Origin of the sequence: Janthinobacterium lividum (assembly GCF_011601275.1) — a bacterium.
GTDB classification, from domain to species: domain Bacteria; phylum Pseudomonadota; class Gammaproteobacteria; order Burkholderiales; family Burkholderiaceae_D; genus Janthinobacterium; species Janthinobacterium lividum_E.
In genome coordinates, this window is the sequence record NZ_JAAOLY010000001.1 from 1 (window position 1) to 57671 (window position 57671).

General features: G+C 62.3%; 50 protein-coding genes, 1 tRNA gene and 1 pseudogene (1 of these 52 running past the window's edge). 13 read left to right on the forward strand and 39 right to left on the reverse strand.

What is annotated here, in order from left to right:
- Positions 1-421 precede the first annotated feature (421 nt).
- Positions 422-1285 carry an RNase adapter RapZ gene (rapZ, locus tag GYK42_RS00005; RefSeq protein WP_046681712.1) on the forward strand — a complete coding sequence of 288 codons (864 nt, stop codon included), beginning with the start codon at positions 422-424 and terminating at the stop codon, positions 1283-1285.
- Here rapZ and GYK42_RS00010 read toward each other — a convergent pair whose 3' ends face one another.
- The 8 genes from GYK42_RS00010 to GYK42_RS00045 all read right to left on the reverse strand — a co-directional run bounded on the left by GYK42_RS00010 (position 1286) and on the right by GYK42_RS00045 (position 7984).
- Positions 1286-2371 (reverse strand): enoyl-CoA hydratase/isomerase family protein, encoded by a 1086-nt coding sequence (locus GYK42_RS00010; protein WP_166445883.1) that lies wholly within the window; start codon positions 2369-2371, stop codon positions 1286-1288.
- A 135-nt stretch (positions 2372-2506) separates the two neighbouring features.
- Positions 2507-2869, reverse strand: a complete 363-nt coding sequence (hpf, locus tag GYK42_RS00015; protein WP_034753331.1) for a ribosome hibernation-promoting factor, HPF/YfiA family — start codon at positions 2867-2869, stop codon at positions 2507-2509.
- Between the two features lie 69 nt (positions 2870-2938).
- A complete protein-coding gene (locus GYK42_RS00020) occupies positions 2939-4417 on the reverse strand; it encodes an RNA polymerase factor sigma-54 (RefSeq protein ID WP_166445884.1) in 1479 nt (492 codons plus the stop codon).
- Positions 4418-4421: 4 nt separating this feature from the next.
- Complete coding sequence (gene lptB, locus GYK42_RS00025) at positions 4422-5177, reverse strand: LPS export ABC transporter ATP-binding protein (RefSeq protein WP_034753325.1); 756 nt, start codon at positions 5175-5177, stop codon at positions 4422-4424.
- Positions 5177-5758 (reverse strand): lipopolysaccharide transport periplasmic protein LptA, encoded by a 582-nt coding sequence (gene lptA / locus GYK42_RS00030; protein WP_046681709.1) that lies wholly within the window; start codon positions 5756-5758, stop codon positions 5177-5179. The genes lptB and lptA overlap by 1 nt, the downstream gene beginning before the upstream one ends.
- Before the next feature lie 25 nt (positions 5759-5783).
- Positions 5784-6398: an LPS export ABC transporter periplasmic protein LptC gene (gene lptC / locus GYK42_RS00035; RefSeq protein WP_240943346.1), complete on the reverse strand. Its 615-nt coding sequence runs from the start codon at positions 6396-6398 to the stop codon at positions 5784-5786.
- Between the two features lie 42 nt (positions 6399-6440).
- Positions 6441-6974, reverse strand: a complete 534-nt coding sequence (locus tag GYK42_RS00040) for a KdsC family phosphatase (RefSeq protein WP_034753317.1) — start codon at positions 6972-6974, stop codon at positions 6441-6443.
- Complete coding sequence (locus GYK42_RS00045) at positions 6974-7984, reverse strand: KpsF/GutQ family sugar-phosphate isomerase (RefSeq protein WP_082127485.1); 1011 nt, start codon at positions 7982-7984, stop codon at positions 6974-6976. The genes GYK42_RS00040 and GYK42_RS00045 overlap by 1 nt, the downstream gene beginning before the upstream one ends.
- A gap of 108 nt (positions 7985-8092) precedes the next feature.
- Here GYK42_RS00045 and GYK42_RS00050 point away from each other — a divergent pair, with 108 nt between their 5' ends.
- On the forward strand, positions 8093-10072 hold the full coding sequence (locus GYK42_RS00050) for a monovalent cation:proton antiporter family protein (RefSeq protein ID WP_166445885.1): 1980 nt from the start codon (positions 8093-8095) through the stop codon (positions 10070-10072).
- Here the strand turns inward: GYK42_RS00050 and GYK42_RS00055 are convergent, their stop codons facing one another.
- From GYK42_RS00055 to GYK42_RS00065, 3 genes are all read right to left on the reverse strand, one after another.
- On the reverse strand, positions 10073-11230 hold the full coding sequence (locus GYK42_RS00055) for a GGDEF domain-containing protein (RefSeq protein ID WP_166445886.1): 1158 nt from the start codon (positions 11228-11230) through the stop codon (positions 10073-10075).
- Positions 11231-11264: 34 nt separating this feature from the next.
- A complete protein-coding gene (locus GYK42_RS00060) occupies positions 11265-12116 on the reverse strand; it encodes an MOSC domain-containing protein (protein WP_166445887.1) in 852 nt (283 codons plus the stop codon).
- A gap of 127 nt (positions 12117-12243) precedes the next feature.
- Positions 12244-13338 (reverse strand): type II asparaginase, encoded by a 1095-nt coding sequence (locus GYK42_RS00065; RefSeq protein ID WP_046681703.1) that lies wholly within the window; start codon positions 13336-13338, stop codon positions 12244-12246.
- Between the two features lie 133 nt (positions 13339-13471).
- Here GYK42_RS00065 and GYK42_RS00070 point away from each other — a divergent pair, with 133 nt between their 5' ends.
- The gene (locus GYK42_RS00070) at positions 13472-13864 is read left to right on the forward strand and encodes a hypothetical protein (RefSeq protein WP_166445888.1); all 393 of its coding nucleotides are present in this window, start codon (positions 13472-13474) and stop codon (positions 13862-13864) included.
- A complete protein-coding gene (locus tag GYK42_RS00075; RefSeq protein WP_166445889.1) occupies positions 13861-14697 on the forward strand; it encodes a MipA/OmpV family protein in 837 nt (278 codons plus the stop codon). The genes GYK42_RS00070 and GYK42_RS00075 overlap by 4 nt, the downstream gene beginning before the upstream one ends.
- Before the next feature lie 111 nt (positions 14698-14808).
- Here the strand turns inward: GYK42_RS00075 and ychF are convergent, their stop codons facing one another.
- The 3 genes from ychF to GYK42_RS00090 all read right to left on the reverse strand — a co-directional run bounded on the left by ychF (position 14809) and on the right by GYK42_RS00090 (position 16863).
- Complete coding sequence (gene ychF / locus GYK42_RS00080) at positions 14809-15900, reverse strand: redox-regulated ATPase YchF (RefSeq protein ID WP_034753282.1); 1092 nt, start codon at positions 15898-15900, stop codon at positions 14809-14811.
- Between the two features lie 154 nt (positions 15901-16054).
- Positions 16055-16288, reverse strand: coding sequence for a helix-turn-helix domain-containing protein (locus tag GYK42_RS00085; RefSeq protein ID WP_166445890.1), 234 nt, complete (start codon positions 16286-16288; stop codon positions 16055-16057).
- On the reverse strand, positions 16288-16863 hold the full coding sequence (locus GYK42_RS00090; RefSeq protein WP_166445891.1) for a hypothetical protein: 576 nt from the start codon (positions 16861-16863) through the stop codon (positions 16288-16290). Before GYK42_RS00090 ends, GYK42_RS00085 begins: the two co-directional genes overlap by 1 nt.
- Positions 16864-16986: 123 nt before the next feature.
- On the opposite strand from GYK42_RS00090, the gene GYK42_RS00095 reads away from it, so the two are divergent.
- On the forward strand, positions 16987-18084 hold the full coding sequence (locus tag GYK42_RS00095; protein WP_166445892.1) for a serine hydrolase domain-containing protein: 1098 nt from the start codon (positions 16987-16989) through the stop codon (positions 18082-18084).
- On the opposite strand, the gene pth is transcribed toward GYK42_RS00095, so the two are convergent.
- The 7 genes from pth to GYK42_RS00130 all read right to left on the reverse strand — a co-directional run bounded on the left by pth (position 18085) and on the right by GYK42_RS00130 (position 24199).
- Entirely contained in the window at positions 18085-18669 is a 585-nt protein-coding gene (gene pth / locus GYK42_RS00100; RefSeq protein ID WP_166445893.1) for an aminoacyl-tRNA hydrolase, read from the reverse strand. It abuts the gene before it with no gap.
- A 115-nt stretch (positions 18670-18784) separates the two neighbouring features.
- Positions 18785-19393, reverse strand: coding sequence for a 50S ribosomal protein L25/general stress protein Ctc (locus GYK42_RS00105; RefSeq protein ID WP_035824067.1), 609 nt, complete (start codon positions 19391-19393; stop codon positions 18785-18787).
- 166 nt (positions 19394-19559) lie between these two features.
- Entirely contained in the window at positions 19560-20510 is a 951-nt protein-coding gene (locus GYK42_RS00110; RefSeq protein ID WP_034753270.1) for a ribose-phosphate pyrophosphokinase, read from the reverse strand.
- Between the two features lie 150 nt (positions 20511-20660).
- A tRNA-Gln gene (locus GYK42_RS00115) sits at positions 20661-20737 on the reverse strand.
- Positions 20738-20815: 78 nt separating this feature from the next.
- Positions 20816-21700 carry a 4-(cytidine 5'-diphospho)-2-C-methyl-D-erythritol kinase gene (ispE, locus tag GYK42_RS00120; RefSeq protein ID WP_166445894.1) on the reverse strand — a complete coding sequence of 295 codons (885 nt, stop codon included), beginning with the start codon at positions 21698-21700 and terminating at the stop codon, positions 20816-20818.
- Complete coding sequence (locus GYK42_RS00125) at positions 21697-22347, reverse strand: outer membrane lipoprotein LolB (RefSeq protein ID WP_166445895.1); 651 nt, start codon at positions 22345-22347, stop codon at positions 21697-21699. Before GYK42_RS00125 ends, ispE begins: the two co-directional genes overlap by 4 nt.
- 61 nt (positions 22348-22408) lie before the next feature.
- On the reverse strand, positions 22409-24199 hold the full coding sequence (locus GYK42_RS00130; protein ID WP_205711236.1) for a tetratricopeptide repeat protein: 1791 nt from the start codon (positions 24197-24199) through the stop codon (positions 22409-22411).
- 167 nt (positions 24200-24366) lie between these two features.
- Here GYK42_RS00130 and mutM point away from each other — a divergent pair, with 167 nt between their 5' ends.
- Genes mutM through GYK42_RS00155 form a run of 5 tightly spaced genes read left to right on the forward strand, consistent with a single transcriptional unit; the run spans position 24367 to position 30725 of the window.
- Positions 24367-25203 (forward strand): bifunctional DNA-formamidopyrimidine glycosylase/DNA-(apurinic or apyrimidinic site) lyase, encoded by an 837-nt coding sequence (gene mutM, locus GYK42_RS00135; RefSeq protein WP_166445896.1) that lies wholly within the window; start codon positions 24367-24369, stop codon positions 25201-25203.
- A 20-nt stretch (positions 25204-25223) separates the two neighbouring features.
- Positions 25224-27125, forward strand: coding sequence for a dynamin family protein (locus tag GYK42_RS00140; RefSeq protein ID WP_166445897.1), 1902 nt, complete (start codon positions 25224-25226; stop codon positions 27123-27125).
- A gap of 23 nt (positions 27126-27148) precedes the next feature.
- Entirely contained in the window at positions 27149-28312 is a 1164-nt protein-coding gene (mutY, locus tag GYK42_RS00145; protein WP_166445898.1) for an A/G-specific adenine glycosylase, read from the forward strand.
- Complete coding sequence (locus GYK42_RS00150) at positions 28312-30114, forward strand: PhnD/SsuA/transferrin family substrate-binding protein (RefSeq protein WP_166445899.1); 1803 nt, start codon at positions 28312-28314, stop codon at positions 30112-30114. Before mutY ends, GYK42_RS00150 begins: the two co-directional genes overlap by 1 nt.
- Complete coding sequence (locus GYK42_RS00155) at positions 30111-30725, forward strand: response regulator transcription factor (protein ID WP_166445900.1); 615 nt, start codon at positions 30111-30113, stop codon at positions 30723-30725. Before GYK42_RS00150 ends, GYK42_RS00155 begins: the two co-directional genes overlap by 4 nt.
- Here GYK42_RS00155 and GYK42_RS00160 read toward each other — a convergent pair.
- The 10 genes and pseudogenes from GYK42_RS00160 to pilM form a co-directional block, all read right to left on the reverse strand.
- Entirely contained in the window at positions 30722-33943 is a 3222-nt protein-coding gene (locus tag GYK42_RS00160) for a molybdopterin dinucleotide binding domain-containing protein (protein WP_166445901.1), read from the reverse strand. The two genes, GYK42_RS00155 and GYK42_RS00160, sit on opposite strands and share 4 nt — an antisense overlap.
- Positions 33944-33953: 10 nt before the next feature.
- Complete coding sequence (gene nrfD / locus GYK42_RS00165; protein WP_166445902.1) at positions 33954-35060, reverse strand: NrfD/PsrC family molybdoenzyme membrane anchor subunit; 1107 nt, start codon at positions 35058-35060, stop codon at positions 33954-33956.
- Between the two features lie 3 nt (positions 35061-35063).
- Positions 35064-35774 carry a sulfate reduction electron transfer complex DsrMKJOP subunit DsrO gene (gene dsrO / locus GYK42_RS00170; protein ID WP_058049488.1) on the reverse strand — a complete coding sequence of 237 codons (711 nt, stop codon included), beginning with the start codon at positions 35772-35774 and terminating at the stop codon, positions 35064-35066.
- Between the two features lie 233 nt (positions 35775-36007).
- A complete protein-coding gene (locus tag GYK42_RS00175) occupies positions 36008-37144 on the reverse strand; it encodes a deoxyguanosinetriphosphate triphosphohydrolase (RefSeq protein ID WP_166445903.1) in 1137 nt (378 codons plus the stop codon).
- 2 nt (positions 37145-37146) lie between these two features.
- Positions 37147-38766, reverse strand: a complete 1620-nt coding sequence (gene aroKB, locus GYK42_RS00180) for a bifunctional shikimate kinase/3-dehydroquinate synthase AroKB (protein ID WP_166446223.1) — start codon at positions 38764-38766, stop codon at positions 37147-37149.
- Positions 38767-38872: 106 nt separating this feature from the next.
- Positions 38873-41086, reverse strand: a complete 2214-nt coding sequence (locus tag GYK42_RS00185) for an Ig-like domain-containing protein (RefSeq protein ID WP_166445904.1) — start codon at positions 41084-41086, stop codon at positions 38873-38875.
- A 112-nt stretch (positions 41087-41198) separates the two neighbouring features.
- Positions 41199-42524 (reverse strand): annotated as a pseudogene (locus GYK42_RS00190) (type IV pilus secretin PilQ); the annotation flags it as partial.
- A 92-nt stretch (positions 42525-42616) separates the two neighbouring features.
- The gene (locus GYK42_RS00195; protein ID WP_166445905.1) at positions 42617-43651 is read right to left on the reverse strand and encodes a pilus assembly protein PilP; all 1035 of its coding nucleotides are present in this window, start codon (positions 43649-43651) and stop codon (positions 42617-42619) included.
- A gap of 15 nt (positions 43652-43666) precedes the next feature.
- Positions 43667-44215, reverse strand: coding sequence for a PilN domain-containing protein (locus GYK42_RS00200; RefSeq protein ID WP_166445906.1), 549 nt, complete (start codon positions 44213-44215; stop codon positions 43667-43669).
- A complete protein-coding gene (pilM, locus tag GYK42_RS00205) occupies positions 44212-44844 on the reverse strand; it encodes a pilus assembly protein PilM (RefSeq protein WP_166445907.1) in 633 nt (210 codons plus the stop codon). Before pilM ends, GYK42_RS00200 begins: the two co-directional genes overlap by 4 nt.
- 300 nt (positions 44845-45144) lie before the next feature.
- Here pilM and GYK42_RS00210 point away from each other — a divergent pair, with 300 nt between their 5' ends.
- Positions 45145-47490 carry a penicillin-binding protein 1A gene (locus tag GYK42_RS00210; protein WP_046681678.1) on the forward strand — a complete coding sequence of 782 codons (2346 nt, stop codon included), beginning with the start codon at positions 45145-45147 and terminating at the stop codon, positions 47488-47490.
- A 166-nt stretch (positions 47491-47656) separates the two neighbouring features.
- Here the strand turns inward: GYK42_RS00210 and cyaY are convergent, their stop codons facing one another.
- Positions 47657-47986 (reverse strand): iron donor protein CyaY, encoded by a 330-nt coding sequence (gene cyaY / locus GYK42_RS00215; RefSeq protein ID WP_166445908.1) that lies wholly within the window; start codon positions 47984-47986, stop codon positions 47657-47659.
- A 40-nt stretch (positions 47987-48026) separates the two neighbouring features.
- On the opposite strand from cyaY, the gene lptM reads away from it, so the two are divergent.
- Positions 48027-48209: an LPS translocon maturation chaperone LptM gene (gene lptM, locus GYK42_RS00220; protein WP_166445909.1), complete on the forward strand. Its 183-nt coding sequence runs from the start codon at positions 48027-48029 to the stop codon at positions 48207-48209.
- Here the strand turns inward: lptM and GYK42_RS00225 are convergent.
- The 5 genes from GYK42_RS00225 to GYK42_RS00245 all read right to left on the reverse strand — a co-directional run bounded on the left by GYK42_RS00225 (position 48206) and on the right by GYK42_RS00245 (position 54087).
- Positions 48206-48859 carry a sulfite oxidase heme-binding subunit YedZ gene (locus GYK42_RS00225; protein ID WP_166445910.1) on the reverse strand — a complete coding sequence of 218 codons (654 nt, stop codon included), beginning with the start codon at positions 48857-48859 and terminating at the stop codon, positions 48206-48208. The genes lptM and GYK42_RS00225 overlap by 4 nt on opposite strands.
- A 9-nt stretch (positions 48860-48868) precedes the next feature.
- Positions 48869-49846 carry a protein-methionine-sulfoxide reductase catalytic subunit MsrP gene (gene msrP / locus GYK42_RS00230; protein WP_166445911.1) on the reverse strand — a complete coding sequence of 326 codons (978 nt, stop codon included), beginning with the start codon at positions 49844-49846 and terminating at the stop codon, positions 48869-48871.
- Between the two features lie 72 nt (positions 49847-49918).
- A complete protein-coding gene (gene ccsB / locus GYK42_RS00235) occupies positions 49919-51070 on the reverse strand; it encodes a c-type cytochrome biogenesis protein CcsB (protein ID WP_166446224.1) in 1152 nt (383 codons plus the stop codon).
- 64 nt (positions 51071-51134) lie between these two features.
- On the reverse strand, positions 51135-53231 hold the full coding sequence (locus GYK42_RS00240) for a cytochrome c biogenesis protein ResB (protein ID WP_166445912.1): 2097 nt from the start codon (positions 53229-53231) through the stop codon (positions 51135-51137).
- A 184-nt stretch (positions 53232-53415) separates the two neighbouring features.
- The gene (locus GYK42_RS00245) at positions 53416-54087 is read right to left on the reverse strand and encodes a c-type cytochrome (RefSeq protein ID WP_166445913.1); all 672 of its coding nucleotides are present in this window, start codon (positions 54085-54087) and stop codon (positions 53416-53418) included.
- Between the two features lie 186 nt (positions 54088-54273).
- Between GYK42_RS00245 and yihA the strand changes: the two genes are divergently transcribed.
- Positions 54274-55017 (forward strand): ribosome biogenesis GTP-binding protein YihA/YsxC, encoded by a 744-nt coding sequence (gene yihA / locus GYK42_RS00250; RefSeq protein ID WP_166445914.1) that lies wholly within the window; start codon positions 54274-54276, stop codon positions 55015-55017.
- 76 nt (positions 55018-55093) lie between these two features.
- On the opposite strand, the gene GYK42_RS00255 is transcribed toward yihA, so the two are convergent.
- A complete protein-coding gene (locus GYK42_RS00255; RefSeq protein ID WP_046681672.1) occupies positions 55094-56002 on the reverse strand; it encodes a hypothetical protein in 909 nt (302 codons plus the stop codon).
- 259 nt (positions 56003-56261) lie between these two features.
- Positions 56262-57671: the final stretch of an efflux RND transporter permease subunit gene (locus GYK42_RS00260; protein ID WP_058049476.1), read on the reverse strand. The gene runs 1701 nt beyond the window's last position; only the last 1410 of its 3111 coding nucleotides appear in the window; its start codon lies beyond the right edge, outside the window; its stop codon occupies positions 56262-56264.

A 57671-nucleotide genomic window follows, 5' to 3' on the forward strand; every position in this document is an offset into this window, starting at 1 on the left:
GAATTCCCTGCTGCACCAACGACTCGCCATGAGTGGCGATTAATGTTGCCAAGGAGTTCGCCCTTGCAAGGGCGAACCGTTACGCAGGCACGCAGCGGTGCTGCGTGAATTCCCTGCTGCACCAACGACTCGCCATGAGTGGCGATTAATGTTGCCAAGGAGTTCGCCCTTGCAAGGGCGAACCGTTACGCAGGCACGCAGCGGTGCTGCGTGAATTCCCTGCTGCACCAACGGCTCGCAATGGGCGGGGATTAGCAACGTAGGTCGGATTAGCGGGGCCGCCGAGGCGGGGCAACGCCCCGCGTAATCCGACGACATTGTTGACGTGTGCAGCAAAGAAATACCACAGTCTAAATTGCAATAATTTGTAAAGATAATTGCCTTGGGAGCAGAGCGCCGATCTTTATTGTATGATCGGGCTATGCATATCGTCCTTATCACCGGAATATCCGGCTCCGGTAAATCCGTCGCGCTCAATGTGCTGGAAGATACCGGCTACTATTGTGTCGACAACCTGCCACCGGCCTTGCTGCCCAGCCTGGTGCAAACCCTGCTCGACGAAGGCACACCGCAATTGGCCGTCGCCGTCGATGCGCGCAGCGCCGAGTCGCTCGTCAGCTTGCCGCACAATGTGGCGCTGCTGCGCGACCAGGGGCACGACGTCAAGGTCATGTTTTTGACGGCCACCACGCATTCGCTGGTGGCGCGCTTCTCGGAAACGCGCCGCAGCCATCCGCTGTCGCACGAATTGCGTCCGAACCAGAATCCGGCCAGCCGCCGCACCCTGATCGAATGCATCTCGGAAGAACGCGAACGCCTGTCGGCCATCGAACAGCTGGGCCACGTGATCGACACCTCGGAACTGAGCGCCAACAAATTGCGCGCCTGGATCAAGGATATGATCGCCTCCGAACGCGCGCCGCTGACCCTGTTCTTCGAATCGTTCGCCTTCAAGCTGGGCGTGCCGCTGGACGCCGATTTCGTCTTCGACGTGCGGGCCTTGCCCAATCCCTATTATGACCTGGCCCTGCGCCCGCTCGACGGCCGCGACGCGCCCGTGATCGCCTTTCTCGACGCGCAGCCAAGCGCGCTGGAACTGCTGGCCGACATCCGCACCTTCATCGAAAAATGGTTACCGTCATTCAAGTCCGACAACCGCAGCTACCTGACGGTGGCGCTCGGTTGCACGGGAGGCCAGCACCGCTCCGTGTACATGGCGGAACGGCTGGCGCAATACTTCGGCCCGAATGAACGGGTCGTGCTGCGCCACCGCGAACGTAGCTAGTTAATTCAGGTGGCGCAGCGGATGCGCTGACGCCGGCCAGACGGGGGCAAAGAAGCGCGCCACCATGGCCGCGTCGACCTCGTCCAGGCTTGATGGATTCCAGCGCGGCGCATTGTCCTTGTCGACCACCAGCGCGCGCACGCCCTCGAGCACTTCGCCATGCTCGAAATTGTGGCGCACTACCGTGCGCTCCAGACGCAGACAATCGGCCACGCCCAAGTGAGCCCCCCGCTGCAGCAATTCCAGGGTCACCGACATCATCAAGGGCGAGCGCAGGCGCATGGCCGCCAAAGCCTTGCTGGCGAACACGCTGTCGTCCTGCGCCAGCGAGGCCATGATGGCCGCCACCGAATCCGCACCGAAATGGCGGTCCAGCGCCACGCGCGCCGCCGCCAGCGAGGAAACACCTGCCTGTGCCTGGAACGGCGCCGCCAGCGCCTTGATGGCCACCGGCAAGGCCTCGCCCGGCGTCGATTCGAACAGGGCCAGCAGCGCCCCCATCTGCGCCTCCGGCAGGTAGACATCGGCCAGCCCCGTGTACAGGGCGTCGGCCGCATTGATCGTCAAGCCCGTCAAACCCAGGTACAGGCCCAGCTGGCCTGCCAGGCGGGACAGGAAATAACTGCCGCCCACGTCGGGAAACAAACCGATATTGACTTCCGGCATGGCCATGCGCGTGCGGCCCGTGACGATGCGCAGGCGGTTGCCCGGCCCGGCTTGTGCCACGCCCATGCCGCCGCCCATCACCACGCCATCCATCACGGCGATATACGGTTTCGGATAGAAATGAATCAAATGATTTAAAGCGTATTCTTCCGTAAAGAAATCTTCCAGCAAGGCGCTGCCGCCTTGCGGCGTGGCCAGGCCCGCATCGTAAAAGAAACGGATGTCGCCGCCGGCGCACAGGGCCTTGTCGCTGCTCGAACGGATCACCACGGCGTCCACCTGCGGGTCGTCGCGCCACGCCAGCAGGGCCGCGCTCAGGGCGCGCACCATCTCCAGCGACAGGGAATTCAAGGCTTTCGGGCGGTCGAGCACGATGTGCCCCGTGCGGTTGCGGATGGAGGTCTGGACGAAGTCGCTCATGGCAGGCAGGAAAGAAGTGAAAGTGCAAACATTCTATCCCCTGCGCGGGGAACATTGCGTTCAAAAGGTACGGGCGCAAAAAAGGGCGCAAGATGTGCGCCCTTAGTTGATCACAACTGCTGGAAGCGGGTGGCCTTAAACGGCGACGACGGCGTCTTCCTCGGAGTTGTCTGGCAGATGCTTGATCGCCTCTTTACCGTGCCCTTGCACTTTGGTTTTGTATTTCATCACTTGCCTATCGAGCTTGTCGATCAGGGCATCGATTGCGGCATACAGGTCTTGGGCCAGGCTTTCCACATAGACGGTTTTGCCACTTAAACGCAGGTTGACTTCGGCCTTTTGACGTTTTTCTTTCTCTTTGAGGTTATCCACGGTCAGAATCACGGCGATATCGATAACTTGATCGAAATGACGTTTCACGCGTTCCAGCTTCGTTTGTACGTATTCACGGATGGCTGGTGTCACTTCGAGATGATGTCCGCTGATGGTGAGATTCATACACACTCCTAAAGATGATCGGGTTCGTGCGGTCCATCCTATCCGGCCCGCAGAGGAACCGAAAAAAACTTACAAACACTTACGCAGGCTCACTGGCGGAATTTTCAACGCTTCCCGGTATTTGGCAACAGTACGTCGCGCAATCACCATGCCTTGTTCCCCCAGCATGTCCGCAATCTTACTGTCGGATAAAGGATTTTTAGGGTCTTCTGCTCCTGTCAGTTGCACGATCAATGCCCGTATCGCCGTCGATGACGCTTCCCCCCCCGCTTCGGTGGCGACGTGGCTACCAAAGAAATATTTCAACTCGAACATGCCGTGCGGGGTCAGCATGTACTTTTGAGTTGTTACCCGCGAGATAGTACTCTCGTGTAAACCCAGTGTATCAGCTATTTCACGGAGCACAAGGGGGCGCATGGCAACGGCCCCATGCGAGAAAAAGTTCTTTTGTCTTTCTACTATCGCCTGTGCCACGCGCAGGATCGTGTCGAAGCGCTGGCGCATATTCTTGATCAGCCACTTGGCTTCCTGCAACTGTGCGCCCATGGCGCCCTCGCCCTTGCCCTGCTTGAGCAGGTTGGCATACATGGCGTTGACGCGCAGGCGCGGCATCACATCGTTGTTCAGGGTGACTTGCCAGCCATTGCGCGCGCGCTTGACGACGACGTCGGGCACCACGTAATCGGACACGTCCGAGGCGAACACGGCGCCCGGATGCGGATTGCACTGGCGAATCACTGTCTGCGCTTCGCGCAAGTCTTCATCGTCGCAATCGAGGGCTTTTTTCAGTTTGTTGAAATCGCGCTGGGCAAACCACGCCAGGTGCTTTTCCACGATGACGAGGGCCATGCGCCGCGTCACCATGGCGATGTGCGGCAAGCGCTTGATCTGCAGCGCCAGGCATTCGGACGCATTGCGCGCGCCCACGCCGGGCGGATCGAAACTTTGCAGCAGCGACAAGGCCGTGCGCATCTCGTCGGCGTCGATTTCCAGCTCTTCCGGCAAGCGCGCCAGGATGTCGTCGAGCGACTCTTCCAGGTAGCCATTGTCGTCGAGCGCGTCGATGATCAGCTCGACCAGCGCGCGGTCGCGCAATTCGAGCACCGTCACGCGCATCTGCTCCATCAGGTGTTCGCGCAGGGTGCAGTGATGGGCTTCCAGTTGCGGACGGGAATCTTCGTCGTCGGGCGCCTTGCCCCGGCTCGCCTCGTTCCAGTCGCTGTCGCCGCCATCGGCCGCAGCCGGACTGTCGCCCGCCTCGCCGTCAAAGGTTTCCGCTTCGGCCGGCGCCGCGGTCGCTTCCTGGCCTGGCGGCTGGGGCGGCGCTTCGGCCGGCGCGGCCGTGGAACTCAAGGCGCCGTCGGACAGCAGGCGCAGCGAACGGTCGAGCGGATCGTCGAGGCGCTCGAGCAGGGGATTGTCCGTCAGCAGTTGCTCGAGCTCCTGGTGCAATTCCAGGGTAGACAATTGCAACAGGCGTATCGATTGCTGCAACTGCGGCGTCAGTGCCAGGTGCTGCGAAGTGCGCAGCTGCAATGATTGTTTCATTGGCTTACATGCGGAAGTGTTCGCCCAGATAGACCCGGCGTACCGACTCGTTCGCGATGATGTCGTCGGGGCGTCCCGACGCCAGTACCGAGCCTTGGTTGATGATATAGGCACGGTCGCAAATACCCAGCGTCTCGCGCACATTATGATCGGTGATCAGCACGCCGATATTGCGCTCCTTCAAGAAGCGCACGATGCGCTGGATCTCGATCACGGCGATCGGATCGACGCCGGCAAACGGCTCGTCGAGCAGCACGAAACGGGGATCGGTGGCCAGCGCGCGGGCGATTTCCACGCGGCGGCGCTCGCCGCCCGACAGGGACAGGGCCTGGTTCTCACGCAACTTTTCAATCTGCAAGTCAGCCAGCAGTTTGTCCAGGCGCTCCTCGATCTCGGCCTTTTTCAGGGGGCGGCCTTCGACGGTCTGGATTTCCAGCACGGCGCGGATATTGTCTTCCACCGTCAGCTTGCGGAAGACGGACGCTTCCTGCGGCAGATAGGACAGGCCCATCTGCGCGCGGCGGTGGATCGGCAGGCTGGAAATGTCCACGCCGCTGATATCGATGCTGCCGCCATCCGACGGCACCAGGCCGACGATCATGTAGAACGAGGTGGTCTTGCCGGCGCCGTTCGGGCCCAGCAAACCCACGACTTCGCCGCATTCGACTTGCAGCGAAACATCATGCACGACTTGCCGCTTGCCATAGGTTTTTTGCAGACCGCGAACGATCAGGGTACTGCCGCAACGAGTATTATCCATTATTTCTTTCCTGGCGCAGGCGTGGCCGGCGCTTTCTCCGCCGCCGGCGCCTTGGTCTTCGGCTGGATCACCATGCGCACGCTGCCGCCATCGGGGGTGCTGGTGCCGCTGTTGGAGTTTTCCATCGCAAACACTTCCTTGCGGCTGTCATACGAGATGAAGGCGCCATTGGCCACGTCGGTCACTTTCGTGCCTTCCAGACGCGTCAGCTTGGCCCGGGAAAACAGTTTCACCACTTCCGTCTTGTTGTCGTATTCCACGCGCTCCGCTTCGCCTTCGACCCACAGGTCGCCCGCGCCATCGCGCTTCTGGCGGAAGGTGGCCAGCTTGCCGGGATCGGCCCAGAAGGTGATGAACTGGTAGCCTTGCGGGTCTTCCGTGATCAGGGCCCGGCCCGCCTTCATGGTTAGGGTGCCTTTCACCAGCACGACGTCGCCCGTCAGGGTACGCACCTGCTTGACGTCATCGACGTGGCCGCTGCGTGCCGTGATGACGGCTTCCTTCTCGGAATCGGCCTTCTCGGCATGCGCCACGCCCATGATGGCCAGCGAAAATACGGTCAACAGCAAGATGTTCTTCATAGTATGGTTTCCTTGTTTCATTCTGTCATTTTGCCGCCGCGGCCGGGCGCGGTTTCGGCGGGAGGACCATGCGCAGCGCATTCTGCACTTCCACCTCGCCGGTGGCGTTATTGGCTTTCATGCCGATGCCATTGAGGCGCGAGGTGCCCGTCAGGATATCGACAGGCACGTCCGTTTCCATTCTTTCCTCGTCCGGAAACACCGTCAGCGCCTCCGTCTTGACCGTCAGGTTCTGCGCCTTCGGACTTGCCACGCGGTCGATCACGACCTTGCGGTGCAGTTGCAACCGGGTATTGTCCTGGTCGATATGCGCCAGTTCCGCGTTCATGTTCAACGGCGGCATGCCGGGCGTGAGCTTGCGCACGAAGGGCTGGTCGATATCGGACGAATCGTCGGCCGGATAATGCGTAAGCTTGGTGCCCGATACGATATAGCTGGGCTTACCCGTCAAATCCATGCGCACCAGGCTGAAATTGGTGATGAAATAGTCAGGCTCATCAAGATGCTTGCTGGCCTTGATGTCCTGGCTGTTCTTGTTCATCACTTCGAGCAGCCAAAAGCTGCCCAGCGCGACAACAACCGCGCCCAGCACGGTAAAAATCATGCGCCAGCGATGGGCGCCTCCTCCTGGCTTACGCATAGGGCTTCACTCTTTTAAATATCATTGGCGGCAAGGCGCGCCTCACTCCAGGAACGGCGCCATGACGCGCGCATAGTTGTCCTGGGCGCGCAGCAGGAATTCGCAGATTTCGCGCACGGCACCGCGGCCGCCGCCGGCCTGCGTCACATGGTGCGCCAAGTCCTGCGCTTCCGGGCGCCCGCCCGGCACGCTGACGGCAAAGCCCACGCGTTTCAGGATGGGCGCATCGATGACGTCGTCGCCGATATAGCCGCATTGCTCTTCCGTCAAGCCCGTCAGCGCCAGCAGTTCGCGAAACGGCGTCAGCTTGTCGTGGCCACCCTGGTGCACATGGGTAATGCCCAGGTCTTGCGCGCGGCGCGCCGTAATGGCCGAGCGGCGCGCGCTGATGATGGCCGTCTGCACGCCCGATTCCTGCAGCAGCTTGATGCCCAGGCCATCATACACATTAAACGTTTTCATCATCTCGCCGTCGGGGCCGAAATGCAGGCTGCCGTCGGTGAGCACGCCATCGACGTCAAAGATCATCAGTTTGACCTTGGCCGCCCGCGCCAGGTTGTCCGCTACGCTCTCCATCAGATCACCTTCGCTTGCGTCAGATCATGGATATGCAGCGCGCCCACCAGCTTGCCGTCGGCATCGACGACCAGCATCTGGTTGATGCGGAACTGCTCCATCACGGCCACGGCATCGACGGCCAGGCGTTCGGGCGCGATGCTACGCGGCTGCGCATGCATGACGTCGCGGATCGCCACTTGCGTGAAATCTTGCACGCGCTCGAACATGCGGCGCAAGTCGCCATCCGTAAACACGCCCACGGGGCGGTTGTCCGCATCGACGACGGCCGTCATGCCCATGCCCTTCTTCGTCATTTCTTCCAGCGCCTGCAGCAGGGATGCCTGCACGGGTACCTTCGGCACCCGTTCGCCGCTGCGCATGACGTCATGCACGTGCGTGAGCAGGCGGCGGCCCAGGGCGCCGCCCGGGTGCGAGCGGGCAAAATCTTCTTCCTTGAAGCCGCGCAAGTCGAGCAAGGCCACGGCGATCGCGTCGCCCAGGGCCAGTGTGACGGTGGTGCTGGCCGTCGGCGCCAGGTTCAGCGGACAGGCTTCTTTTTCAACAGAAATATCCAGGTGCACGTCGGCCAGCTGCGCCAGGCTGGAATTCGGCTTGCCCGTCATGGAAATCAGTACGCCGCCCATGCGCTTGACGACGGGCATGATGGCCATCAGTTCGGACGACTCGCCCGAGTACGATATGGCAATAAAAGCATCGTCCGAGGTAACCATGCCCAGGTCGCCATGGGCCGCTTCGGCCGGATGCACGAACAGGGCCGGCGTGCCGGTGGAAGCGAGGGTGGCGGCAATCTTGCGCGCGATATGGCCGGACTTGCCGATGCCGGAGACGACGACTCTTCCTTTGCATTGCAGCAACAGCGCCACGGCGCGGCCCACGCTGTCGTCCGTGGCCAGGCGCGCGTGCAGCGCAACGATGGCGTCGGACTCGATCTGCAAGGTGGTGCGGGCCAGCGCGACAGCGCGCTCGGTCGTCGCTTGCATGTCAATTCGATCAAAAGCTTTCAGCATTGTTTTTTCATGGGTTACACTCATGCCCAAAGTATAAACGAATTAGGAAAGCAAAAAACTTGCCAGTCACAACAAACAACGATTTCCATTGACCGTACCGGGCAACCCATGTTTTCCTCGCTTGAACTGACCCTGATGTTACTCGGCAGCGCCGTACTGGGCGTGGTCGCTTTCAGAATGTTGCATTTGCCGCCCATGCTGGGCTACCTGGCCGTTGGCATCGTCATCGGCCCCCATGCGCTGGGCCTGGCGGCGGAAAACGAGGCCAGCCACACCTTGGCCGAGTTCGGCGTCGTCTTCCTGATGTTTTCCATCGGGCTCGAATTTTCTCTGCCCAAGTTCCTCGCCATGCGGCGCATCGTCTTCGGCCTTGGCATGGCGCAGGTGGTCACCACCATCATCGCCACCGTCTTCTTCGGCTGGCTCGTCGGACATTACCTGTCCGCCTACATCCACCTGAGCTGGCAAGCCGCGTTCGCCCTGGGCGGCGCGCTGGCCATGTCGTCGACGGCCATCGTCTCGAAAATGCTCACGGAGCGGCTGGAACTCGAAAGCGAACACGGCCGCAAGATCATCGGCATTTTGCTGTTCCAGGATCTGGCCGTCGTGCCCCTGCTGATCCTCATTCCCGCCCTCACGCGCGATTCGGACAACCTGGCCGAAACCCTGGCCTGGGCCGGCGGCAAGGCCCTGGTGGTACTCATTTTGCTGCTGTTCATCGGCCAGAAGATGGTGCGCGGCTGGCTGACCATCGTCGCCAAGCGCCGCTCGCAAGAATTGTTCATGCTTAACCTGCTCCTGATTACCCTGGGCGCGGCGTGGATCACGGAACGGGCCGGGCTGTCGCTGGCCCTGGGGGCGTTTGTTGCCGGCATGCTCATTTCCGAGACGGAATTCAAGCACCAGGTGGAAGAGGATATCAAGCCCTTCCGCGACGTGCTGCTGGGCCTGTTCTTCATCACGGTCGGCATGCTGCTCAATATCCGCGTGGTGTTTGAGAACTGGTGGCTGGTGCTGCTCTTGCTGTGCGGCCCCGTGCTGCTGAAATTTGCCCTGATCGCGGGCCTGGCACGGCTGTTCGGCTCCAGCAACGGCGTGGCCCTGCGCACGGGGCTGGGACTGGCCCAGGCGGGCGAGTTTGGCTTCGTGCTGCTGAACCTGGCTGGCGGCATCAAGCTGATGGACCCGTTCGTCGTGCAGGTGGTGCTGGCCTCGATGGTGCTGTCGATGCTGGTGGCGCCCTTCCTCATCGCCAAGTCGGACGCCATCGTCATGAAACTGGCGGCCAACGACTGGATGATGCAATCGTTGGCGCTGACCAAGATCGCCACGCGTACCATGGCGTCGCAGAAACACGTGCTGATCGCCGGCTTCGGACGCAGCGGACAAAGCCTGGCTACCCTGCTGGCGGAAGAAAAGATCGAATACCACGCGTTGGACCTGGACCCGGAACGGGTGCAGGAGGCGCAGCTGGCCGGCGCCCACGTGTCGTATGGCGACGCGGGCCGGCGCGAAAGCCTGGTGGCGGCCGGCATCTACCGGGCCAGCGCCGTGGTGATTACTTATGCGAATACGCCGTCGGCACTGAAGTTATTGCATCTGCTTAATGAAATGGCACCAACCTTGCCCGTCATCGTGCGCAGCCACGACGATACCGACCTCGACCAGTTGAAAAAGGCGGGCGCGGCCGAAGTGGTGCCGGAATTGATGGAAGGCAGTTTGATGCTCGCTTCGCACGCCTTGATCATGATGGGTGTGCCCCTGCGCCGCGTGGTGCACCGCGTGCAGGCGGCGCGCGAGGAACGCTATGCCTCGCTGCGCGGCTATTTCCATGGCTCCAGCGACGCGGGCGACGATGCCGAACTGGAACGCCTGCATACGGTCACCGTCAGCGAAGGCGCGCATTGCGTGGACTTGCCCTTGAGTGCGATCGACGTGGCCGGCTGCGGCGCCTTTGTGACGGCCATCCGCCGCGGCCGCGGCCGCCTCGACGTCACGCCCGAGACGCAACTGGCCAGCGGCGACGTGGTGGTGTTGCGCGGCACGGCCGACGCCGTGGCCAAAGCAGAAACTTTACTATTGAAATAATTAACCGGGCTGCGCCTGCCAGCTGACGACCTTGTTGCGGCCATCGGCCTTGGCCTGGTACAGGGCCTGGTCGGCATGCGCCACCAATTGCTGCGCCACCGTTTCAATCGGCAGCAGCGCCGCGTCCGCTTCCAGGCTGGCCACGCCGATCGACACGCTGACCCACGCCTGCGCGCTGCCAGGCAGATCAAACATGGTGCCGGCAATGCTGGCGCGGATGCGTTCGGCAACGAAGGTCGCGCTGTCGAGGTTGGCGTCGATCAGCAGCACGACGAATTCCTCGCCGCCGAAACGGCCCAGCGCATCGGAGCGGCGCAATTCCGTGCGGATGCGCGTGGCCACTTCGCGCAGCACTTCATCGCCGCCCTGGTGGCCATGCGTGTCATTGACCAATTTAAAATGGTCGATGTCAATATACATGCATGAGATGCAATAATTCTGGCGCCGCGCGCGCGCGATCTCTTCCAGCAGGCGGCGGTCGATATAACGGCGGTTGTAGACGCCCGTCAAGGAATCGGTCAAGCCGATGTATTTGAGCATTTCATTGCTGATCACGTTTTCCAGGCAAATAGCGATGATGGAGGCCATGTGCTTGATGAAATCCGTGCCCAGCGCGGGCGTAAAGCGTGTCACGTCGCTGCTGGCCAGGTTCAGGCTGCCAATCAGGCGCTTGTTACGCAGCAAGGGCACCAGCGCCACGCTGCGCAGCGCATCGATCTGCGGAAAACGGGGGCCATGCACGGCCGCATCGAAGGCACCGAGCAGCGGCATCGGCGGCAAGGCCGCTTCGCTCTCGGCAACGGGCTTTGGTGCGGCAAAACCCAGCTCCGCCACGGTATGCACGAACAGCAACTGCGGGAAGGCGCTGAAATCGACGCCCAGCTTTTCCATCACCAGCACGATATCGTCATCCTCGTCGAGCAGGCTCAAGGTGACGCCATCGAGGTCGGAAATCACGGGCAAGGTGCGGAAGATGGTGCCGATCAGTTCGGGAAACGTGGACGCGCTGACGATTTCCAGGTCGAACGCCTGGTGGCGGCACATGATGTCGTGGTTGCGTTCAACCTGTTCCAACAGGAAAGCCATGCGCGCGCGCAAGGCCTGGTTTTCGGCTTCGAGGCTGGCAATGCGCGGGTCCGGCGGTATTGCTTGATTCATAGAAACCTTAAACCCTTGTATGCGGGCGCCATGCTTAAAATGCCAGTTCGAAACCGATGTCCTGCCCCACCACGATACGCTCATCGCCGCCTTCGGTGACGATGGCGTTCATGCCGAAGCAGATGGCGCCATCGAGCTCGGGCTTGGCGCGATAGCCATGCATGACGTCGAGCGGGTCCGGTCCGGATACGCCCGTGGCCTGATCCACTGACGGGATCGGGCAGCGCGAACATGGCTTGACGGGTTTCAAGGTGGTCGCGCCAAATTGCAGAAAGTCGGCGTAGTCTTCCTCGAAGGCGCCGATGTCGCCAATGACGAGGTTGGGACGGAAGCGGTTCATCGGCAGCGCTTCACGGCCGGCGGCGCGCAGCTTGTCATTCACGTCATCGAGCGAGGCATTGCCCGCGATCAGCACCGGATAACCATCGGCAAACATGGTCTCGGCAGCCACGCCATTGGTCCATTTGGTACTGGTGGCGCGCACCACGTCCGGGTGAAAGCGCGCCAGGCGGCACGGCACGCCGATGGCCTGGGAAAACCAGGTGGCCGTCACCTCGTCGCAATCGTAGGCGCGCACGCTATCGTCCCACACCTGCACGTCCAGCATGGGCGAGTGTTGCGGATGCGGCAAGCCCAGTTCGATTTCCAGACGCAGCATGCCCGGCGCGCGCAATTCCAGGGTGGTGGTCTTGATGGATGGCACGATCAGCGCCATGCGCGGATGCTCGCGTTGGGTCAGGAAGCGGCCTTGCGCATCGACCACCATCCATTCGCGGTCGAATACGTGCTCGCTCATCAGCCCCGAGCGCGTCAGGACCGCCTCGCGCAAATGGATGCCGGCGCACGATTTGATCGGATACAGGATGATGTCGGACAGGATAGCCATGGACAGGGGAGAAGAACAGTGTGGCTGCTTCTGCCAGGAAATTATTCAGAAGCGAAGTATGGCAGCAAAGCGGGCAAGCGTAAATCGGCCAGGCTCAGCCGATGAGGCTGGCCTGGCGCGGTATTGATCAATACGTGTAGAAAATACGCTGGATTTCTTGCGTGCTGTTCGTTTTGGTCAAGGCCAGCATCAGCAGGATGCGGGCTTTTTGCGGGTTCAGGGTGTCGGACACGACACTGTCGAGTTCATCGTCGTTGGCTTCGCCATTGCGCGCCACGATGCCTTGACCGACTCGGCTCGAACGCACGATCAGCACGCCCTTCTGGCGCGCTTCCACCAGGGCCGGCTTCATTTGCGCGGCCACGCTGCCATCGCCCACGCCTGCGTGGATGATGCCCTTGGCGCCAGCGGCGATGAAGGCGTCGATGCCGACACGGTTCATGTTGGCGTAGCCGTAGACGATGTCCACTTGCGGCAGAGCATCGAGCTTGCTGATGTCAAATTCCGTTTCCAAGGTGTGCTTGCGCGTCGACTGGCGGTAGAAGAAAGGCTTGCTGCCCTGGATGTAGCCGAGCATGCCCAGTTCCGGCGACTTGAAGGTGTCGGTGGTCGAGGTGTTGGTTTTGGTCACTTCGCGCGCGGCGTTGATCTGGTCGTTCAAGGCCACCAGCACGCCCTTGCCCACGGCTTCCTTGCTACCGGCTAACAACACGGCGTTGTACAGGTTGATCGGGCCGTCAGCCGAGATGGCCGTCGACGGACGCATGGCGCCTACCACGACGACCGGCTTGTTGCTCTTCACGGTCAGGTTCAGGAAATACGCCGTTTCCTCGATGGTGTCGGTGCCGTGCGTGACGACCACGCCATCGACATCGTTCGAGGCCAGCAGCACGTTGATGCGCTTGGCCAGGGTCAGCCAGTGGCTGTTGCCCATGCTTTCACTGGCGATCTGGAATACTTGCTCGCCTTTTACGTTTGCCACTTTCTTCAATTCCGGCACGGCCGCGATCAGGCGCTCGACGCCCACGGTGGCCGAGGTGTAGCCGACGGTGGTGGTGCTGTCGGCACCGCTACCGGCGATGGTGCCGCCCGTGGCCAGGATCACCACGTTCGGCAATTTGACGGCCGCCTGCTGCGCGCGCGCCGGAGATGCGGCGATAAAGCCCATCAGCAAGGTAGCCAGCATCAGCTGTGCACAAGAATGGAATTTGCGTGAAAACATGGTGCTCCTGTTTGGTGATGTGTCAAAGATAACAAAGTCGTGTGCAAATTATATGTCATCAGTGCTACAAAAAACCCCAGATTCACGCGTATCGCGCAAACGTGCGCCCCTTCCCATGCGCTACAGTGGCGCCATGTCCACACTCCTGCCCATCCGGTCTTGCCTCGTCCTGCCGCTCATCTTGATGGCGCTGGGCGCCTGCTCCACGCAAATCGAACTGCGCACGGCGGCGCAGCAGGAACAGTTCGCGCGGGAAGCGGCCAGCCAGGGCGACTGGGCGCAAGCCATGCGCGACTACGCGGACGCGGCCGACAATGCCGAACTGGGCCATGGCGATCTCGCCTGGCAGGCGCGGCTGCACCACGAGGCGGGACGCGCCGCCAGCGCCGCCTGCCGCGACGACGCGGCCAAATTTCATTTCCGCCGCGCCATCGCGCTGGCAAAGAAAAGCGGTCAATCGAGCGCCCTCAGCGACAAGGCGCTGGAATCGCTGGCGGCAGGCAAACCTTGCGGAGTCCCTCGATGAACATCACGCGCACCCTGCTGGCCGCCTGCGCCCTGTTCGCCGCCACGGCGCCGGCGCGCGCCGCCGAAGCACCGCTGCCCTTATGGGAAGCGGGCGTGTTTGGCGGCACGGCCGTCACGCCCGCCTATCCCGGCGCCAGCGAGCGCTCGACGCGCAGCCTGGCCCTGCCCTATCTGATTTATCGCGGGAAAGTCTTGCGCGCCGACCGTTCGGGCGTGGGCGCGCGCCTGCTCGATACGGACCGCCTCGACTTCGATATCGGTTTTGCCCTGTCCTTGCCGGCCCGCTCCAGCGACGTGCCGGCCCGGCGCGGCATGCCCGACCTGGGTACCCTGGTGGAGTTCGGCCCGCGCCTGAAAATCAAGCTGGCCGAACCGACGCAGCACAGCCGCCTTGGGCTGGAACTACCGTTGCGCGCCGTCATCGAAGCGCGCGGCGGCCTGCGCCGCCAGGGCGCCACGTTCGAGCCGCGCCTCGTCTACGCGCTGCAAGGCGAACAGCAGGCATGGCATGTCGATGCCAGCGCCGGCGCCGTGCTGGGCAATGCCGCCATCAACGATTACTTGTATGGCGTCAGCCCCGCGTATGCCACCGGCCAGCGGCCCGCGTATGCGGCAAAAAGCGGGCTGATGCTCACGCGGCTGGGCCTCGGTGGTTCGTACCGGCTGCACCAGGACTGGCGCGCCTTTGCCTTTCTGCGCTACGACAACTACACGGGCGCCGCCAACCGCGCCAGCCCCCTACTGCGCCAGAACAGCGGCACCTCGGCCGGCATCGGGCTGATGTGGACGTGGCGGCGCTCGGACAGCCTGGCGCGGGGCCGTGAAAACTAGCGGCAGAGAATCGCCCGAGCGCAGACATGTTGGCCATGCGGGCAATAAAAAACCCTGCAAATCAATGACTTGCAGGGTTCGTGGCGGCTCCGTACGGGAGCGGGTCGGGATTTAGACGTTGAACAGGAAGTTCAGCACGTCGCCATCCTTGACCACGTATTCCTTGCCCTCGGCGCGCATCTTGCCCGCTTCCTTGGCGCCCGCTTCGCCCTTGTAGGCGATGAAGTCGTCATAGGCGATGGTTTGCGCGCGGATGAAGCCGCGTTCGAAGTCGGTGTGGATCACGCCGGCCGCTTGCGGCGCCGTGGCGCCCACGGGAACGGTCCACGCGCGTACTTCCTTCACGCCTGCCGTGAAGTAGGTTTGCAGGCCCAGCAGCTTGTAGCCGGCGCGGATCAGACGGTCCAGGCCTGGCTCTTCCATGCCCATGTCGGCCAGGAAAGCGCCCTTGTCGGCGTCGTCCAGGTCGGCGATTTCCGCTTCCAGCGCGGCGCAGATGGCGACGATGGGTGCGTTTTGCGATTGCGCATAGGCCGTCAACTGGTCCAGCAGCGGGTTGTCCGTAAAGCCCGAATCGGACACGTTGGCCACGAACATGGCCGGCTTGGCCGTGATCAGACACAGCGGCTTGATCAGTTCCATTTCGTCGGCGTCCAGACCCATGGCGCGCACGGGTTTCGCATCGTTCAGGTAAGGCATCATGCGTTCCATGATGGCCAGCAGCTTGGCCGCATCCTTGTCGCCCGAGCGGGCTTTCTTGTTTTCGCGGTGGATGGCTTTTTCCACGGTGCCCATGTCGGCCAGCGCCAGTTCGGTCTGGATGACTTCGATATCGTCGAGCGGGTTGATCTTGCCGGCCACGTGGATGACGTTGTCATCTTCGAAGCAGCGCACGACGTTGACGATGGCGTCCGTTTCGCGGATGTGCGACAGGAACTGGTTGCCCAGGCCCTCGCCCTTCGATGCACCAGCCACCAGGCCGGCGATGTCGACGAATTCCACGATGGCGTTGACCATGCGTTCCGGCTTGACGATGGCGGCCAGCGCATCCATACGCGGATCCGGCACTTCGACGACGCCGACGTTCGGCTCGATGGTGCAGAACGGATAGTTTTCAGCCGGGATGCCGGCTTTCGTCAGTGCATTGAACAGGGTGGACTTGCCGACGTTCGGCAAGCCGACGATACCGCATTGGAGACTCATGGAAAACCTTTAATTAATCAATATTGCCGGCAAGCGGCTGGTGCAAAAACGGCCTGTACAGGCGTTTTCTGGATAATCTTGCTGTATAAATGCTCGTAAGGGTCAATTGTACCTCTATGCACCCTACTCTTCAAAAAAACCGCCCTCTGTGCCGCTAACTGTCGCCATCCCCGTCGTCCGGCTGCGACGCATCAAATTCCAGGATGTCGCCGGGCTGGCATTCGAGCATCTCGCAAATTTTCGACAGGGTATCGAAACGCACGCCGCGCACCTTGCCCGATTTTAAGAGGGACAAATTCTGTTCCGTGATGCCGATGAAGGCCGCCAGTTCCTTCGATTTCACTTTTTTCCTGGCCAGTACCAGGTCGAGGCGCACGACGATAGCCATCAGATGAACCCGCTGTTTTCATCGGCCAGGCGCTGGCCTTCATGGAGGATTTGCGCCAGCGCAAAGAAGACGGAACACAGCAGCAAGGTCCACAGGTCGCCGCCCGTGATGTCGATGACCAGACGCAACTGGCCCGTTCCCTCTTCCAGCAAGCCAAACAGCATGCCGCGCACGGTCGGTTCGAGCAGAGTCAACACCGTTCCCAGTAGCAAGCCGCCGGCGAAACGGCGAAAGTGCCGCGCCACCTGCGGCGTAAAGAACACGCTTTGCTCGAACTGGCGCAAGACCGCGGCCAGCTGGCGCACGGCGTCGCCCAGCACGCACAAGGCCGGCAAGGCCAGCGCCAGACCCAGTCCCCGCTGCCACAAGGGCATGGCGGCCAGGCGCTCGAATGGCTGGCTCTGCAATTGCAGCAACAGTTCATACATGCCGGCGCCGCCCACGGCTCCCTGCACGGCAGGCGCGGGCGCCAGCCAGCCCAGCACCGTCAGCAGCAGGTACAGCAGAAAGAATCCCGAAACGCCGTAACGCACGCGCCGGCTCAGCGCCGCGGGCGCCGTCTGATTTTTTTTCATAGTTAAAAGAAAAGTATACGAAAGCGTCAAGTATTGCTAGAATAAATTATCGTAAAACAATAATTAAATCATGTTTTGCGACCATTTTAACATGTTCGCCCACTTTTATCGACTGGAGACACCATGAAAACCCTGCTTGCCTCGCTCGTTTGCAGCACCGCCTTTTTGCTCAGCGGGGGCGCCCGCGCCCATGACTTGAACACCATGCTGCAACAGGCGCTGGCCGACAAGAGCGTGCCGGCCATGGCAATACTCGTGATCCGCGACGGCAAGATCGATGCGCAGGCGCAAGCGGGTGTGCGCGCCAATGACGGCCACGACGCCGTACGCGCCGACGACGTGTGGAATATCGGCTCGGACGGCAAGGCCATGACGGTGACCATGATCGCGCGGCTGGTGGAACGGGGCGTGCTGTCATGGGATGCGCCACTGTCGAGCATGTTGCCCGCGCTGGCCGGCGGCATGCGCGCCGAGTACCGCGACGTCAACCTGATGGACCTGCTGTCGCACCGCGCCGGCCTGCCGCCCAATCCCGATGAGGCATGGATCGAATCCACCTACGCGGACACCCGCCCCTTGCCCCTGCTGCGCCAGGAATACGCGCAGCGCGCGCTGGCAGACGCTCCGGTGGTCCCGCCGCGCGGCGAATCGCACTACTCGAACAGCGGCGCCATGATCGCCGCCGCCATCGCGGAAAAGGCCACGGGCAAGACGTATGAAGAATTGATGCAAGCCGAAGTGTTCGGCCCGCTCGGCATGCAGGCCGCGTTCGGCCCCACCGTGCGCGGGCAAAACCTGGGGCACAAGGAAAACAAGCCGATTGCCGGCTTGCTGGCCAGCAATCCGTTGATGATGGCGCCCGATGGGGAGATTCACCTGAGCATGGCTGACTGGGCCAAGTTTGCACTCGATCAACTGCATGGCGAGCAAGGCAAGGGCAAGCTGCTGAAACAGGAAACGTATGTCTTGCTGCACACGGCGCAGGGCGACACAAATGCGGCGTTGGGCTGGGGCGTGATGCACTTCCCGCCGCAGGCGCCGCAGCGCGTGCTCACGCACCTGGGCTCGAACGGCTACTGGCACGCGCTGATCGCGCTGGCGCCCGGCAGCGGCGACGGCTTGCTGATCGCCGCCAACGCGGGTGAAGGCAGCAGCGCGCAAGCCAGCCAGCAGCAGATGGCGAAAACCATCATGGCCGGCTTCGGCAAGGCGGGGAAATAACTAGACGGTATGCAGCTTCATGGTGGCCGCTTCGAACTTGCCTTCGACGATCTGCGGCATCACCTGCAAGGATTTGTCGATGGCTTGCTCGATCAGTTCCTGGTCTTCGCGGCGCGGGCGGTGCAGCACGAAGTCGGCCACCTGCTGCTGCAGGCTCAGGGTGCGCGGGTGGCCGATGCCCAGGCGCAAGCGCCAGTAATCCTGCGTGCCCAGCGCGGCCGTGATGTCCTTCAAGCCATTGTGGCCGCCGGCCGAGCCGCCCTTTTTCAGGCGCGCGATGCCAGGCATCAGGTCGAGTTCGTCGTGCACGACGAGCACTTCATCGGCGGCGATCTTGAAGAAACGCGCCAGCGCGCCCACGGACTGGCCCGAGCGGTTCATGAAGGTCAGCGGTTCGAGCAGCCAGACTTCGTTGCCGCCGATGGAGGTCTTGGCCAGCATGGCGTTGTAGCGCGAATCGCGCTGCAAGCGCGTGCCGGGCAAGCTGTTGGCAAGATTGTCCACCAGCCAGAAGCCGGCATTGTGGCGGGTTTGTTCGTATTCGGGTCCCGGGTTGCCGAGGCCGACGATCAGGCGTATGGGCATGGCTGTGTCTGTAATGTAAAAGAAAGCATTATCGGTGAAAACAGGCAGAAAAAAACCCGCGCGGCGAACCTGGCGGGTTTTTCCTTGCGACTACCGCATTGCTGCGGCGGCAAAATTACTTCTTGTCAGCAACAACTTCAGCAGCAGCGGCTTCAGCAGCAACGTGGCCAGCCGGTACCGAAGCGGTAGCGATGGTCAGGTTGGCGCCGTGGGTGACAGCGGTCACGCCAGCTGGCAGGACCAGGTCGCCTACGTGCAGCGAGTGGCCGACGTCGATGTTCGACAGGTCAACGTTGATGAATTCTGGCAGTTTGCCTGGCAGGCAAGCGACTTCGATTTCGTTGGCAACGTGGCTGATGGTCGCGCCGTGCAGTTTGACTGCTGGGGAAACGTCAGCGTTGATGAAGTGCAGAGCCACTTTCACGTGGATAGGCTGCGATGCGTCAACGCGCTGGAAGTCAGCGTGCAGAACCAGTTGTTTGTATGCGTGGACTTGGAAGTCGCGCAACAGAACTTGCTGGGAAACGCCGTCGATTTCCAGATCCAGGATCGACGAGTGGAACACTTCTTTTTTCAACGCGTGGTACAGGGCGTTGTGATCCAGCGAGATCAGCACTGGGGCTTCAGCGCCACCATAGACGATACCAGGGGTTTGGCCGGAAATGCGCAGGCGGCGGCTCGCTCCGGAACCTTGCAATTCGCGTTTAAATGCGATAACTTTCATGTGAAACTCCAAGAAGAACAAGGCTTGCGCCTTGTGTTATGAGGATACCCGCGACCAGGAATCCTCGAAAATGGGGTGCAAAACACCCCGAAAATTAAAACACTGCGGCGCAACAGGCAAAAAGCCGGTCGCGCCGCAGGCATTACGTCTGTTTCTATTTATCGAATTAATCGATAAAGAGGGAAATAACCGAATCGCCCTTGATGATGCGCTTGAACGTCTCGGCCAGCAGCGGCGCGCACGTCAATTGACGGATCTTGCCGCAGGCCAGGGCCGCTTCGGACAAGGGGATCGTATCGGTCACGACCAGCTCATCGAGTGGCGAGGCCGAAATACGGTCGATCGCCGGGCCCGACAGCACCGCGTGCGTGCAATACGCCACGACTTTTTTCGCGCCGCGTTCTTTGAGCACTTCGGCAGCCTTGGTCAGGGTGCCTGCCGTGTCGACCATGTCATCCATGATCACGCAGTTGCGGCCTTCGACTTCACCGATGATGTTCATCACTTCGGACACGTTCGCTTTTGGACGACGCTTGTCGATGATGGCCAGGTCGCAGCCCAGGCGTTTTGCCAGGGCGCGCGCACGTACCACACCGCCGACGTCCGGCGACACTACCAGCAGATCCTGGTAGTTTTTCTTTTGCAGGTCGCCCAGCAAAATTGGCGAAGCGTAAATATTGTCGACTGGGATATCGAAGAAACCTTGAATCTGGTCGGCGTGCAAGTCCATGATCAGGACGCGCTCGACACCGGCTTCTTCCAGCATGTTCGCCACCACCTTGGCCGAAATCGCCACACGCGCGGAGCGTGGACGACGGTCTTGGCGGGCGTAGCCGAAGTAAGGAATGGCGGCGGTGATGCGGCCAGCGGAAGCACGTTTCAAGGCATCAACCATCAGCATGATTTCCATCAGGCTGTCGTTGGTTGGAGCACAGGTGGATTGCAAAACAAAAACATCCTTGCCGCGTACGTTTTCGTTAATCTCGACCATTACTTCGCCGTCGGAGAATTTCGAAACGTTTGCTTTACCGAGAGGGATGCCGAGGTTTTTTGCGACCCCCTCTGCCAACGCTGGATTCGCGTTGCCGGTAAAAACCATCAGGTTTTCGTAAGCCATGGGAGTCCCAAGAGGTGATATAGAAGTCTTGAAAAGCACTAACCGGGCATAGGCCCGGTCAGTCATTGTTTAGAATATGCCGCGTGGCGACACATCTGCTTTTTCCCGCACTGGACGCCAACTTCGCATCGACAGACTACGGTGAAAGGGTGGCAGGGGAAGAAGGATTCGAACCTTCGCATGCTGGAATCAAAATCCAGTGCCTTAACCAGCTTGGCGATTCCCCTACGTTACTGACTGCTTGCCGTCATGTTGGCCAGTATTATACCGACTATTTGACGCTAAGCAAAATCTTTTTTTGCTCTCTACAACATGGTGAGCATCGGGTGGCGACTCAGCGCTTTTGCCTTCCAGGCGATCCAGACTGGTGGCACATTGCTGAGCACCGCATCCGCTTCTTCCTGACTGCCAAACGCACCAAACACACAAGCACCGGAACCAGTCATCCTGGCCTCACCGTAAGCACTCAGCCATTTTACCGCATCTGCTATCGGCTTGAAAAGACTGCATGCTACTTGCTGTAAATCATTCTTACCAAACCCGCCCGCATCGTTTCCTTCTGCGAGGTACCTGGAAAAGTCCGCTATTGTGACGGGTTCGGTATTTCTCGTCAAGCCTTCCGCGCAAAAAATTGCGGCGGTCGGCACTTGCACGCCAGGCTCGATCACGATATACCAGCAGTCCGGCGTGGCGACGGGTTGCAGGGCTTCGCCCACGCCTTCGGCAAAGGCATTCTCGCCAAAGATGAAAAACGGGATATCGGCGCCCAGCGGCAAGCCCAGCGCCATCAATTCCTCGCGCGTCAAACCCGCCTGCCACAGGCGGTTCAAGGCCATCAGGGCCGTCGCTGCGTCGGACGAACCGCCGCCGAGCCCGCCGCCCATGGGCAGCACCTTGTCGATGGCGATATCGACGCCGCGCGGCAAGGCGTCAGTACGGCGCAGCACTTCCGCCTGCAGCAGCCTGGCGGCGCGGATGATCAGGTCCTGCTCCTCCGGCACGCCGGCGAGCGCCGTCACGCGGCGGATCGCCGTGTCGTCGCGCAGCGCGAAGTGCAGGGTGTCGCCATGGTCGAGCAACTGGAACACCGTCTGCAGCAGATGGTAGCCATCGGCGCGGCGGCCGTTGACGTGCAAAAAGAGGTTCAGCTTGGCCGGGGCCGGGCAGTTATTCAGAGTCGTCAACGTCATTGTGCTTGAGCCGATGGAGCGGGATCGAGCACGATGCGCAACGACACGGCATCGGCCTGCGCGCTGGCATTGCGTTCGGCATCGATACGCCGCGGTTGGGGCAAGGCGCCCGGTGTATTGTCGGCCGCATTTTGCCCTACTTCTTGCCACGACACATAGCGCAAGCGCCAGCCGTCTTTCGTCGTGACGCTGTCATTGGCCGGGGAAGCGACGAAACGCTTGCCGTCGGCGCCCACGGCATGCCCTTGCAGCCAGTCGCGCAAGCCCGACACGGGCAAGGACCAGCCCAGCATCTGCGCGCTCAGAGTATCGACGTCCGGCGCGCTGCGCGGCGCCTTGCCGCTTTGCGTCAGCACGGCTTGCTGCGGCGTGACGGCGATCGTCGCCAGGGTGCTGCCGACGGGCGAATACAGGGTCACGTCCGTGCGCTGCGCCGTCTGCTGCCAGTTGAAATTGACGGTGGCCGATTCGGGCTTGTCATCCTTCTGGTACACGACGTTCAGGCGCCCTGTCAGTTCCACCTGTTCGCGGTAGGGTGCGACAGTTTGAGCGGAGGGTGCGGCGCCGGACGAAAAGGGGGAAGTCAGGGTCGAGCAGGCCGAGAGAGACAGGCAGACGAGTGTGAGAGGGATGAGTTTTTTTAACATGGGCACAAGGCAAAACCAGCGCCATGGCGCTGGTTTTTTATAGTTGAGTTAATCGATTCAATCACAAACTGACATTCAAGCGCGCCAGCGTACTTTTCAGCGCATCGTTTTTCGGGTCCTTGCCTTGCGCTTCGCGCCACAGCTTTTGCGCTTCAGCCTTGTCGCCCTTCTGCCACAGCACTTCGCCCAGGTGGACGGCGATTTCCGGATCGCTGCGCACGGCATAGGCGCGGCGCAGCGCGTTTTCCGCGGCGGCCAGGTTACCCATGCGGAACTGCACCCAGCCCATGCTGTCCATGATGAACGGGTCGCCCGGCGCCATCTGCAAGGCTTTTTCGATCAGCGCATGGGCTTCCTCCAGGCGCAGGCCCCGTTCGGCCAGCGAATAACCGAGCGCGTTGTACGCGTGCTGATTGTCGGGCGCCAGCGCCATCACGCGGCGCAAGCTCGCCTCCATCAGCTCGAATTTATCCAGACGCTCGGCCAGCAAGGCGTAGTCGTACAACAGTTCCGGATTGTCGGGGAAGCGCAGCAAGGCATTTTCCATCACCGTGTACGCGCTTTGCACGTAGCCGGCGTCGCGCAGGAATTGCGCATCGACCAGCAGCACCTGCGCCTGGCTTGCCGGATCGTCCGTTTCGATTTCCGTCAGCGCCTTGCGCGCCGCATCGAGATTGCCGCCACGGGCCATCAGCTGGGCGCGGCGCAAGCGCGCCTCGACATAGCCGGCCGACGCGCTGTTGTCGACCTTGTCCAGCCAGGCGATGGCGCCCGCCGTGTCGCCGCGCGTCTCGGCGATTTGCGACAGTATCATCAGGGCCTTGAACGGATCGCGCGTGTCGCCAGGGGATTTTTCGAGCACGGCCAGGAAGCGCTTGAAGTACTGCTCCGCGCCCTTGGTATCTTCCAGCTGCAGCGCCACGATGCCGAGCGCATACAGGGCGCCCACGTTATCGGGCTGGCTTTTCAGCAGCAGCAGGAACTGCTCGCGCGCCGGCTCCAGCTGCTTCTGCTCGACGAGCAGGCGCGCGTACGCGCCGCGCACTTCGACGGCGTCCGGATTCTTTTGCAGGAACGTGGCCAGCACCTTGTTTGCCGCCTCGGGTTCGCCCGTCACCTGCGCCAGGGTCAGCGCGGCAAACTCGGAGTTCGGCTTGATCGCCAGCGCCTTGTTCGCTTCGCCGATGGCGCGTTCACGCTCGCCGATCGACAAGGCGCCCTGCGCCAGCACCAGGTGCGCTTCGAACATGTCCAGGTAAGGCTGCACCAGGCGCGTCACCATCGAATAGGCATACAGCTTGTCATTCGAGCGCGACAAAATCTGCTGCATCTGGAACAGGGCCACGCCCCGTGCGCCACCCGGCGCATTGGCCAGACGCTCGGCGAAAATCGGTTCCGCTTCTTCGATCTTGTCCGTCAACACGACGAAGCCAAGGAAGAACTGCGTCGCCTCGTCCGATTCGGGCGCCAGCTCGCGCCACAGGCGGATGGCCGCCAGCGCTTCGCCGCCCTGCTTGGCGGCCAGCGCCATTTCGGAAGCGCGGCGCGCCAGGCGCGGGTCGCGCGTCTGCTGCGCCGCCACCATCATCGTCACGTACGGCCCTTGCCACTGACCGCTCTTGAATTCCATTTCTGCCTTGGTCAGCTTGTACAGCAGGTCGCTGCTCAATTCCACCTTGGGCAAACCCTCCGCCTTGGCATCAGCCTTGGACTCGGCGCCCTCTTCCTGCGGCGCGACGGGCGCGGCCGCAGAGGGACTGGCCGCGGCATCGGCAGGGGCGACAGGGGTCTGTGCCATGGCATGCGTGGCCATCAGGGCGGACAAGGTTACAATGGCGAAAGCGTTTTTCAAAGGCTGATCCTGGCTAAACGGCAAAGTTTGATTCTACGCCCAACGCGGCTATCGCGTACTTCACGTATGTAACGAAATATATACGTCGTGGCGGCGTGGCCTGCCAGGGCCAGCCCTCGGCCGGCAACCCGCCTGTTTTTTATCCGGTTTTCAACCATTCGAGCCCTATGCCAGAATTGCCAGAAGTCGAAGTCACACGGCGCGGTGTCGCGCCCCACCTGGAAGGGCGCGCCGTGCGCTCCGTCGTGCTGCGCCGCGACGGCCTGCGCTGGCCCTTCCCCCCTGCCCTGGGCGAGCAATTGTCGGGGCAAACCATCGGCCTGACGGGCCGCCGCGGCAAATACCTGCTGATCCACTTCCGCCACGGCACCCTGATCATCCACCTGGGCATGTCGGGCCACCTTCGCGTGCTGCCGACGGGGACGGAAGCGCAAAAGCACGACCATTTCGACCTCGTCGTGGAAGACGCGCAAGGCGGCAGCCAGGTGCTGCGCATGACGGACCCGCGCCGCTTCGGCGCCGTGCTGTGGCACGACGAGGCCGACGGACCGCTGGACGGCCACGCGCTGCTGCGCGGCTTGGGCACGGAACCGCTGGAAGGCGGCTTCACGGGCCAGCTGCTGTTCGAGAAAACGCGCAACAAGGGCACCAACATCAAGCAGGTGCTGATGGCGGGCGACATCGTCGTCGGCGTGGGCAATATCTATTGTTCCGAAAGCCTGTTCCGCGCGGGGATCAACCCGAAGACGCCAGCGCGGCGCATCGGCCTGGCCCGCTATGAGAAACTGGCGCAAGCGATCCGCGACGTGCTGGCCGAAGCCATCGTGCAAGGCGGCAGCACCCTGCGCGACTTCATCGGCGTGAACGGCCAGTCCGGCTACTTCCAGCAGACGTATTTCACGTACAACCGCGCGGGCAAGCCCTGCCGCGTGTGCGGCGCGCCTATCCGCCAGATCGTGCAGGGACAGCGTTCCACGTTTTACTGCGTGAATTGTCAAAAGTAAGCATAGGTAAAGGGGAGCAGATGGTCAGAGACCTGGAACAATACAGCGCATGGCGGCAGGACGTGCAGGCCGCCTTGCAGGCATACCGGCAAGCCGCCAGCGCGGCAGGCCTGGTCGACGGCGCCTCCGCGCTGCGCCTGGCGCGCTGTGGTTCCCGCCTGCTCGACGACCGTTTATCCGTCGCCTTCGTGGCGGAATTCTCGCGCGGCAAATCCGAGCTGATCAACGCCATTTTCTTTGCCGGCTACGGCCAGCGCATCCTGCCATCGGGCGCGGGCCGCACCACCATGTGCCCCACCGAGCTGCTGTACGACGCGGCCTGGCCGCCATCGATCCGGCTGCTGCCCATCGAGACGCGCGCGCAGAACCTGTCGACCAGCGACTACCGCGAGCTGCCGGCCGCCTGGACCATCCTGCCCCTGAATATCGAGGCGGGCGGCGACATGCAGGAAGCGATCCGCCAGGTCAGCCTGACGAAAAAAGTCAGTGTGGAAGAAGCGGCGCGCTACGGCCTGTACGACGCCGACGATGCGGACGCCCCCGCCATGCTCGACGAGGAGGGCCAGGTGGAGATCTCCATGTGGCGCCACGCCATCATCAACTTCCCCCATCCGCTGCTGAAACAGGGCCTGGTCATCCTCGACACGCCGGGCCTGAACGCCATCGGCACGGAACCGGAACTGACCCTGAACCTGATCCCGAACGCGCACGCGGTGCTGTTCATTCTGGCGGCCGACACGGGCGTCACGCGCAGCGATATCGAGGTATGGCGCAACCATATCGGCGCCGGCGCGGGCCGCCTGGTGGTGCTCAACAAGATCGACAGCATGTGGGACGAATTGCGCGGCGATGCCGAGGTGGCGCAAGCGATCGAGCGCCAGCAGGCCAGCGTGGCGCATCTGTTGACACTGGACGCGAGCCAGGTGTTTCCCGTCTCGGCGCAAAAGGCCCTGGTGGGCAAGATCAACGACGATGCGGCGCTGCTGGAAAAGAGCTGCCTGCTGCGGCTGGAGACGGCCTTGTTCGAGGAGCTGATCCCTGCGCGCAAGGACATCATCCGGCGCCAGCTGGCGTTCGACCTGGACGCCATCGAGGCGGCGCAGCAGGTGCAGGCGGCGGCCCGCGCGCGCGGCATCGCCGAGCAGCTGCACGAGCTGCACAGCTTGCGCGGCAAGAACCAGAGCGTGATCGCGCACATGATGCGGCGCATCGATATCGAGAAGAAGGAATTCGACAGCAGCCTGTTCAAGCTGCAAGCGACGCGCGCCGTGTTTACCCGCCTGTCGACGGAGCTGTACACAAGCCTGGGCATGGACATCGTGCGCGACGATATCGACGGCGTGCGCGCCGCCATGCAGCGCAGCCGCTTTTTCACGGGCTTGCGCGAAGCCGTGCGCCAGTATTTCGAACGCATCGCCAGCAACCTGGACCGCTCGGAAGGCAAGACGGCCGAGATCACGGAAATGATGAACGTGATGTACCGCAAATTCGCTTCCGAACACGGTCTGGCGCTGGCCTTGCCGATGCCGTTTTCGCTGGCCCGCTACCGCCAGGAGATCGCCGACATCGAAGCCGTCTACCATAAGCAGTTCGGCACGGCGACCCTGCTCACCACCAGCCGCGTCGTGCTGATGGAAAAATTCTTCGACACCATCGCCTCACGCGTGCGGCGCAGTTTCACCAACGCCAATGACGACGCCAGCGCCTGGCTGAAAGTCATCATGGCGCCGCTCGAAGCGCAGATCGTCGAGTACAAGGAACAGCTGAAACTGCGCTTTGCCTCGATCCAGCGCATCCACGATGCCACGGGCAGCCTGGAACAGAAAATCGCCGGCTTCGAGGCCAGCCTGGCGGCGCTTGAACGCGACAAGGCGCAGCTGGCGCAATTGCTGGCTGCCTTGCGCGCGGCCAGCGCAACATAGACAACAGAATACTGGAACCCTGCATGAAACGTCTGCTGCATCCGCTCTCGCCCGCCACAGGCGCGGCGCCTTTTGAAGACTATATCGACCCGACTTTTTCCGCCACCGTCATCGCCTGGCAAAAGCAGCATGGCCGCCACGCGCTGCCATGGCAAAACACGCGCGACGCCTACCTGATCTGGCTGTCCGAAATCATGCTGCAGCAAACGCAGGTCACCGCCGTGCTCGGCTACTACGCGCGCTTCCTCGAACGCTTCCCCACCCTGCGAGACCTCGCTAGCGCGCCTGTCGAAGACGTGATGGCGCAGTGGAGCGGCCTTGGCTACTACACGCGGGCGCGCAATCTGCACAAGTGCGCGCAGCGCGTGGTGGCCGAATACGACGGCGTGTTCCCCAGCGACCCGGCCCTGCTGGCCGACCTGCCCGGCATCGGCCGCTCGACGGCGGCCGCCATTTCCGCGTTTTCCAGCGGCACGCGCGCGGCCATCATGGACGGCAACGTCAAGCGCGTGTTCGCGCGCGCGTTTGGCATCGACGCCTATCCCGGCGAAAAACGGGTCGAGGAAGCCATGTGGCGCCGCGCCGAAGCGCTGCTGCCTGAGACGGGCATCGAAGCCTACACGCAGGGCCTGATGGACTTCGGCGCCACCCTGTGCACGCGCAGCAGCCCCGATTGCGGCCGCTGCCCCTTGCAGCCGCGCTGCATGGCCTACGCCACGGGCCGCACCAAGGATCTGCCTGTACGCAAACCAAAGAAAACCAGCCCGGAAAAACACGCCGTCATGCTGGTCGTCATCGACAACGGCCAGGTGCTGCTGGAGCAGCGGCCCGGCTCGGGCATCTGGGGCGGCTTGCTGTCGCTACCCGAACTCGATGGCCACGTGCTGGCCGATGAAGACTCTCCCCGTGCCATCGACCAGGATGCGCTGGCGCGCGCCGTGGCGCCATTCGGCGAAATCGAATCGCAGGAACGGTTGTTGCCCATCGTCCATGTCTTCACCCACTACAAGCTGCACATCGTCCCCTGCCGCATCATCCTGGCGCGCCGTTTGGCGCTGGCCGGGGAAGCGACGCACGTCTGGTACGACGGCGCGAAAATCGCGGATGCGCCGCTGCCCGCGCCCATCAAAAAGCTGCTGCTGGACCTGTTCGGCGATGCGCGTTCGGCGCAGCGCAGCATGTTTTAGTGCGTTTTTTACTGTTCGCGTTGGCGGTGCTGTGCCTACATGGCGCGCAAGCGGATGACGCACTGCCAGAGGTCCGCATTGGCGTGCTGGCCTACAAGGGCGGCGACGCCGTGCAGCAGGACTGGTCGTATGTGACGCGCCATCTGCAGGCCAGCATTCCCGGCATCCGTTTCATCCTGGCCGACTACGACCAGGCAGGCCTGACGCGCGCCGTGCAATCGCAAGCGATCGCCTTCGCCATCACCAGCAGCGGTCATTACGTGGCGCTCGAACACAGCGATGGTGCCAGCCGCATCGCCACCCTGGAATCGCCGTGGACGGACTCGCCGCGCCAGGCCATCGGTTCGGCCATCGTCGTGCGCAGCGCGTCGCCGCTGCATGACCTGGCCGACCTGGCTGGCAAGAACGTGATGGCCGTGACGCCCGACGCCTTTGGCGGCTACCAGATCGCCGCGCGCGAACTGCGCGAAGCGGGCATCGATCCCACGCACGATTTTGCCAGCCTGCGCTACAGCGGTTTTCCCTCGCAGCAGATCGTCGACGCCGTACGGGCCGGACGCATGGATGCGGGCATCGTGCGCACCTGTTTGCTGGAACAGATGGTGGCGCGCGGCGAAGTGCGTTCCGAGGAACTGCGCGTGATCACCACGCGCCCGATACCCGGCTTTCGCTGCGCCAGCTCGTCGCGCCTGTATCCGGACTGGCCCTTCGTCGCTCTGCGCCAGACGCCGCCCGCGCTGGCAAAAAAAGTGGCGCAAGCCCTGCTGGCCATGCCGCGCACGGCCGAGGGTTATAGCTGGACGGTGCCCAGCGATTACCAGATCGTCGATGAACTGTTCCGCGACTTGCGCATCGGCCCTTACGCCTACCTGGACAAGCTGACGTTCGAGACGGCGCTGCGCCGCTACTGGGGCTGGATGCTGCTCGTGCTGGCCCTGCTCGTGGCCTGGGCCGTGCACACAGTGCGCGTGGAATACCTGGTCAGCCGGCGCACGGAGCAATTGCGCGCGGCCCAGCACCAGCAGCGCGCGCTGGAAGAACAGGCGCGCCAGCGCCAGGCCACACTCGACCACACGGCGCGCCTGGCCATCCTGGGCGAAATGGCCAGCGCCATCGCGCACGAATTGAACCAGCCGCTGGCGGCCATCGGCAATTTCGCGCGCGGCATGGCGCGCCGCATCACGGCGGGCCGCCTCGACGCGGCGCCGCTGCTCGACGGCGCGCAGGAAATCGCCACGCAAAGCGAGCGCGCGGGCGCCATCATCCGGCACATCCGCGCGATGGCGCAAAAGCGTCCCGCGCACAGCACGGCCTTCGCCCTGGCCGGCGCCGTGGAGCAAGCCGTGGCACTCTTCCGCGCCGCCCATCCGCACGCCCATATCAGCTGGAACCACGAAGGCAGCAACCTTGACGCGCGCGTGCTGGCCGACCCGCAGCAAGTGCAGCAAGTGCTGCTCAATCTGCTGAAAAATGCGCTCGATGCGCAGGTGGAAAACGACAATCCGGGACACCCCATCGGCGTGCTGCTGCACCGTGAAAACGGCGCCTGCACGGTGGCCGTGCGCGACGCCGGATGCGGCCTCGATGCGGCGCAGATGGCGCGCCTGTTCGAACCGTTTTTTACCACCAAGGCCGAAGGCCTGGGCCTGGGCATGTCGCTCAGCAAAAGCATCATCGAATCGTTCGGCGGCAGCCTGTCGGCGCACGCCAATGCCGATGCGCCAGGCTTGACGGTCTGGTTCCGCCTGCCCGAAGATAGCGGCATGCAAGCACATCAGGAAAACCAAGAGGACACACCATGAATGAAAGCGACGCGATCATCTTTGTCGTCGACGACGATGCCGCCATGCGCCGCTCGCTGGCCTATCTGTTCGATTCGGCCGGCTGGAAAGTGCAGACGTTCGAGTCGGCGCGCGACTTCCTGCAGCGCTACGCGGGCCATGCCCCGGGCTGTCTGCTGCTCGACGTGCGCATGCCCTTGATGAGCGGGCTGGAGCTTCAACAGGAGCTGTCGCGTCACGCCATCGCCCTGCCCGTGATTTTCTTGAGCGGCCACGGCGACCTGGCCATGGCCGTGCAAACGATGAAAGCGGGCGCTTGCGACTTTCTGGAAAAGCCATGCAAGGACCAGGTATTGCTGGACGCCGTCTCGCGCGCCGTGGCCCGCAGCATGGAAGAAAGCCGCAGCGCCGCCAGCACCAATACGGCACAGGCAGCACTGGCGACATTGACGGCGCGCGAACGCGAAGTGGCGCTCTTGATGGCCGAAGGCAAAGCGTCGAAAGTCATCGCCCGCGAGCTGGGCATCAGCGACAAGACGGTGCAGGTGCACCGCCATAACACGATGGAAAAACTGGGCCTGCATTCAGCAGCCGAGGTAGCCCGGCTGCTGATGGCAGGTGGACAACTCTAAACCCGCACGATGCGCGCCGGCAGCCCCTGCCGCACCGCCGTGCCCGAGACGGGATCGACAAACACGTTCTTGTCGCCGCGACTCGGGTCCGTCAATCCCAGGTCGTTCAGGTTGATGCCCGCGCCGATGGCCGGTTCGTCGGGCTGGCGCAGCTTGCCGATGCGGTGGGCGCGCGCGCCGTGTTCCTTGTGGCCGAAACCATGTTCGATGGCGATCACGCCCCGCTGCACGCCGTGGCGCAGCATCACCGTGGCCCTGGCCTTGCCGCCCGGCGTTTCCAGGTAAATCACGTCGCCATTTTGCAGCTTCAAGCGGGCCGCATCGTCGGGGTGCACGGCGACCGGGTTGTCGGGATGGATGCCGCGCAAGCGCCGCGCGCCGATGCTGTACGAGTTCTGCAGCGCCGATTTAAAACTGATCAACTCGAACGGCCACTCGCTGGCCGGGTAGGCCTTGCGCACGGGCGTGCCGTCGGCAAACGCCGCCACTCTCCAGGCAGGTGTGCCGGGGAAACGCTTGCCGCTCAAGCTGTTCTTGCTCACACCCAAGGCCTCGTTGTACAGCATCATCGGCTTCAGGTAGCGGTGCGTGGACCAGTCCTGCGGATACGGTGTCTCGTCGATCACCGGTGCAGGAACAGCCGGTGCCTTGGGGTTCGCGGGCGGCGGCAGGCGCAGGCCGAACATCTCGCCATAGCTCTGGTAGCGCCCTCCTCGCGCCAGCATGAAGGCCACCTTGCGCCACTCTTCCGGCTTCAGGGTGCGTTCCAGCTCGGCACGGATGCGCGCCACGCCGGACAGCTCGATGTCGTCGTCGCTGGCCTCCGGCACGGACGTTTTCCCCTGCCACGCGATGTTGGCGCCGCCGCGCAGATACCAGTCTTCCGCGCGCTGCAGGGGGAAGCGCTGGCCATCCATGTCTTGCAAGGCGTCCGGGCCGAAGCCGGGCAAGTCCATCGTTTTGGCCAGCGCGATGAAGAACGATTCCATGCAGATGGTCTGGCCGTCCGGCGTTTTTTGCACGCGCGGCTCGACCACGGGCCAGCGCGCCGTGCTCATTTTGACGGGCATGCCGCCCCAGGCGCCGGCCCAGCCCCAGCTTTCATACAGCAAGGTATCGGGCAGCAGGTAGTCGGCAAAGGCCGAGCTTTCATTGATGAAGGGGTCGATGGCGACGATCAGTGGAATCTTCTTCGGATCGGCCAGTTCCTTGCCGATCTGCGCGCGCAAGCCCGTGATGCCGTAGACGGGATTGCAGCTCCACAGGATCAGCGCCTTCAAGGTGTACGGATAGCCGTTCATGGCGCTGGTGAGCCACTCGGTGGCCAGCGCAGGTGCGTTCGGATACCACGGCGCCCTGGCCGGATAGGCCTTGCCCGCTTCTTTCTTCAGCTTGAATTCCGAGGTTTTTTCATACGGCACATTGCGTCCGATCGGCATGCCGGCCGCCTTGGTCTCGCCGTCAAAACTCTCGAGGTTGTAGCGCGGACCGGGGCCCGCATCCTTGAAGCTGCCGCCGTTGACGAGAGTGCCACCCTTGCGGTTCAAATTGCCGATCAGGGTATTGAGCATGACCAGCGCGTACGCGTTATAAAATCCCGCGCCCGACATCATGCCGCCGTGCGCATTGACGGCGGCGCGCTTGCCGTGGCTGGTCAGTTCCTGCGCCAGGCCTTCGATGATGTCGCGCCCGATGCCGCAGGCGCTTGAGTATTCCTCCATGCTGTGGCGCTGCGCTTCCTCGTTGAGCATCGTCATCGCTGTCTTCAGGTGCAGCGGCGCGCCGGCCACGTCCAGCGGGCCATCGAAGAACAGGCGCGCCTCGCCCTTGGCCGCGCTGTGCGGCACGATGGCTTGCGTGGCAGAGTCGATCACGCAGAAGGCGTCACCATCCTTGTAGCGCTCTTCTTCCGCCAGTTCCACCGCGCCGATGTCGGATGCGCGCAGGTAGCGGCCATCGCGCGGATGGCCCTTTTCGTTGATGATCAGGTGCGTGGCGTTGCACCAGGCGGCTTCGCCCGCCGCTTCCGCCACCTTCAGGTTCGGCTGCACGAGGAAGTTGCGGTCATAGCGTTCGTGCTCGATGATCCAGCGGATCATGGCCATGGCCAGCGCGCCGTCCGTGCCCGGCTTGATCGGCACCCAGCGGCTGCGGTCGCCCGCCGCCAGGCTGTCCGCATTCGTCAGCACGGGATCGACGACGACGTAGCTGAATTCGCGCTTGCCCGAACGGGCCTTGGCGATCAGGGTACCCTGGCGCTTGAACGGGTTGCCCGCATTGCCCGGCGCCGTGCCGACGAAAATGCAGAACTCCGTGTTTTCCAGATCCACTTTCGCATGCGGCATTTTCTTCATGTCGCCGAACATGGCGCCCGAGCCGCTGCGGTAGGCGCCGCCGCAATACGAGCCGTGGTTGACCAGGTTCAGACTGCCGTACGACTGCTTGAAAAAGCGCGTACCGAACGCCAGGCGGCCATCGTCTGTGCTGCACATCAGGCCCACCTGGTTCACTTGCGGACCCAGTTCCGGCTGCGCCGGATCGATCGGTTTTTTCAGCTCGCGCAAGGCGCGCAAGCCCTGTACGTGGCCTTCGCCAAACAGGTCGCCGCCTTCCGTCACTTCCTTGACCAGTTGATCGAAAGCGATCGGTTCCCACTGGCCGCCGCCGCGCGGCCCCACGCGCTTCATGGGCGCGAGCACGCGGAACGGCGACTCCATCTGTTCCAGCACGCCGTTGCCCCGGCCGCAAGCCGTCGAGCGGCCCTTCAAGCCCTTTTCCTCGAAGCGCGACAGCGAGACAAAGCTGTCGCGTATCGAGGTCTGGTATGGCAGCGCCGGATCGGCCGACAGGGGGCTGTACGGATTGCCCGCCACGCGCAAGACCTTGCCGCTTTTTTTATCGAGGCGTACGCGCACGCCGCAAAACGTGGTGCAGCCCATGCACATGGTGTAGCTCACTTGCTGGTCCGGATTGACCGTCAGTTTGCCCGTGGCCGTGTCGACGGAAAACTCGGGCGGCAGCGAATTGCCATGTAGTTTCTGCACAGGTTTATCTTTGCCCAGCGCGTGGTCGACCATGCGGCCAGCCGTGGTGGAAAAGCTGGCGGCAAACGCGGCCAGCCCGCCGCCGATGGCGCCGTAGCGCAGCAGCTTGCGGCGTTTTTCATTTTCGTCTTCGGGGACGTCGTTGCGGTCGTCGTCGTGTGTGCGTTCATTCATTTTTGACTCCTCAGTACGTGGCCATGGCGGGACGGTTGCGCAGCATGCGCCCGGCCCATGGCAAAAATTCCAGCATCAGCAACAGCAGCGCGATCCACAGGCCCGCCGTGCCGATAATCCCCATCAAGCCGTCGTTCCCCATCGGCAGGTGGTAGTCATACAGGCCCGCGCCCGTTTTCGGGATCGTCTGGCCGCCGATGAAAATCGTCCAGCGCATCATCCAGGCGCTATGCAGCGCGATCAGGCCGTTGACCAGGCCACTCGTGGCCGGGCGCCAGATGGCCAGGGCCATCGGCACGATGGCCGACAGCACGGCCCAGACGGCCGTGAACTGCCATTGCGGCATGCCGGCCACCTGCGTAAATGCCATGCTGTGGCTGGCGCTCACGCCGGACAGGCTGACGAACAGCCAGCCGCCGCCCAGGGCCAGCACCAGCGCCAGCGACAGGGCCAGCGCCCGGTTCAGCGATACTTCCAGCGTCTGGTCGCGGCCCGGCAGGAAACGGTTGAACAACAGCGCCAGGCCCACCGCCCCGACAAAGGCCGTGGCGGCAAATTGCGCCGGCAGGAAGGGCGTAAACCACAGGGGACGGGCGCGCACCACCATCACTTCCATGCCCGTGTACAGGCCCACGACAAAGGCGGCCAGCAAGGTGCAGGCGGCGGCGGTGACGATGGCCTTGCGCGAGACGGCGCCACCGCGCCCCAGCAATCGATAGGCAAAGGCGAGACGGTCCTTGCTCTGCCCCCGCGTGGCGAAGTCCACGCGCAGCGCCAGCCACGCGTACAGCATCAGACAACCCAGATACAGGGGAATGAAGAACGAACCCCACGACATCCACGACTGCGGCTGGAAGTAAATGTAGAAATGGTAGAAGCGCCCCGGCCCGTGCAGGTCGGCCAGCAGCGCCACGGGCGCCGTCATGCCGCAGACGAGGGACGCCAGCAGCGCGATGCGCCCCAGGCGTTCATACGCCTTGCGGCCGAAGACGAAGTACGGCAAAGTCAGCATGAAGCTGCCGTAACTGAGGCCGATGAGGAAAAAATACTGCACCGCCCACGGCAGCCATGCCGCTTCGCGCGTGACGTTGACAATTTCGGTGATGTGGCTGTCCATGGTTTATTTCCCGTGTTTGCTCGGTTGCCAAAGAGTCGCTTCGCCTTCGACGTGGCCGGCGAAGCGCGTGTCCAGTCCCAGGTAGAACACGTGGGGCTGGGTGCCCTGCTCGGGTTTGAGCACCTTCACCTTGTTCTCGGTGAGCAGCTGGTGCACCAGGCTTTCCGGGTCATTGAGGTCGCCGAAGATGCGCGCGCCGCCCACGCAGGTTTCCACGCAGGCCGGCAGCAAGCCTTCATCGACGCGGTGCGCGCAGAACGTGCATTTGTCGGCCTTGCCCGTTTCGTGGTTGATGAAGCGCGCGTCGTACGGACACGCTTGCACGCAGTAGGCGCAGCCCACGCAGCGGTCGCCGTCGACGACGACGACGCCATCCTTGCGCTGGAAGGTGGCGCCCACGGGACAGACGGGAATGCAGGGGGGATTGGCGCAGTGGTTGCACAGGCGGGGCAGCATGTAGGTGCCGCAGCGGTTCTCTTCCTTCACTTCATAGGTCGAGACGACGGTGCGGAAGCTGTTTTCCGGCACGGCGTTTTCCATGATGCAGGAGACCGTGCAAGCCTGGCAGCCGATGCACTTCTGCACGTCGACCACCATCGCCCAGCGCTGGCCGCCTTCGCCCTTCGTGGCCGCCTTGCCGGGCAGCGGCGCGATGGCCGCCCCGATGGTTACGGCTGGCAAGGCGCGCAAGAAACTGCGGCGCGATTCAATCATGACACTCTCCTTGACTATGGGCGGCAAGCCCTTGTTGACTTGCTGCCATGATAGAAAAGAAGGCGCTGCGGGGATATTGGGATGATAGTGCGGGGACCTAGATGATCATGCCAATTGACAGGATCGACAATGCGGAGTAGGTCGGATTAGCGCGGCAAGGCCGCGCGTAATCCGACAACATTGTTGGCAGGGACGGTGGAGCTGTCGGGTTACGCCGTTCCGGCTAACCCGACCTACAATTCATCCAAAGAATACAGCCTGCGATGCTCGCGGATCGCGTAGCGGTCCGTCATGCCGGCGATGTAGTCGGCGATCTTGCGCGCCTGTTGCGTGACGTCGCCATCCTTGAGTTGATAGTCGGGCGGCAGCAGGGCCGGTTCGGCCATGAAGCTGTCGTACAGTTCGCGCACGATGCGGCTGGCCTTGACGCGCATGCGGTTGACCTGATAGTGGCGATACAGGTTCGCCCGCAAGAAGCGCTTCAGGTCCGTCGCGTCCTTGCGCATGGCGTCCGAAAAACGGATCAGCGGGGCACTGGCGCGCACTTCGCTCACATCACGCGGCGCGGCATCGGCAATCAGGCCGGTCGAGGTGACGATCAGATCGTCGGCCAGGGCCGTGATCAGGCGGCGCAGGGTTTCATAGATGGCGCGCCGGCCCGACAGGCCGGGGAACGCCTGCTGCACGTCGCGCCACAGGCGGCCGAAGAATTCCACCTCTTCCAGCTGGGAGATTGTGATCAGGCCGGAACGCAGGCCGTCGTCGATATCATGGCTGTTGTAGGCGATTTCATCGGCCAGGTTGGTCAGCTGCGCTTCCAGGGTCGGTTGCGTGCGGTCGATGAAGCGCTGCGCCACGGGACCGAGCTCGCGCGCATGCGCCAGCGAGCAGTGTTTCAGGATGCCTTCGCGCGTCTCGAACATCAGGTTCAAGCCATCGAAGGCGCCGTAGTGCTCTTCCAGCGTGTCGACCACGCGCAGGCTTTGCAGATTGTGCTCGAAGCCGCCATGCTCCTGCATGCACTCGTTGAGCACATCCTGGCCCACGTGGCCGAACGGCGTGTGGCCCAGGTCATGCGCGAGCGCGATGGCTTCCACCAGGTCTTCGTTCAGCCGCAGGTTGCGCGCGATGGAGCGCCCCACTTGCGCCACTTCCAGGCTGTGCGTCAGGCGCGTGCGGAACAGGTCTCCCTCGTGGTTGAGGAAAACCTGCGTCTTGTATTCGAGACGGCGGAAGGCCGAGGAATGGATGATGCGGTCGCGGTCGCGCTGGAACTGGCTGCGCGAGGCGTGCGGCGCCTCGGCAAAGCGACGTCCCTGGCCCTGTGCCGAATGGGCTGCATAGGGAGAAAGGAAGTCTTCGGGAGTCATGGCTATTGCACTCCGGCGGCCAAGGTGGCCAGCACCAGTTCGTGCGGCGCGGACGTGATGTTCGGGCTGCCCAGCGGTTGCAAGAGGATGAACTTGATGGCGCCGCCCTCGTTCTTCTTGTCCACTTCCATCAGTTCCAGCCAGCGCTCGACACCGAGGTCCGGCGCCTTGACCGGCAGGCCGGCGGCGGCGACGAGTTTGCGCACGCGCTCGACGGCCGCCTGGTCGATATAGCCCATGCGGCACGACAGGTCGGCCGCCATCACCATGCCGCAGCCGACGGCTTCGCCGTGCAGCCAGTGGCCATAACCGAGGCCCGCCTCGATGGCGTGGCCGAAGGTGTGGCCGAAGTTCAGGATGGCGCGCAAGCCGCCTTCGCGCTCGTCCTGGCGCACCACGTCGGCCTTGATTTCGCACGAGCGGGCGATCGCATACGCGAGGGCGCCCTTGTCGCGCGCCATCAGCTTGGCCATGTTCGCCTCGATCCAGTCGAAAAACGCCGCGTCGATGATGGCGCCATGCTTGATCACTTCGGCCAGGCCCGCCGACAGCTCGCGCGCCGGCAGGGTTTCCAGGGTCGAGGTGTCGGCGATCACGGCGCGCGGCTGGTAGAAGGCGCCGATCATGTTCTTGCCCAGCGGGTGGTTGATACCCGTCTTGCCGCCGACGGAGGAATCGACCTGCGCCAGCAAGGTGGTGGGCACCTGCACGAAGCCGATGCCGCGCATGTAGCTGGCCGCCGCATAGCCGGTCAGGTCGCCGATCACGCCGCCGCCCAGCGCCACCAGGGTGGTCTTGCGGTCGCATTTATTGGCCAGCAGCGCGTCAAAGATCTGCATCAGGCTGGCCCAGTTTTTATATTCTTCGCCGTCCGGCAGAACGATGCTGATCACTTCGCGGCCATCGCTGGCCAGCGCCGCCTGCAGGCGGCCCAGGTACAGCGGCGCGACGGTGGTATTGGTGACGATGGCCACCTTGTGGCCGCTGATATGGCGCAGCAGCGCATCGGCGTCGGCCAGGAGGCCAGGACCGATGGCGATCGGATAACTGCGTTCGTCGAGGTCTACGCTCAACAACATTTTGGATTGCTCGTTCATCGAAGGCTCTGCATGAATGACGCAGTTGGGCGAGGCCTCGCATTCGAGGCTGGCCAGCTGCATCAGGATGGTCTGGACCATCGATTGTACGTTAGGACGGCCCGTGTCTATGACAATGTCGGCCACTTCCATGTAATGGGGCTCGCGCTGCGCCGTCAGCTCTTCGAGCTTCCTGCGCGGGTCGGCCGTCTGCAGCAGGGGACGATTCTTGTCATGGCTGGTGCGCGCGAGGATGTTGCTGACGCTGGCGCGCAGGTACACGACCGTGCCCCGTTCCTTCAGATAGGCGCGGCTGTCGGCATTGAGGATGGCCCCGCCGCCCGTGGCCATGACGATGCCTTCCTGGGCGCTCAGGTCGCGGATGACCTCGGCCTCGCGCCGGCGAAAGCTGGCCTCGCCCTCGATTTCAAAGATCCACGGGATGGTCGCTCCCGTGCGTGCCTCGATTTCGTGGTCGGAATCGACAAAGCGCAAGCCCAGCTTGCGGGCCAGGATGCGCCCGATCGTGGTTTTGCCTGCGCCCATGAGGCCGACAAGGAAAATATTACTGTTGGAAATTTCGGACACTTTTAATATCAATCAATCAGAAAATAACGGGGGCCGCCCTCGACGGCCCCCGCCCCCCCGCAGGTCAAGGACAGGAGAATGTCAGTCTAAACGGGTAACTGGTGGCGTTGCCCAGCGGCGTCGTCACTGTCACATTAAACGTATTGACTACATCGGCGACACAATTGGTCGGCGTCATACTGTTAATTGTAACGGTATGCAGGCTGCCCTGGTTACCCTTGATGTTGTTGCCAGTCCTGTCATCGACACCAGCAATATTGTGCGGGTAGATATTTTGCACTGTCGCCGGCAACACAGAAACTTGCCCATTGACGGCATTCGTGATTGTCACCGTGCTACCGGATGGCATCGGATTCTGATGCAGGTCGCTGATCAGCAGGCGGAATGTGCGGGGCAGGCTCGCCGACCGGGAACCCAGGTCATACTCCGCACGATTCAGGGTAGCGACACTGCTATCGTCGTTCGTCAGGATAACCTTGTCAGGATGGCTGTCGCTTAAAAAGATGGCGATCTTCGCAAATAACGTCTTGCTGCCGTCCGAAGTGCTGGCGCAGACGGTTGCCAGGCCTGGCCACAAGCTGTCGGGCGTGCCGCCATGGCTGACGTCATTGCAGGGCGTGACCGGCGGACTGGTCGCCTCGCGCGGGTTCTGGCTGCGGAAGTCGACCGAGCAGCCGCCGTTCATGGTGGTGCAACCGCCCATGCTGGACGAGCCGATGGCGCCCAAATTGCTCTGAAATACTACCGGCGTACCGTCAGGAACGGGGTTGCCCGCTTGATCTGCCAGCAAGATAGTGACGGTCGTGGCAGGGGTGCCTACGGGGCTGTCATACGACCAGCCTTCCACGCTGGACTTGACGGAGCTGAGCGAAAACGCCGTTTGCACAGGCAAACCCGTCGTTACCAGGATGGAATCGGACAAGGTGGAAATGCCAGAGGCCAGACTGGCCTTGACGCGGAATGTGGTCGGGGTGGTGCCGGAATTGACGGTGGTGATGACGTCACCGTTGGCATCCGTGGTGTCTTTCAGTTTATTGAGCGTCATGCCAGGGCCGTTCAACAACGAAAACGTCACTTCCTGGCCGACCAGCGGTTTGTTGAAAGTATCGAATACGCGGAAAGTCAGCGTGGCCATTTCCGTGCGCGCTATGCCGCCCTGCCCTTGAATCACGATCGATTTGCCTACCGGACTGACGCTGGAAAATTGTACCGATGCCGGCGCGACACGGCCGATCGGCAGCGTCGCGTGGTACATGGAAGCGCTGCCCATCACTGTGGCATTGACCATATCGTAGTCATTGCAGCCCAGGTCGCGGAAAACAGCCGTAGCCTTGCCGTTGACTACCGGCACGCCGCTGGTCACGCTAGCCTTGCCGGCCTGCACGCAAGTCGAACTGAAATTGACCGTCTGGCCTGATCCCGTGTACAGGCTGCTGCCAGCCATGACATCAACCGTGACGTTGGTGGTGCCATAGGCCGGGATGCTGGCGGGCGAAAACTGCATGTTGCTCGCTATCAGATCGGTGGCTCCCAGCACATAATTGATCTGGCTGCTGGCGACGGCGCCATTGGCCGTCGTCGTCGCCTGCAAAGTGGCTGCGCCGCTGGCGGACAGGCTGAATGGCCGCAGCGTGACGCTGGCCGTGCCTGTCGCATCGGTCAGTGCCGTTCCCACCGATGACGACATGACGGCCAAGGTGTTGTCAGTGGAGAACGCGACCAGGGCGTTGGTGATTGGCTTGCCGTTTAAATCGGTCACCAGTGCCTTGGCTGTCAGCGGCGTGGCGCTCGACAAGGTATTGCTGGCACTATTGCCGTTCAGCAAGGAAAGCGTCATTTTGGCGCCAGATGCCTGGGCCGCTTTAATTGCATAGCTCGCTTCGCCGCTAATCGTGGCGGTGCCTGCCGCGACAGTCGCCGTCAGCTTGCCCGCACCGGCAACGGTGGCGTTCAAGGCCGAGACGGTGATGCTGGCATAGCCCTTGAGGTCCGTCAGCGCCGTGCCATTGGTCGATGACAACGTTACCAGTGTGGCGTCGGAGGCGAAAGTGACGACCGCATTGCTGACCGCAGCACCATTTTTATCGAGCACCAGCGCCTTGGCCGTCAACGGCGTGGTGCTGCTTAATGTACTGGCAGGCTGGTCGGCCGAGTTCAACAGGCTCACCGTCACCGTCGCGGCCACGCCGCCCGTCGTCCCACCACCATTGCCGCCATCGATGGTCGGGTCACCGCCACCGCCGCCACACGCGGCCAGTACAGAGCCAATGACCAGCAAAGCCAGCCAATTCGATACCCGACTCCAATAAGTGTTGCCCCAAGATACATTCCGCATAGTCGCCATCAGTCCGCTTTCGTGTGCATTGTTACTTAAACGTAAAGATGTGACATTAACGTGTTGCTGGCTGATCTGCCACTATTTTCGGCGTAATAAACACCATTAGTTCCGTTTTTTCTTGACTGCGGCCCGTGCTGCGGAAAAAAACACCGAGCACGGGGATGTCGCCAAGAATCGGCACCTTGCTGTCCGTGCCCCGTTCGGATTGCTGATAAATGCCGCCCAGCACCACCGTGCCGCCGTCTTCCACCATCACTTGCGTGCGCACGTGCTTGGTGTCGATGGCGAAGCCGGAACGCGTTTCCTGGCCCACGCTATCCTTGTTGACGTCCACTTCCAGCACCACGTTGCCATCCGGCGTGATCTGCGGCGTCACTTCCAGACGCAGATTCGCCTTGCGGAACGTGATCGACGTGGCGCCGCTGCTGGTGGCCACCTGGTACGGCAGCTCAATGCCCTGCTCGATCAGCGCCAGCACCTTGTCGGCCGTCACCACGCGGGGGCTGGAAATGATCTTGCCCCGGCCATCGGCTTCCAGCGCGGACAATTCCAGGTTCAGGAAGCGGTTGGCGGCCGCCGAAAACAGGCTCAGGGCGAAGCTGGCCGGCTGCAAGCCATTGATGCTGGCGGCCGGCAAGTTGACAAATTGCGTGTTCGGCACGAAGGCGCCGCTGCCGGCTACCGTTTGCCCCGTGGCCTCGCCTACGCCCTGGTAGCTGCCGCCGATGGCCGCGCGGCGCCCGCTGCCGCCCAGGGAAAAGCCGGGCAACTGGCCCGCAGCCAGGCGCTGGTCCGTAAAACCCAGGCGCGCGCCCAGGTTGCGGCTGAAACTGTCGTTCGCCTCGACGATGCGCGCCTCGATCATGACTTGGCGCGTTGGAATATCCGTCCTGGCGATCAGCTGGCGGATCTGGTCCAGGCGCGCCGGCACGTCGGTGATGAACAGCTGATTCGTGCGCGGCTCGATCAGCACACTGCCACGGCGCGACAGCAGCCGGCTGCGCCCTTCCCCCGCGTCCAGGCCGAACACGGTACGGAACGCTTCGGCCTTCTGGTAATTGAGCTGGAAGATGGCCGACTGCAAGGGCTCGAGTTCGGCGATCTGCGCGCGCGTTTCAAGCTCCAGTTTTTCGCGCGCGAGGATTTCTTCGCGCGGCGCGATCCACAGCACGTTGCCATTGCGCCGCATGTCGAGGCCCTTGGCCTGCAGCAGCACGTCGAGCGCCTGGTCCCACGGCAAGTCGCGCAGGCGCACGGTCACATTGCCCGCCACGCTGTCGCTGGCGATGATGTTTTGCCCCGACGCATCGGCCAGGATGTGCAAGGCCGCACGCACGCCCACGTTCTGGAAATCGACGGAGATTTTGTCGCCCGCATACAGGCGCGGCGCCGTCACCTGCACCACGGCTTCCTGGGCAAGACCGCCGGCATGCAGACACAGCATGGCGGCCAGGAGCATGCAGGGCGGCCTCATGGCGCCGCCTCGGGCAGGCTGGCCTTGGCGTCGCCCGCCTTGCTCAACGACAGGCTGCCGCGCCGCTCGCGCCACCCGCCTCCCCCGTCCTGCAGCAACTCCTTGTACTGCAGCGCCTGTTCATTGATTTGCGTGACCTGGCCGTGGTCCGGCCCCAAGTACTGGCCCACCGTCACCCGGTACACGCGCTGGCCTGCCAGCAGCAGCGCGCTCAGGCGCCCGTCCTGTTGCACGCTGCCCACCATGCTGATGGCGGGCAAGGCCACGCTTTCCAGCGGTTCGCGCATTCGCCGCGGGTCGGGCCCCGCCACACCGCCCTGCTGAGCGGACACGGGCGTCGGCGGCAAGGCATTAAATGGATCGGCCAAGGCAGCCGCCTCGTAGGGATGCGGCGCGACAGCGGCAAGCGGACGCCAAGTTGGTGTTACTGCGGGCGCGCCCGCCTTGGGCGGCAATGCCGCTTGCGCCGCCAGCTCCCCCGCTTCGGGCAAGCGATACGCCTGCAGCACGGCGTCAAGGGTCAGCAAGCGATCCTTGCCGAGGGTCAAGACCAGCTCGTGCACCGTGACGATGCGCGGCAGGCGTGCCAGGTCCGCCAGCAACGCGCCCATGGCGTGGTAACCGCCGCGCAACTGTATGGCGATCGGCAAGGCGACATACGGTGCTTGCGGCCGGGCAACACCCGGCTTAAACAGTGAAAATTGCAGCCCACGCGACTGGCCTGCGGCGTTAATGTCCGTCAACAGCGCCGCCATCGCTTGCTGATCGGGCAATTGCTGTTCCAGCAGGGCCAGCTCGGCGCCGGCCTGACGCTGCTGCGCACGCCACTGCGGCAACTGGCTCGCCCTGGACTGCGCCGACAGATAGTCGGCGCGCAAGCGAGCCGACTCACTTTGCGCCACCTGCACGGCAGTCATCAGTCCAGCCAGCCATGCAAGGTGCAGCAGCGTGGCCACCAGCGCACCGGCCAAGGCGGCGCAAGCGAGACGCACCGGTAGCGGCCACAGCGACGCTGTCTTCAAGCTCAGCATGATCAACCTCCTGGATTAGGGTGCCAAAGCCAGCCGTATCGTCCATTCCACGGCGCCATCGGCCACACCGCGCACTTCCAGCACTTCCGGGCGGGACCAGGGCGCGGCCTGCTCCAGCGCCAACAACAGTGCCGCGACCTTGTCCTGAGACACAGCCTGCCCTTGCAGGCGCACCATCGCTGTTTGCTGGTGCACACCGTGCAGGGCCACGCCGGCCGGCATCGCCTGGGCCAGGGCCGCCAGCATGCGCACCCAGGCATTGCGTTGCTCTTGCAAACTGGCAATGGCTTGCTGACGCCGCAGCAGCGTCCCTGTCTCCCCCTGCACCCGCTTGCCGGCGGCGAGGACGGCATTGACTTGCTGCATGGCATGACGCCAGTCCTCCTGGCGGCGCAGCTGCGCGTCAAGCCGGTACTGCAGCCAGGCGCCGGCCGCCAGGGCCAGCAGCAATCCCAGCAGCGCCCCGCCCGCCAGTTGCCACAACAGCCACTGAACGCGCCTGCGGCGTGCCGCCTGGCGATACGGTAAAAGGTTGATACATGGCACTTCCGCCACGGCTTTCATCGGGCGTACCGGTGCATAGCCAGGCCCCAGGCCAACTGGTAGCTCAGACCGCCGTCGGGCAAGGCTTGCCAGCCACCTTGCGCGAGCGCCGCCTGCAAGGCCAGCGCCTCGCTATCCATGATGACGGGCGTCAAGCCGGCTGCCTTGGCCGCGTCCAGACGGCGCTGCACGCTGGCGCGCCGCGCCGCCACCAGCAGCACGTCGATCTCGCTGCCGGTCTGGCCGGCAAGCGGCGGCGCGGGTCCGAGAATGAAAAAATCCAGGCTGGCGTCTTCCAGCGGAAACGGCATGTATTGCGCCGCCTCCAGTTCCACGAGGATTTCCAGCTGCTCCTCCGGTAACCCGGCAGGCAGGCGGATCGCATGCGTGATCAGGGCCGTGGCCGGCATGGCCAGCGCCACGCGGGTGCAGCCGCTGCCACTGTCGCGATAAGCCTGGCGCACGGCATCGGCCAGGCCCTGCAGATCTTCGATATTGCCTTCAAGCATCACCCCTGCTGCCAGCGCAGAACTGCCGCAATGCCGGCACGACAGTTTCCCCCGCCGGCGTCTCAACTCGACCACGCGCACGGCATCGTCCGCGATGTCGACGCCCAGCAAGCCGGTGCCAAGAAAACTACTGATGGACATGTTTTTCATAGAGAAACGTCAGCGTGGAAGGAGGTCCTGCCATCCAAAAGCCTAGTCCTGGCAGCGCTGGCTTGTAAATGGATTTCACGCTCGTGTCTGCGGCGCGCGGCGCCTATCTGGCGGGGCCGTGATCTGGCGCAGGATAATTGTTACCAAATCCTGGTTGCCAGCGGGCCAATACACGCTTATATAGAGTATCGGCAAGTTTCGACACTCCCCCGGCAAGCGCCACGGCGCGCTGCCACCCCGGCAAGCTCGCTTATAATTGGCCGGCATAATTAACCGAAAGACATACGACGCATGACATCTTCAAAATCCGCTGGCCCCGCTGGCTCGAAGCCGCCCACCAAGGGCAGCAAACCCAAACGTTTCCTGCTGATGGCCCTGGCATCGCTGCTGGGCCTGGGCATCGTCGGCGTGCTGCTGGTGGTCTTCGGCCTGGCCATGGCCTATCCGAACCTGCCGGCGCTCGATACCTTGACCGATTACAAGCCCAAGATGCCGCTGCGCGTGTTCACGTCCGACAGTGTGCTGATCGGCGAGTTCGGCGAAGAGCGCCGCAACATGGTGCACATCAAGGATATTCCCGATGTCATGAAGAAAGCCGTGCTGGCCATCGAAGATGACCGCTTTTATGAGCATGGCGGCGTCGACTACCTGGGCATCACGCGCGCGGCCCTGCACAACCTGACGGGCGGCGCCAAGCAAGGCGCCTCGACCATCACGCAGCAGGTGGCGCGCAATTTCTTCCTGTCCAGCGAACAGACCTTGAAACGCAAGGCGTATGAAGTCTTGCTGGCCTGGAAGATCGAGAAAAACCTCAGCAAGGATCAGATTCTCGAAGTGTATATGAACCAGATTTATCTGGGACAGCGCGCCTACGGCTTTGCCTCGGCCGCGCAAATCTATTTCGGCAAGAACATCCAGGACCTGACCGTGGCCGAAGCGGCCATGCTGGCCGGCTTGCCGAAGGCGCCGTCGGCCTACAACCCCGTCGTCAATCCGAAACGCGCGCGCATGCGCCAGCAATACATCCTGCAACGCATGGCGCAGCTGGGCTACATCACGCCAGAGCAATACACGGAAGCCAAGAATGAAGAGCTGAAAGTGAAAACCGACAGCAGCGCCTTTGGCGTGCATGCGGAATACGTGTCGGAAATGGCGCGCCAGCTGGTCTACGAGCAATTCAAGGAAGACACCTATACGCGTGGCCTGAACGTCTACACCACCATCACCAAGGCGGACCAGGACGCCGCCTACATCGCCTTGCGCAAGGGCGTGATGGATTATGAGAAACGCCACGGCTACCGCGGCCCCGAAGCGTATATCGAGATTCCGAAAACCAAGGCCGAAGCGGATGACGCGATCGAAACGGAACTGGCCGACCATCCGGACAGCGACGACATCATCGCCGCCATGGTGCTGCAGGCGTCACCCAAATCGTTGCAGGCAGTCACCTCGGCCGGCGAGGAAATCACCATTACCGGCCCCGGCCTGACCTTCGGCGCGGCCTGGCTGTCGGAAAAAGCGGCGCCGAACCGCCGCATCAAGCGCGGCGCCGTGATCCGCGTCATGCAAGAAGGCAATGCCTGGGTCTTGACGCAGATGCCGGAAGTGCAATCGGCGTTCGTCTCGGCCAGCACCACGGACGGCGCCATCCGCGCCATGGTGGGCGGCTTCGATTACAACCGCAACAAGTTCAACCACGTCACGCAGGCGTGGCGCCAGCCAGGGTCGGCCTTCAAGCCCTTCATCTATTCCGCGTCGCTGGAACGGGGCCTGTCGCCGGCCACCATCATCAACGATGCGCCGATCTCGTTCGACGCTGGCCAGACGGGCGGCCAGGCGTGGGAACCAAAAAACTACGACAGCAAATACGATGGCCCGATGACCATGCGCAAGGGCTTGATGAAATCGAAGAACATGATTTCCATCCGCATCCTGCACAAGATCGGCGCCAAGTATGGCCAGGAATACGCGACGCGCTTCGGCTTTGACGCGGACAAGAACCCGCCATACCTGACCCTGGCCTTGGGCGCCGGCAACGTGACGCCGCTGCAGATGGCCGGCGCCTACGCCGTGTTCGCCAATGGCGGCTACAAGATCAACCCGTATCTGATCGCCAAGGTCACCGATAGCGACGGCAATGTCTTGTCGCAAGCCAAGCCGGACCTGGCGGGCGAGGAAGCCAACCGGGTCATCGACGAGCGCAATGCCTTCATGATGAACAGCATGCTCAACGACGTCGTGCGCTTCGGTACGGCCAATAAAGCCATGGCATTGAAGCGCCCCGACCTGGCCGGCAAGACGGGCACGACCAACGATTCCATCGACGCGTGGTTTGCCGGTTACCAGGCCAAGCTGGTCGGTATCGCCTGGATCGGCTATGACCAGCCGCGCAACCTGGGCAACCGCGAAACGGGCGGCGGCCTGGCCTTGCCGATCTGGATCAGCTACATGGCGAAAGCCCTGAAGAGCATTCCCGTCGAGGAACGCGCCGTGCCGGAAGGCCTGATCCACGTGGGCGACGAGTATTACTATGCTGAAAATCCACCGGGCACGGGCGTAGGCAGCCTGGAAGGCGCGGCGCGCGGCACGCCGGAGGAAGAGAAAGCGAAAGAAGCCGTGAAGAACGAGTTGTTTTAAACCGTAGGTCGGGTTAGGCCGCAGGCCGTAACCCGACACCACTCCGGCGCTCGCGCCAACCATGTTGTCGGATTACGCGCTTGCGCGCTAATCCGACCTACGCCTCCACAAGAAAAAAGGGCAGCCTGCAAAGGCTGCCCTTTTTTTATTGCCACGGCAGTCAGAATTAATTCAGGACCACCGGCGCACCCGCCTGCTCGCTGGCCATGGCCGACAGGGCCGCGAACAGTTCCGAGCCGTCGCGCGTGTTGATCCACTCGTCGCCCACGCGCTTGTAGTGGAAACCGCCGGAACGGGCGGCCACCCACATTTCGCGCATGGGGGCCTGGCTGTTGACGATGATTTTCGTGCCGTTATCGATGAATTCGATTTCCAGCACATTGCCGCTGCGGCTGCATTCGACGTCGAGCACGTCTTCATCGTTCAGCCGGTCCAGCGCCGCCTCGATCTGGGTCAGGGTGGCTTCGGCCAGGGCCAGGAATTCCGATTCGCTCATGCTACACTCCAAAGATCTTAATCAAACCGTGATTCTAATCGTGAAGTCATCCTCAGCGTTTTATATCGGCACCGCCATTGTGGTTTCTAGCGTCCTGGCCGGCTGCGGCCAGCCCGGTCCCCTGTACCTGCCCAAGCCGCCAGCGGCCAAGGGCGCGCCAGCCAAAGGCCCCGCCGAACCGGCGCCCGTGCCGCCGCCACCGGTGATCGTGCCGGCAACCTAAGTCGAGCGTACCGGGGTGGCAGCCTTGGCTGCCCTGGCGCTTTTCTCGCGCTTGTTCCAGGCGAAATAAACGCGTATTAGCAGCAGTAGCGCGACGATGCTGCCGAACAGGATCGGTTGCGCGAAATTATTCTTGCCCGCCTTCATCCACCAGAAGTGCAGGATGCCCAGGGGGGCGATGATATAGATGAGCCGGTGCAACCACTGCCAGCGCTTGCCTCCCAGGCGTTTCACCATGCCGTTCGTGCTCGTCATGGCCAGCGGAATGAGCAAGACGAAGGCGATAAAGCCTACCGTGATGAATGGCCGCTTGAGCACATCCTTCCACATTTCCTGCACATCGAAAAAGTGATCGAACCATAAAAACGTGGTGAAGTGCAGCGCCGCATAGAAAAACGCGAACAGGCCCAGCATGCGCCGTAGCTTGATCAGCCAATTCCATTGCGTAAAGCGACGCAAGGGCGTTACTGCCAGGCTGATGCACAGGAAATACAGGGTCCAGTCGCCCGTGCCGCGCGTGATGAACTCCAGCGGCTCCACCAGTTGCCCCGTGTACGTCAGACAGACCATGCGTCCAAATGGCAGCAGCGCCAGCAAAAAGATCAGGCTTTTCAGCAATGACAACTGCCTGCTCGTGGGATTGATGGCCATGGGCTTTCCTTAAAAGAACTTCTTCAGGTCCATGCCTGCGTACAAGGAAGCGACATCGTTGTAGCCATTGAACATCAGGGTCTTGCGCTTGCGTGCGAGAAAACCGTCTTCGCCGATGCGCCGCTCGGAAGCTTGTGACCAGCGCGGATGATCGACGTTCGGGTTCACATTCGAATAAAAACCGTACTCGGACGGCGCCGACAGGTTCCAGGAAGTGCGCGGCTGTTCCTTGACGAAACGGATCTTGACGATGGATTTGGCCGACTTGAAACCATATTTCCACGGCAAGACCATGCGCACGGGCGCACCATTCTGGTTCGGCAAGGTTTCACCATACATGCCCAGGGTCAGCAGCGCCAGCGGATGGTTCGCTTCATCGATGCGCAAGCCTTCCGTATAGGGCCACTGCAGCACTCTGCTGCCCACGCCCGGCATCTGCTTCTTGTCGGCCAGGGTGATGAATTCCACGTACTTGGCATTGCCCGTCGGCTCGACCTTCTTGATGATTTCCGAGAAGGAATAACCGACCCACGGGATGACCATCGACCAGCCTTCCACGCAGCGCAGGCGGTAGACGCGCTCTTCCAGCGGCGCCAGCTTCAGCAGCGCGTCGAAGTCCAGGGTCATCGGCTTCTTGACTTCGCCTTCGATGCTGACCGTCCACGGCCGCGTGCGCAGGGTGCCCGCGTTTTGCGCCGGGTCGCTCTTGTCCGTGCCGAATTCGTAGAAATTGTTGTAGCTGGTGGCGTCTTTATAGGCCGTCTGCTTTTCCAGCGCCGAATAGGCGGGATTGAGCTTGGCGGCCAGCTTGGGATTGGTGCCTTGCGCGAACGCTTCGCGGCTGGCCATTTCCAGCAAGGCCGCGCTGGACATCGAGCCCAGCGCCACTTGCTTGATGAAGCTGCGGCGCGATTCAAACACGGCACGGGGCGTGATTTCGGAAGAATACGGCAACTCAATGCCGTTGGGACTGCGCTTGATCAACATGGCGGCTCCGGAAAAAGGTGATTGGATATACCTTACACCAGTTTTTCCGGGCCGTTCATGACGCTTCTGTCATTAAAGTTTTCCGTAAGAATGCAGACCAGAAAGGAACATGTTGACGCCTAGAAACGCGAAGGTCGTCACCAGCAATCCCACCAGCGCCCACCACGAGGCGACGCGACCGCGCAAGCCCGTCATCAGGCGCATGTGCAACCAGGCTGCATAGTTGAGCCAGACGATCAGCGCCCACGTTTCTTTCGGGTCCCACGACCAGTAGCCGCCCCATGCTTCGGCCGCCCACAAGGCGCCCAGGATGGTCGCTACCGTGAAGAAAGCGAAGCCGACGGAAATGGCCTTGTACATGACGTCGTCGAGCACTTCCAGCGACGGCAAACGATCGACCAGGTAGCCGCTCGACTTGAGCAGGTAGGCTGCCGCCACCATGGCCGACAGGGCAAACGTGCCGTAACCGATGAAATTGGCCGGCACGTGGATCTTCATCCACCAGCTTTGCAGGGCCGGCACCAGCGGCTGGATTTCGGCCGCGTCGCGCGTGACCGTGTACCACATCAGGAAGACGACGGCCGCCGAAATGACCAGCATGACGAAGGCGCCCAGCTGGCGCGTCGCGTAATGCTGCTCGTAGTACAGGTAGAACATGGCCGTGATCAGGGAAAACAGGATGAACACTTCATACAGGTTCGACACGGGAATATGGCCCACGTCGGCGCCGATCAGGTAAGACTCGTACCAGCGCACCAGCATGCCCGTCAGGCCCAGCACGACGCCGGCCCAGCACAGCAGGGAGCCGACGGACGAGCCGAATTCCGAGCGCGCCACCAGGCCGATCCAGTAGAACAGGGTCGACAGCACGAAAAGCGTGCCCATCCACAGGATGGCGGACTGGCTCGACAAGATGTATTTCAGGAAAAATTTCTGGTTCGCCATCTCCAGGTGGCCCGCGTACAGCTCGATGGCGAACAGCGACAGCACGGCCGCCACAGGGATCAGCCAGCGCACGGGCTTCCAGTACCAGCCCAGCCACGCGAAGGTGGGCGCCGCGGCCAGCAGGATGGCTTTTTCATAGATATCCATGAAAGCGCCAAAACGCATCAGGCCGACCAGGGAGGCGGCCAGCAAGCCGGCGCCATAGAGCCAATCGATCAGGCTCAGGCGCTTGAAAAATCCTGGTTCCTGCGTATATATTTGCTTGTTTGCCAATTCCATCATTTTCTCCATTCCCGGCAACGCCACAGCGTCCCGAAACTCAGCCAATCCAACTCAGCGCAGCTTACGCCGATTGCGGCAGCTTTGCCTTCAAAGTCTCAAATTCTTTTTCAAAATCCAGCGTCTTGCGTTGCGTGCTCATGGCCATCAACGCTTCGCTGCCGCCCTCGCCATCCTTGATCCACACCCACAGGCGGCGCTCGCGGATATAGAACATGGAAAATACGCCGATCACAAGGAACAGGCAACCGAGGTAGACGACGCTCTTGCCCGGCGAACGCGTCACCTGCAATACAGACGCCTTGATTTCCGTGAAGTCGTCGAGCTGCAGATACACGGGTGCGCCATAGAAGAAGCTGTCGGACAAGGCATTCGTGGCCAGCTGCAGGAAGCGGCCGTGCTTGTCATCGGCCTCGATGGCTTTCAAGCCATCCTGGGCACGCGCCGCCTGCCACAAGTCCCACAGGCTGCCATTCAAGATTTTCATGAAGATATCGGCCGCTTTTTCTTGCTCGGCGGCAGGAATTTTCTCCAGGAAACGCGAAATGGCGAGGAAACCGCCCTCTTGTCCATTGCCGGCAAAGATGCCCAGGCTTTTCGCGGCCGATTCCTGCAACTGGCCGCGCAAGGCTTCCGCGTTCGCCTGCGGCATGGCGCGCGCCGCATAGCGCGTGGCCGCCTGCTGGCGCAGCGCGGGATCTTGCAGCGCGGCACGCAAGCGCATCCATTCGTTCACGCTGTAATTGTCATCGGCGGGAATGCGCAGATAGCTGAACGGATCGCTGGGGTTGACGCGCATGCCGGCCAGGAACACCGTCGTGCCATCGACGGTGACGGGCTGCATGTAGTTCTGGTACTCGCGCGCCTGGCCTGTCTTGTCGCGCAATTTGTATTGCACCGAGGGACCGACGTTCTTGAGATCCTTGTTATTCGCGTTCTTCGCGGCCGAGCCGAGGCGCTTGTCCAGGCCGACGGAGAATTTCTCGTTGAAACTTTCCGCCTTGCTGACGGCGCGCACATCCTGGCCCGCGCTGAGGTTTTCCACGTTAAACGGACGGAAACCCGACCATTCCACCGTGTAGGAATTGCCATCGCTGCGCTCGAGCGGCGTGCTGCCGCCCACTTCGCCGCCGATATCGAAGCGTTTCGTCGTCTTGCCCGTCATGGGAAAACCCGTCAACTTGAGCTTGCTGCCGCCATCCTCAAAGCTGGACTGGTACAGGGCCAGGCCCTTGTACAGCAGCGGCTGGTTGACTTTGATGGTGGCAGGGAAAGTCTCGCCCGTTGCATGGTCGGTGATGATGACATCGCTGGCAAACAGCTTGGGCATGCCCGTGCTGTAGAAATCGATATGGAATTTCTTCAGCAGGATGGTGATCGGCAAATCCTGGATCAGCACGCCATCGGCCTGGGGAATGATGGCCGTGTTGCTCGACGAGCCTTCCGGGATCATGGTATTGCCGCGGAAAGTAGGGTTCGACAGGCTCAAACGGTGCTGGGCGGGAATATCGGCGATCACGCCGCTGCCGGAAAATGGCGTCTTGCCGAAGAACCATTGCTGTACGCGGATCGGCATTTCCGAATCGAGCAAGCCGCCCACGCAGATGATGACGATGGCGCCGTGGGCAAAGATATAGCCCCATTTATTGGCCGCGCCCCGCTTGGCGGCGACCAGGGTGGCGTTGTCCTTCTCGACCACCTTGGCCGCGTAGCCGCTGTCTTTCAGGCGCATCACCATCTGCTGGGCCAGCACGGCGCGCGGCAGCGGCGCCTGCCACTCCATCTTGTGGTGGAAATTGCGCAACGATTGTTCGCGCACGGTTTCGCGCCAGCTGCGCATATCCTTGAGCATCTTCGGGGCATTGCGCACGATGCACAGCGAGGTCGAAGCGACGAGGAAGCCCATGATGACGAGGAACCACCAGGCCGAATACACGGAATACAGGCTCAGCTTGTCGAAAACGGCGAACCAGAACGGACCGAACTGGTTGACATAATTGGGCATGGGCTCGTTTTGCTTGAGCACGGTGCCGATGATGGATGCGACGGCGATCAGGGTCAGCAGGCTGATGGCAAAGCGCATCGACGAGACCAGCTCGACGAATTCAGCCAGGCTGCGGCGTTGGGTCTTTAACTCGATTCCGGTCGTGCCTGTGCTCATACGTGAATACTCATACGGGATATGCAATCTTCAAGAAAATGTGGCGTGGAGCAGATAGTTTCTCCGCGCAAGGCGGCAGCATACTCCTGTTTGGCCCCTGCCATAAAAAAAGGCAGCCTGTTGAAACGGCCGCCCTTGATCATGCGCGCTGCTGCGCCTGGCAATCTCTTGCCTCTATGAAAACTTACTTCAGGCCGGCGATGTAATCGGCCACGGCGGCGATCTCGTCATCCGACATGCGGGCGGCGATGGTGTGCATTTGCGCGCTGTTCTTGCGGGCATCCGCCTTGGTACTGCGGAACATCGTCAGCTGGGCCACCGTGTAATCCTGGTGCTGGCCGGCGATGCGCGGATACTGGACGGGAATGCCATTGCCCGTCGCGCCATGACAGCTGGCGCAGGCGGCAACTTGCTTGGAAGCAATGCCACCACGGTAGATTTTCTTGCCCAGGTCGATCGTGTCCTTGTTTTTCGCGGCGCCCGGCTTGGACAGCTGCGCGCCCAGGTAGGCGGCGATATTTTTCTTGTCGGCGTCGCTGAGCATCTTGGCGTACGTCGTCATGACAGGCTGGTTGCGCTGCGGCGTCGTGAAGTCGACCAGTTGCTTGTAGATATAGTTTTCGTGCTGGCCGGCCAGCTTAGGATTGACCGTGATGGTCGAATTGCCGGCCGCGCCATGGCAGGAGACGCAGGCAGGCAAGCCGCGCGCCGCATCGCCATCGGCGTACAGGGTAGCGCCCTTGGCAGCGTCGGCCTTGACGGCCGGTTTCGGTGCTTCGACCGCGGAGGCAGTTGCCGATACAGCCAGCAAAGCGAGCAGCATGGATTTGAACAACGGTGAAAACGCACGATTCATTCAGGCACCCTGAGACAGTGAGAAATTAGTGGTGGACATTGCCGCGCCCTGTGGATTTTTGCTTTATTTTCAGGGCCGCAAGCCGCATCGCTGCTACGCCGGCAACAATAAACAACCCCTTATTGTACAATAGCTTCTTGGCGTTATCGCTCCCTTATCGCTCCCTTTTGTTGCTTTACTACTCCCATGTCAAAACTCTGGCAAGCCCGCTTCTTTACGACCGTCAACCAATTGCGTGACCTGCCCGATACCACGGTGCCGGAAATCGCCTTTGCCGGCCGCTCCAATGCCGGTAAATCGACCGCCATCAACATCTTGTGTAATCAGAAAGGCTTGGCGTTCGCCTCCAAGACACCTGGTCGTACCCAGCACATCAACTACTTCTCCATCGGCGGCGCCCACGTGGCGCAGCACCGCAAGGATGCCACCATCGTCGAAGAGATCGAATGCCTGCTGGTCGACTTGCCGGGCTACGGCTACGCGGAAGTTTCGGGCTCGGCCAAATTGCACTGGCAGCGCCTGCTGGGCGACTACGTGCAGCGCCGCGAGCAGTTGGCCGGTTTGATCCTGATCATGGATTCGCGCCGCCCGTTCACCGACCTGGATATCCAGATGCTGGAATGGTTCGCCCCGACGGGTAAACCGATCCACTGCATCCTGACGAAAGTCGATAAGCTGAACCGCAATGAATCCGTGAATGCCTTGCGCCAGGCGAAAGCCAAGCTCGACAGCTATGTGGATGAAGACGGCGTCGGCTTCCCATTCACCGTGCAACTGTTCTCGGCCCTGAAAAGAATCGGCATCGACGAAGCCAACGACAAGATCATGGAACTGGCCGGCATCAGCGAAGACGGCGCGGCCCAGATGGTCGAACTGATCGACATGGAAGACGACGTCGAGCCGGAAGCGGGAACCGACAAACCGGCTTGATCGAAATCAACGCTGCGTAAAAAAAGGCTGCCCGTTCACACGGCGCAGCCTTTTTTATTGCAGCGAGTCCTGGCGTCTAGCGCCGTCCCGGCCCTGGCCGTTTCTCCGAAAAGAATTCCTGGCGCAGGAAGGCGCTCAGCTCGGCCGTGTCTTCCACCCTGGCGCTGAGGTTGACGTTACGCCCCAGGCGCCGCGATTCCCAGACGAAATCACCGGGTTTTTCCGCACGGATCAGCTGGATCATCTTCTTGATGATGGCCGTTTCGATATCGGGCTCATTGCCCAGCTCTACTTTTTCCTGCTTCAGCCAGTTGCGCTTGAAGTTGCCGTTCCAGCCCTTGAACTTGACTTCCGCGCTGAACGAGGTCTGGTTGACGATGGAAAACACGCCGCCCGAATCCTCGCGGTCGCTGCCGGCATTGCGTCCCTGGGCGCCGGCGATATTCGCCTTGGCCACACGCATGGCGCGGTCGTTTTCGCTTTCCTCGGCCGGCGGCGCGGGATTTTGCGCCTCGCGCTGCTTGCGGCGTTGCTCGATCATCGAGCTCATGTCTTCAGCCGGCGGTGGCGGCAACGGCACTTTCGACACCAGCGGCGGCGTGTAGGTTTCCAGTTTCGGCTTGTCGCGCGGCACGTCTTTTGTCACCACGCGCTTGCTCGGGGCCGGCGGCGGTTTCACCTTGGCCACTTTCGTGTCCTTCGGTTTCGGCGTGGGTTTCGGTTGCGGCTTCGGTTGCGGCTTGTCTTTCAGCGGCGCGATGTAGACCATCGCGCTTTCCTTCTTCGGCGGCGGGATCTTTTCGATCTTGTCGCTACGAAACAGGACATACGCCGCCAGCAGCACGTGCAGCAAGACGGACACGCCGAGCGCCACCTTGCGCGTCGTGCTGGTCTTGGACCCGTAGGCCGGTGGTGGCTGGATTACTTGCCCGCAGGTGGGGCAAACATCGGAATCGGCAGCCAACAAATGGGTCGTGTCATGCAAAATGAATCGTGCTTTCTGTGTAGCGAAGAAATAACATTACAGGGCAGCCATAGTGCCAGAGTCCCTTGCTTTTGGGAACACTTCCTCGGCCTTTCCAACCCGAAGCGTACAGGATAGCGACATTCCTTGCAGCGCTAACCAGAGTACCCGAGCCCTCCCTTGACGGTTGTTACCGTATGTATCACTGCCCATACAAAACCGGCGCCCCATTCACGCAGGAAGGGGACGCCGGTCACGGGTCACGCAAGTGCTCAAGTACTCAAGCCTTGTTATCGAGCGCCACCAGTTGCTCGTCCGTCATCGGCCCCGTGCCGCTGTACTTATCCAGGAACAAATAGATGACGGGGGTGATGAACAGGGTAATCACTTGCGAAAACAACAATCCACCGACCACGGCCAGGCCCAGCGGCTGGCGCAGCTCGGCGCCGGCACCCAGGCCCAGAGCGATCGGCAAGGCGCCCATCAGGGCTGCCGCCGTCGTCATCATGATGGGACGGAAACGCAGGATGCACGCCTGGCGGATCGCCTCTGCCGGTGCCAGCCCCTCGTTGCGCTGCGCATGCAGGGCGAAGTCGATCATCATGATGGCGTTTTTCTTGACGATACCGATCAGCATCAAAATGCCGATGATGGCGATCATGGTCAGGTCCATGCCGAACAGGCGCAAGGTCAACAGCGCGCCCACGGCCGCCGACGGCAAGCCGGCCAGGATGGTCAGCGGGTGGATATAGCTTTCATACAACACGCCGAGCAGCACATAGATCACACCCAGCGCGGCAATGATGAGGATGATCTGGCTCGATTGCGAACTCTGGAACACGGCCGCGTCGCCGCCATAGCGCGTGATGATGGAGGCCGGCAAGCTCATGTCCTTGGCCATCGCGTCGATCTTGCCCGTGGCGATACCCAGCGGCACGTCCGGCGCCAAGTTGAAGGCGATGGTGACGGCCTGCAACTGCCCCTGGTGGTTGACGGACGTGGGCCCGATCGTGCGTTCCACGTAGGCAATACTCGACAGCTTCACCAGCTCGCCCGTCTTGCTGCGCACGGACACGCGCGTGAGCGCATCGTCATACTGGCGGTCTGCCGTGGCCGCTTCCAGGATCACGTAATAGCTGGCTGCCGACGAGTAGATGGTCGACACTTGCCGCTCGCCAAAGGCGCTGTACAGGGCCGTGCGGATGTCGGACATCTGCACGCCCAGCAGGTTGGCCTTGTCGCGGTCGATCCGGAGCGATGCCTGCAAGCCCTTGATCTGCGAATCGCTGGTCACGTCGCGGAAGGCGGGATCCGTGCGCATGCCTGCAATAAACTTTTCCGCCCAGTCATTCAAGGCGTCGGGACTGACGCTTTGCAAGGTGTACTGGTAGCGGCTCTTGCTCTGGCGCCCGCCCAGCTGCAAGTTTTGCACGGGCCGGAAATACACGGCCATGCCGGGCACGGTGCCCGCCGCGCGGCGCAGGTTTTCCAGCACCACGGGCATTTTCGGCCGCTCGCTGCGCGGCTTCAAGACCATGAACATGCGGCCCGTGTTGCCGCCGCCGACGAACGAGGTCACGTCCTGCACGCTGGGGTCCGCCTTGAGCACAGCCGCCACGCGCGCTTGCAAATCCTGCAGCGCCGCAGATGAGATGTCTTCCGACGCTTCCGTATTCACCTGGATCTGGCC

Coding starts and splice junctions, on each gene's coding strand:
- rapZ (WP_046681712.1), top strand. CDS start 422: ATGCATATCGTCCTTATCACCGGAATATCCGGCTCCGGTAAATCCGTC.
- GYK42_RS00010 (WP_166445883.1), bottom strand. CDS start 2,371: ATGAGCGACTTCGTCCAGACCTCCATCCGCAACCGCACGGGGCACATC.
- hpf (WP_034753331.1), bottom strand. CDS start 2,869: ATGAATCTCACCATCAGCGGACATCATCTCGAAGTGACACCAGCCATC.
- GYK42_RS00020 (WP_166445884.1), bottom strand. CDS start 4,417: ATGAAACAATCATTGCAGCTGCGCACTTCGCAGCACCTGGCACTGACG.
- lptB (WP_034753325.1), bottom strand. CDS start 5,177: ATGGATAATACTCGTTGCGGCAGTACCCTGATCGTTCGCGGTCTGCAA.
- lptA (WP_046681709.1), bottom strand. CDS start 5,758: ATGAAGAACATCTTGCTGTTGACCGTATTTTCGCTGGCCATCATGGGC.
- lptC (WP_240943346.1), bottom strand. CDS start 6,398: ATGCGTAAGCCAGGAGGAGGCGCCCATCGCTGGCGCATGATTTTTACC.
- GYK42_RS00040 (WP_034753317.1), bottom strand. CDS start 6,974: ATGGAGAGCGTAGCGGACAACCTGGCGCGGGCGGCCAAGGTCAAACTG.
- GYK42_RS00045 (WP_082127485.1), bottom strand. CDS start 7,984: ATGCTGAAAGCTTTTGATCGAATTGACATGCAAGCGACGACCGAGCGC.
- GYK42_RS00050 (WP_166445885.1), top strand. CDS start 8,093: ATGTTTTCCTCGCTTGAACTGACCCTGATGTTACTCGGCAGCGCCGTA.
- GYK42_RS00055 (WP_166445886.1), bottom strand. CDS start 11,230: ATGAATCAAGCAATACCGCCGGACCCGCGCATTGCCAGCCTCGAAGCC.
- GYK42_RS00060 (WP_166445887.1), bottom strand. CDS start 12,116: ATGGCTATCCTGTCCGACATCATCCTGTATCCGATCAAATCGTGCGCC.
- GYK42_RS00065 (WP_046681703.1), bottom strand. CDS start 13,338: ATGTTTTCACGCAAATTCCATTCTTGTGCACAGCTGATGCTGGCTACC.
- GYK42_RS00070 (WP_166445888.1), top strand. CDS start 13,472: ATGTCCACACTCCTGCCCATCCGGTCTTGCCTCGTCCTGCCGCTCATC.
- GYK42_RS00075 (WP_166445889.1), top strand. CDS start 13,861: ATGAACATCACGCGCACCCTGCTGGCCGCCTGCGCCCTGTTCGCCGCC.
- ychF (WP_034753282.1), bottom strand. CDS start 15,900: ATGAGTCTCCAATGCGGTATCGTCGGCTTGCCGAACGTCGGCAAGTCC.
- GYK42_RS00085 (WP_166445890.1), bottom strand. CDS start 16,288: ATGGCTATCGTCGTGCGCCTCGACCTGGTACTGGCCAGGAAAAAAGTG.
- GYK42_RS00090 (WP_166445891.1), bottom strand. CDS start 16,863: ATGAAAAAAAATCAGACGGCGCCCGCGGCGCTGAGCCGGCGCGTGCGT.
- GYK42_RS00095 (WP_166445892.1), top strand. CDS start 16,987: ATGAAAACCCTGCTTGCCTCGCTCGTTTGCAGCACCGCCTTTTTGCTC.
- pth (WP_166445893.1), bottom strand. CDS start 18,669: ATGCCCATACGCCTGATCGTCGGCCTCGGCAACCCGGGACCCGAATAC.
- GYK42_RS00105 (WP_035824067.1), bottom strand. CDS start 19,393: ATGAAAGTTATCGCATTTAAACGCGAATTGCAAGGTTCCGGAGCGAGC.
- GYK42_RS00110 (WP_034753270.1), bottom strand. CDS start 20,510: ATGGCTTACGAAAACCTGATGGTTTTTACCGGCAACGCGAATCCAGCG.
- ispE (WP_166445894.1), bottom strand. CDS start 21,700: ATGACGTTGACGACTCTGAATAACTGCCCGGCCCCGGCCAAGCTGAAC.
- GYK42_RS00125 (WP_166445895.1), bottom strand. CDS start 22,347: ATGTTAAAAAAACTCATCCCTCTCACACTCGTCTGCCTGTCTCTCTCG.
- mutM (WP_166445896.1), top strand. CDS start 24,367: ATGCCAGAATTGCCAGAAGTCGAAGTCACACGGCGCGGTGTCGCGCCC.
- GYK42_RS00140 (WP_166445897.1), top strand. CDS start 25,224: ATGGTCAGAGACCTGGAACAATACAGCGCATGGCGGCAGGACGTGCAG.
- mutY (WP_166445898.1), top strand. CDS start 27,149: ATGAAACGTCTGCTGCATCCGCTCTCGCCCGCCACAGGCGCGGCGCCT.
- GYK42_RS00155 (WP_166445900.1), top strand. CDS start 30,111: ATGAATGAAAGCGACGCGATCATCTTTGTCGTCGACGACGATGCCGCC.
- GYK42_RS00160 (WP_166445901.1), bottom strand. CDS start 33,943: ATGAATGAACGCACACACGACGACGACCGCAACGACGTCCCCGAAGAC.
- nrfD (WP_166445902.1), bottom strand. CDS start 35,060: ATGGACAGCCACATCACCGAAATTGTCAACGTCACGCGCGAAGCGGCA.
- dsrO (WP_058049488.1), bottom strand. CDS start 35,774: ATGATTGAATCGCGCCGCAGTTTCTTGCGCGCCTTGCCAGCCGTAACC.
- GYK42_RS00175 (WP_166445903.1), bottom strand. CDS start 37,144: ATGACTCCCGAAGACTTCCTTTCTCCCTATGCAGCCCATTCGGCACAG.
- aroKB (WP_166446223.1), bottom strand. CDS start 38,766: ATGGGCGCAGGCAAAACCACGATCGGGCGCATCCTGGCCCGCAAGCTG.
- GYK42_RS00195 (WP_166445905.1), bottom strand. CDS start 43,651: ATGCTGAGCTTGAAGACAGCGTCGCTGTGGCCGCTACCGGTGCGTCTC.
- GYK42_RS00200 (WP_166445906.1), bottom strand. CDS start 44,215: ATGAAAGCCGTGGCGGAAGTGCCATGTATCAACCTTTTACCGTATCGC.
- pilM (WP_166445907.1), bottom strand. CDS start 44,844: ATGTCCATCAGTAGTTTTCTTGGCACCGGCTTGCTGGGCGTCGACATC.
- GYK42_RS00210 (WP_046681678.1), top strand. CDS start 45,145: ATGACATCTTCAAAATCCGCTGGCCCCGCTGGCTCGAAGCCGCCCACC.
- cyaY (WP_166445908.1), bottom strand. CDS start 47,986: ATGAGCGAATCGGAATTCCTGGCCCTGGCCGAAGCCACCCTGACCCAG.
- GYK42_RS00225 (WP_166445910.1), bottom strand. CDS start 48,859: ATGGCCATCAATCCCACGAGCAGGCAGTTGTCATTGCTGAAAAGCCTG.
- msrP (WP_166445911.1), bottom strand. CDS start 49,846: ATGTTGATCAAGCGCAGTCCCAACGGCATTGAGTTGCCGTATTCTTCC.
- ccsB (WP_166446224.1), bottom strand. CDS start 51,070: ATGGAATTGGCAAACAAGCAAATATATACGCAGGAACCAGGATTTTTC.
- GYK42_RS00240 (WP_166445912.1), bottom strand. CDS start 53,231: ATGAGCACAGGCACGACCGGAATCGAGTTAAAGACCCAACGCCGCAGC.
- GYK42_RS00245 (WP_166445913.1), bottom strand. CDS start 54,087: ATGAATCGTGCGTTTTCACCGTTGTTCAAATCCATGCTGCTCGCTTTG.
- yihA (WP_166445914.1), top strand. CDS start 54,274: ATGTCAAAACTCTGGCAAGCCCGCTTCTTTACGACCGTCAACCAATTG.